Raw genomic sequence first — 57423 nt, 5'->3', positions numbered from 1 at the left:
GCGACGGGATCGGCCATGCCGGTCTTTCCCACGCCGGACCCGTCTTGGAAAGCGTTCTTGCTCAATCGGCAATCGCGCGATAGGTTCCACCCATAAAATAGACTTTCACAAAGAGAAGGACTCCGATGGGGGAGAGATTGGCAGGCAAGCGGGTCCTGGTGACGGCGGCAGGCCAAGGCATCGGACGTGCGATCGCCCAGACGTTCGAACGCGAAGGCGCGACCGTGTTCGCGCTGGACCGCGATGCGGCGCTGATCGCCGCCTGTGCGCGGCCGATCGTGCTCGACCTGTTGGATCACGATGCGATCGACCGGCTACCGGCGCAAACGGGCGCGATCGACGTGCTGGTGAACGCCGCCGGGATCGTCCATTCGGGCACCGCGTCGAGCTGTGCACTCGATGACTGGGACGCGGGCTTCGCGCTCAATGTCACCGCGATGTTCCGCACCATTCGCGCGTACCTGCCGGGCATGATAGCGGCGAACCGGGGATCGATCGTCAACATCGCGTCGGTCGCCTCGTCGATCATCGGCGTACCCGATCGCTTCATCTACGGCACGACCAAGGCAGCGGTGATCGGCATGACCAAGGCGGTCGCGGCGGACTTCGTGGGATGTGGCGTGCGCTGCAATGCGATCTGCCCGGGCACCGTCGAGACGCCGTCGCTGCTGGGGCGGGTCCGCGACCTCGCCGAGCGGGACGACCTGACGACGGAGGCCGCGCATGCCGCCTTCGCCGCGCGCCAGCCGATCGGGCGGCTAGGACGCGTCGACGAGATCGCCGCGTTGGCGCTCCACCTCGCCTCCGACGAGAGCGGCTTCACCACCGGCACGGCCGCGGTGATCGACGGCGGATGGACCTTGTTTTGACCAGGATCACGGCGCTCCGCACGCACGATATCCGCTTCCCGACGAGCCACGCGCTCGACGGGTCGGACGCGATGAACCCCGACCCGGACTATTCGGCCGCCTATGTCGTGCTGGAAACCGACCAGCCGTGTCTCGAGGGGCACGGGCTGACCTTCACGATCGGCCGCGGCAACGAAGTCTGCGTCGCCGCGATCGAGGCGATGCGGCACCTGGTCGTCGGGCTGGACCTCGCCTGGATCACCGCGGATCCCGGCCGGTTCTGGCGCCACGTCACCGCGGACAGCCAGTTGCGCTGGATCGGCCCCGACAAGGGCGCGATGCACCTCGCGACCGGTGCCGTCGTCAACGCGGTCTGGGACCTGTGGGCGAAGCACGCGGGCAAGCCGCTATGGCGCCTCGTCGCGGACTTCACGCCGGAGGAGTTCGTTCGCGCGATCGACTTCCGGTATCTGACGGACTGTCTGACGCCCGAAAAAGCACTCGCTTTGCTGCGTGCCAAGCAGGACGGCAAGGCGGCGCGGATCGCGATGCTCGAGGCAGAGGGCTACCCCTGCTACACGACATCGGCGGGGTGGCTCGGCTATTCCGACGAGAAATTGCGGCGGCTGGCGCGCGAGGCGGTCGGCGCAGGCTTCCGCCACGTCAAGCTCAAGGTCGGGCGCGATCTGGCCGACGACATCCGCCGCTTGACCATCGCACGCGAGGCGGTGGGTCCCGACGTCCGGCTGATGATCGACGCCAACCAGAATTGGGAGGTGTCCGAAGCCATCGCCTGGGTCGCGGCGCTGGCCTTCGCCGACCCCTGGTTCATCGAGGAACCGACCAGCCCCGACGACGTGCTGGGCCATGCCACGATCCGCCGCGCGATCGGCAAGGTGAAGGTGGCGACCGGCGAGATGTGCCAGAACCGCATCATGTTCAAACAGTTCATGGCCGCAGGCGCGATCGACGTCGTGCAGATCGACGCATGCCGGCTGGGCGGCGTCAACGAGGTGCTCGCGGTGCTGCTGCTCGCCGCTCGCTACGACCTGCCGGTTTGCCCGCACGCCGGCGGCGTGGGACTGTGCGAATATGTGCAGCATCTCTCGATGATCGACTATGTCGCCGTATCCGGAACGATGGAGGGGCGCGTGGCCGAGTATGTCGATCATCTCCACGAGCATTTCGTCGACCCGTGCGAGGTCCGGAACGCCGCCTATATGCCCCCGACGCGGCCCGGCTTCTCGATCGAGATGAAGCCTGCCTCCATTGCGCGCTACCGGTTTCCGTCGGCGGTCGACGCGGCATGAATCTGGGGCTCGAGGGCAAGGTCGTGCTGGTCACCGGCGGGGGCGCGGGGATCGGCAGCGCGGTCTCGACGGTGCTGGCGGAAGAAGGCGCGATCCCCGTGATCCTCGGGCGCAGCCCGCTCGACGATGCCTTCGCCGCCAGACTCTCGGCGTTGCAGCCGGCGTATCTGTTCATCCGCGTCGATGTGGAGGACGACGCTGCCTGCGCTCGCGCCGTCGCGCAGGTCGTCGCGCGCTTCGGTGCGATCCACGGGCTGGTCAACAATGCCGGCGCGAACGACGGTGTCGGCCTGGACGCGGGTGTCGCGGCGTTCGCGGCGTCGCTCCGCACCAATCTGATCCATTATTACGGCATGGCGCATCACTGCCTGCCCCATCTGCGCGCGTCGCAGGGTGCCGCGATCGTCAACATCTCGTCGAAGGTGGCCCTGACCGGCCAGGGCGGCACCAGCGGCTATGCCGCGGCCAAGGCCGCGCAACTGGGGCTGACGCGCGAATGGGCGGCGGCGCTCGCCGGCGACGGAATCCGCGTCAATGCCGTGCTGCCGGCCGAGGTCATGACCCCGCTCTATCGCCGGTGGATGGACACGCTCGACGACCCTGCTCCCCATCTGGCAAGGACCACCGCGCGCATTCCGCTCGGCCACCGCATGACGACCGATCGCGAGATCGCCGACACGGTCGTGTTCCTGCTGTCGGACCGCGCATCGCACACCACGGGCCAGTGGATCGTCGCCGATGGCGGCTACGTGCATCTCGATCGCGCGCTGGGTTAGGACCGCCATGCCGACAGCCGCAGCCCCCGCCCCCGCCCGACCGCGCTATACCGGCGCCATCCTGCTGACGGTCAGCCTGTTCTTCCTCTGGGGAATGGCGAACAATTTGAACGACGTGCTGATCGCGCAGTTCAGGAAGGCGTTCACGCTGTCCGACTTCGAGACGAGCTTCGTCCAGCAGGTCTTCTATTTTGGCTATTTCGTGTTCGCCGTTCCCGCCGCGATGCTGACCAGCGCGCGGGGGTACAAGACGGCGATCGTTACCGGGCTCGTCCTCTACGGCTGCGGTGCGCTGCTCTTCTATCCGGCGGCGGCGGACAGCCGATACACGCTGTTCCTCTTCGCGCTGTTCGTCATCGCGTCGGGTCTGGCCTTCCTCGAGACCGCGGCCAATCCGTTGATGACCGAGCTCGGCGACCCGGCGGGCGCCACGCGCCGGCTGAACTGGGCGCAAGCCGCGAACCCGGTCGGCGCGATCACCGGGATCCTGATCGGCCGGCACTTCATCCTGTCGGGCATCGAACATGACGAAGCCACGCTCGCGGCGATGACTGCAGCCGAGCGGCTGACCTATTACGGCGTGGAGACGCGGGCCGTGCAGGCGCCGTATCTGGTCATCGGTTGCATCGTTCTGGCCTTCGCGGTCGTCGCCGCCTGCCTGCGCTTCCCGCCGGGCGACCCCGGCGCGCGCGCTGCCGCATCCTGGTCCGGATTCCGCCAGGTCGTGCACCGGCCGCGACTGGTCTTCGCGGCGGTGGCACAGCTGCTGTACGTCGGCGCACAGGTCGGTCTGTGGAGCTACACGATCCGCTTCGCCCAGGCGACCGTGCCCGGCCTTCCCGAACACGCCGCCGCCGATGCGCTGTTCGTGTCGCTGCTGCTGTTCGCGACGGGCCGCTTCATCGGCACCGCGGCGATGACACGCGTTCGACCGGCGACTTTGCTCGCGCTGTTCGCGGCGATCGCGTTCGCGCTCACCGTGTTCGCCGCGCTCGTCGGCGGTCGCACAGGCCTCTATGCCCTGGTCGCCACGAGCTTCTTCATGTCGATCCAGTTCCCGACGATCTTCGCGCTGGGGGTCGAGGGGCTGGGTCCGCTGCGCCGCGCCGGGTCGTCGCTGCTGATCATGGCGATCATCGGCGGCGCGATCCTGACCGCGGCGATCGGCTGGTTGTCCGATCGTGCCGGGATCGCAACGGCGATGCTGGTGCCCGCCGCGGCGTTCGCGGTGATCGTCGGGTTTGCGCTGTGGGCGAGACGGCGCAAATCCGACGCGGATGGCGGCGACCGCAACGGGCTCGGGGGCTGAACCGATGACGTCGAGCGCAGCAACGAAGCGACGCCACATGCGCATTCTGGCGCTCACCACGGCCCTGTCCGCGGTGTCGCCCGCCGTGGTGGCCGCGCAGACGCTGACGGCGACCGAGGCGGTCCATCCCAACCTCAAGGGCAAGCTCGATCGCCCCGTCCGCTACCGCCCCGACGGCGATGCGTTCGTGATCGAGAACGGGACCGAACGGTTCAACCGACCGCTTTATGGCGGCAACACGGCGTTCCGCGTCGATGGCGGCGACCGGCCGGAGTTCGTGCTGTACCTGCCGGGACGCGGCGGCAACCTGCGCTTCGCGGTGCGCGGCGTCGATGGAAAGCCGTGGTGGCTGCACGATGCGCAGTCGATCACGACGCGCTACCGGCCCGGCGAACTCGACTACCGCATCACCGATCCGCGGCTGGGCGGTACGATCGAGCTGACGGTCGTTGCGCTCGCCGCGACCGAGGGTGTCGCCGTGCGCGCACGCGGTGTCGGCGTTGCGCGCGGGACCGCGCTCTACTGGGCATTCGGCGGCGTGAACGGCAAACGCGGCACGCGCGACGGCGATATCGGCACCGAGCGCGTCCCGATCAGCGAATGGTTCGGGTTCCGCCCGTCCTTTGCCGACCGCAATGCCGTCGCCGTGCCGGCGCGCGATCGCTTCGCCGTCACCGGTCCGCCGGGCACGATCACCGGCACACTGTTGCGCGGCGAAACGCGCGGCGTTGCCGATGGCGAAGCGTGGGACGATCCGGTTCGGTTGTTCGCGACCCCGCCCCCCTCCCAGCGATCGGCTACACCGGCGCGGCCCGTCGTCACCGGGATGCTGCGGCTGGACTCGACCGCCGCGGATCTGGTGCTGCAGCGAACCGCCTACGCGCCCTCGGCGAACGCGGATCTGGCTACCTATGCCGCGGTCAGTGCCGACCGCCGGGTTGCTGTGGCGTTGCCGCCGCTGCCACCGCCTTACCCCGCCGCATCGCTGCCGGGCGTGTTCGAAGCTGCGCGCGCGCATTTTGCGGCACTGCGCGGTCGCGTCCGGATTTCGACGCCGGACCCTTGGCTGGACGCGAGCGTCGGTGCGCTTAATGTCGGAGCGGACGCGGTCTGGGACGGTCCGCAAGGCGCGATCATGCACGGCGCGGTCGCGTGGCGGACCAAGCTGCTCGGCTGGCGCGGGCCCTATGCGCTCGACGCGCTCGGCTGGCACGACCGGGCGCGCGCGAACTTCCGCGCCTGGCTGCCGCGCCAGAACGTCGAGGCCATTCCGTCGACGCTGCCGCCCGCCGATGCCGCCAGCAATCTCGCGCGCAGCGAGATAGCACTGCACGCCAATGGCGACCTGTCCAATTCGCACTACGACATGAACACGGTCTTCATCGACGCACTGTTCCGCCACCTCGCCTGGACCGGCGACAGGGCGTTCGCGCGCGAGGCGTGGCCCGTGATCCAGCGGCACCTGGCGTGGCAGCGCCGCCTGTTCCGCCGCCCCTATCGCCGCGGGCTGCCGTTGTACGAGGCCTATGCGCAGATCTGGGCGAGCGACGACATCCAATATTCGGGCGGCGGCGTCGCCTATGCCTCGGCGTATAATCTGTACCATAACCGCCAGGCGGCGCGCCTGGCCACGATGCTCGGCGAGGATCCGGCCCCCTATGCGCGCGAGGCGGTGCTGATCGGGCAGGCGATGCGCGCCGAACTCTGGCTGCCCGGCGAGGGCCGCTTCGCCGAGTATCGCGACTGGCTCGGCGAGCGTGCGGTGCATCCGAGTGCGGGGTTGTGGAGCTTTTACCACGTCGTCGATTCGGGCGTGCCGAGCCCACGCGAGGCGTGGCGGATGGCGGACGCCGTGACGCGCGACATGCCGCGCCTTCCCGTCGCGGGACCGGGCGTGCCAACCGACCGGCCCTACGGCGTGTACGCATCGAGCAGCTGGATGCCGTACAGCTGGTCGGTCAACAACGTGGTGATGGGCGAGAACCTGCACACCGCGCTGGCGTTGTGGCAGGCGGGGCGCGGGGACGACGCCTATACGCTGACCAAGTCGGCCCTGCTCGCCAGCATGTACATGGGGATCAGCCCGGGCAACGTCGGATCCCTGAACTATCTCGACGTCTATCGCCGCGAGGCGCAGCGCGATTTTGCGGACGGGTCGGGGGGGATGGCGCGGACGATCGTCGAGGGCCTGTTCGGTATCGCGCCCGACGCGATGACGCATACGCTGACGGTGCGGCCCGGCCTGCCGGCGGCCTGGAACCACGCCGAGCTGACCCATCCCGACATCGGAATCGCCTTTCAGCGCGAGGGCAACCGAGACCGATGGACGGTACGCCAGAGCGCTGCCCGCTTCGGCCGGCTGAGCCTCCGCCTGGTGGCGCGGCGCGACCGCGTCGCCGCGGTGACGGCAGATGGGCGCCCGGTGCGCTGGACGCTCGATGCCGACGCGGTCGGCGCGCCCATGATCGTCGTCGATGCGGCACTTGGCGCCGCCACGCAGATCGAAGTGCAGTGGTCGGGACGGCCGATCGCGGCTCCGATTGCAGCCGGTGCGCGGTTGGTGGAGAAGCGTCAGGGCGAGATGCGCTGGTTGTCCCCTACCGGCGTCGCGCCGACCCCCGCCCCGCCCCCCGTCGTCGTCGACCGCGCGCCCGTCGGTGCGCAGCGGCCGGTGGACCTGTCGGCGGCGTTCAACGACCACATCGACGCCATCTTTGCCGCCGGCAAGTATCGCAGCCCGCGCTCGCCCTTCGTGTCGCTGGCGCTGCCGTCGCAGGGCCTGGGCGCCTGGGCCGGGCATGTGCACGCGACCGCGAAGATCGACGATACAGGCCTGCGCGCTGCGTCAAAGCTGGGTGGCGGGCTGTTCCGGTTGCCCGACGGCGGCGAATTTCGAACGCCGGCCGAGGGCCGCAACGCGGTGTTCGTGTCGCACTGGGATGCCTATTCCCGCGCCGCGACGGTGCCGCTGGCAGGCCATGGGCGGTTCTTGCGGCTGCTCATGACCGGCACGACCAATCCGATGCAGAGCCGCATCGACAATGGCGAGGTGATCGTCACCTATGCCGACGGCGGCACCGCGCGGCTCGCGCTCCAGAACCCGACGACGTGGTGGCCGATCGAGCGCGACTATCTGATCGACGATTACCAGTTCCGTGTTGCCGGTCCGCGACCGCTGCGCGTCGATCTGGCGACCGGCCGCGTTCGCCTTGGTGGTGACCGCAAGGGCGGCGAAGAGGTCGACGGCGGCGCGGCGACCGTGCTGGGCCTGCCGCTGGATCCGGGACGGCCGCTGCGCTCGCTGACCGTCCGCGCGCGCGCGAACGACGTGGTCATCGGCCTGCTCGCTGCGACGATCGAGGATGCGCCGCGCTGAGATGCGATTGCGGGCCGTCCCCCGTACCGGAAACGGCCCGGACCGGCTTGCACGTCCGCCCCGATCAGCGCTTGTCGTACGCGGCGAGGATGGAACCGGGCGCGGTGCCGAACCAGGCATAGCCGCGCCGTCGTCCCGTGCTCAGTTCCATCACGTCATCGTGCAGAGTCTTGTCGCGATCGCCGAACAGGGGCTGGTTTTCGGCGACCGTATAGAAGCGCGCCCACAGCAGCGGCGCTGCAGGATCGGGGATAAGCTGCCGGCCGAGGCCGTCCTTCGCATCGCGCCAGGCCTGGCCGTGGATCGCGCTGGCACGGAGCCACGCCGCGGCCGCGTCGATCGCGGTCTGGACCGCAGGGTCGCGTCCCGGCACCCGCATCAGATAGCCGAGCACCGCCGCGCTTTCCGGCGCCGCAAGGGCCGCGGGCTCGTAGTTGCGCGCGGAGGTGATCGCCAGCGTCACCGCGTCGTGCTGTTGTCCCCATCCGGTCCGTTGCCCGTTGCGCACGACCTGCATCGCCAGGATGCACGCAACGCCGCGCGCCGCCGCCGAGCGTGCCTGCGACCGCACGGCAGCAGGCACGAACGCGAAGTCGTCCTTACCCGCGGCGGCATCGGTCAACAGGTCGAGCACCTGCGCCATCGCATTGTCGTTCAGCGTGATCGCATCATGATACCCGCCCTCGAGCGGCCAGACCTGGGGCCAGCCGCCATTCGGGTATTGCGCGCGCAACAGATAGCGCACCCCGCGCTCCACACCCCTCCGATATGTCGTCGCCGCCGGATCCTTGCCAAGCCGGGTCACGACCCGCGCAAGGAACCGGATCTCGTGCGTAGTGGCGTCGTTGTCGATCGTGCCGACATAATGCCAGCTCTCGGGTGGATCGAAATCGCCGGGCTTGGCCGCCATGTTGGCATTGTTCGACACGAACGCCTGACCAGGCTGGCGCGCCGGCCCGCGCGGCTGGTTCTTGCCCCAGCCGCCGGACGGGGTCTGAAAGCTCAGGATGGTATCGGCGATGCGGCGCGCGTCCGCGCCGCCATACCAGTCGGCCGGACGATCGAGCGGCATCGTCAGCAGCCCGTTGCCCGTCTCCGGGGCGGGCGGAACCGGCGTGCCGGCGCTCCGCTCGGCGGCAAGGGCCGCCTTGTCGGCGCGCATCGCCGCGATCGACGTCGCGAGATACGCCGACCAGGCGGCACGCTGGCTTGCCGGCAAGCCGGCGAGGCGCGCCGCGGTGACGCTTTGCGCCGGCTGGTTCATGCCGACGACCTTGGCCTCGCCGGGCGCGGTCGCCAGAACGGCAAGGCACAAGGCGGCTGCGATGGCGGTCATATTCCGGGACATTCTCACTCCTGCTTCAACTATCGGGGTGGCGAGAAACTCGCCGGAGGATTTGGCGCACGATGATGATTCAAAGGAACGGCGCGGTGGTCGACAGCCATGTTCACCTCTGGTCGCCGACCGCCGCGTTCCATCAATGGCCGGGCACCGACCTGCCCGCGATCCACCGCCAATTCGGCCTCGACGACCTGTCGGCGGCCGGTCGGTCCGTCGATCGCTTCGTCGTCGTCCAGGCACAGCCCGATGTGCGGGAGACAGAATGGCTGCTCGATCAGGCGGCGGGTGATGCGCGTATCCTCGGCATCGTCGGCTGGCTGCCACTCGACGCGCCCGACGCGACGATCGAGATCGAACGGCTCGCGCGGCGGCCGGGACTCGTCGGTCTGCGCCCGATGCTGCAGAACATGCCCGATGCCCGCTGGATCCTGCGCGACTGCGTGCAACCGGCGCTGCTGGCCATGGCCGCGCAGGGCCTCGCCTTCGACGCGCTCGTCCAGCCGCACCATCTGGCGGTCGTCCATATACTTGCCACGCGGCACCCGACGCTGCGCATCGTCGTCGATCATGGCGCCAAACCGGCGATCGGACGCGGCGACGATGCCGCGTGGCGCGGCGGCATCGCCGCGCTCGGGCGGTTGCCCAATATCTGGTGCAAGCTGTCGGGCCTTTGGACCGAACAGGATGCGGGCGCGGACCGCACGGTCTGCCGGCCCTATATCGAGCACCTGCTGCACAGCTTTCCCGGGCGAGTGATGTGGGGAAGCGACTGGCCCGTCCTGCTGCTGTCGGGCGATCGGTACGACGACTGGTTGGGATACGCGCGCGAGGTCGTACGCTCGACAACGCCGGACGAGGTGGACGCCGTATTCGGGGAGACCGCCAGGGAGTTCTACCGTCGTCGCTGATGGTCGACGCGGTCGCGCCACACCGCGGCCGACCACCCAAGGATTCCGCCTGGAACCCGGAAAAAGGGGCCATGCGGACCGGTCCGATCCGAATGGCCCAGTCTTCCGGGGAGGAAGATCGTGGCAGTCCCTCCATGTCATCGGGCGGGACTGGTACCGCATCAGAAGGTTATGATCGCGCCGGCATAATAGGTTTTCCCGGCGTAGAGCGAATCGTACATGTAGAGCACGCCGCCACCGATATCGCGGTACTTGTCAGGCGCGTATTTCGCGATCGGTGTGCCGAGCAGGTTCTTGCCCTCGACGAACAGCTGGAAGCTCTTGCTGAGCGCATAGGATGCGCGCGCGTCGAGTGTCTCGGTGCCGTTCTTGAAGACCGGCGAGACGATCTTGTAATAGGAGGTGGTGGACGTCGAACCGGTGACGCCCGGGATCGCCGGGACACGGTTGACTGCGTTTGCTTCGGTAAGATTGTAATAGATGTCGCGCTTCTGATACGCGATACGAGCGTTCAACTTGCCGTCGTCATACCACAGATTGACGTTGTAATAGTATTTGGACTCCGATCGCGGCGGTAATTTGACCCCGCTGAACAGGTCGACGAACGTGTTCGTCTCGTTCGACTTGGTGAACGAATAGTTGAACCCACCACCGGTGTGCCGGAGGAATCCCGGCAGGAAGGTGAACGCCGTACGACCCGCGACCTCGAAGCCACGCTGGCGCAAGCCGCTCGGCCCGTCCTGATAGGTCGCGACCTCGTAGGTCTGCCCGGCGAGTTCGTAAGCGCCGATATTGACGTCCTCGGGCCGTCCCGACCTGACGCTGATCTGGTAGATCGCGGCGCTCAGCTGCGTATCCCGGTTGGGATACCATTCGAGCGAAAGGTTCTGCGTGGTCGCGCCATAGCCCTTCAGCTCGGCGTTGCCGATCCGACCGGTGCAGCGGTTGACGAAATTGGCGAGGACCGCCCCGCCCTCGGCGGAATCGTCGGTCGAGGGATCGTCATCCTGGATCGCACCGGGGTTGGCCGCGATGAACGCTTCGAGCGCGGCGCGTTGCGCAGGGTCAACCAGGCCGCACGACACGGTCCCGTTTCCGGTCAGTTGCAGGATGCTGGGCCGCGCGCGCTGCAGCGCCGCCGAGTAGCGCAGCCCCAGCTTCTCGTCGATTGGCCAGATCGCCAGGTTGAAGCTCGGCAGCCAGTCCTCGCTGGTCCGGTTGACGTCGCCGACCTCGCGCCGGATCAGCTGGTTCTCGATCGTGTAGCCCGGAAACGGCGTGGTGATCGGCGTCGCGACACGCTGACTGAAATCGATCACCGGCTGAGCGTCCACTTTGATCCGCTGATAACGGACCCCGATGTTGCCGTTGACGAGAAGACCCAGTGGCCGGCTTTCGAAATCCAGCATCGCATAGGCGGACGACGTCACCTCCGACGTCAGATAGGTCGGCCGCTTGTACGTCTTGCCGTCGGAGGCGGTGCATTCGTACAGGCAGCCGAGGTTGCGATAGTCGAGATTGATATATTGCTTCAGCGCGTCCCGGAACTTGCCGACGTCATAGGTACCCCATGACGAGATCAGGTCACCGCGATTGGGCGCGCCGCCGTAGAACTCCGCGCCGGGCAGACCGACGAGGCTGGCGTTGATCAGGTTCTGATACTGGTCGCGTGTCAGCGTGTAGATCCGCGACAACTGATCCGTGGTCCCCGCCGTCGTCACGCGCGGCGCCGAGCCGAACTGGCAGGGCGTCGCGGCCGGCGCGCGCGTGGGATCGCAGAACTGGATGAGATCGAGCGACTGCGCCCGCGTCAGCACCAGCCCCGGCGACAGCTGCGACCCGTTGTTGCGGTAGCTTTCGTTGTCGCGCGTGCGGTGCTGGATGCCTGCCTTGACCCGGACGATCGGACCCAGGTTATCGAACGTCCGGTCGACGTCGAGCTGGTAGTTCCACTCGCTGTTCTTGTCGTCATAGGGCGTGTATTCATACTGCGCGCCCGTGCTCACCCCGTTCGCGCCGACCGTCGGATAGTAGGATGCCGGATTGAACAGATCGACATTGGGAACCTTGATGTTCCACAAACCGCTCTCCGGCTGGATGCTGTAGTTCGCGATATCGATCGGGGCCACGAACGAAAAGGCATTGTCCTCGCGACTGCTCGATGAGCGGCTATACTGGATGCGGGCCTTGGCGGTCCAGGGCCCGGAGATGAAGTCCGCGCCGGTCTGGGCATAATGCTGCGAGATCTTGCGCTGGATATCGCGGATCTGGCTGGTCACGCCCAGCGAACTGCTGAACTGGTTTCCCGTGCCCTGGGCGATGTCGAACGCGGTGACGTAGTGATTGTCGTTCACCACGACGTTGCGGATATTGCTGCCGGTCAGTGCACCCGCCGTGTTTGTGGTGCCGACCGGGGTCGCGACGCTCCAGTTGTAATCCTGCGACGACACGCGTCGGAAATTCGGATTGTACGAGGCGAACAGCGTCAGGTCGCGGTTCACGCGCCAGTCCGCGCGGACCTGGAACGACAGGCGTTGATCGGACTTGATCTGGCGACCGGGGCGCGGGAAGGACGGGACGAAATCCTCCCATTGCGCATAGCAGTTGAGGCGGCTGTTGATCCCGGTGGTCGACAGCGCCGCGCACCCCGCCTTGGTCGTCACAGCCGCCGCGACCGGATCGAACGGCGTGGTGAAGCTCTTGCCAGGCGAATTGTCGTAGTCGCCGAGCGGAATATAGCCCGCATTCGCAACTGTGACGCGGGCGTAATCGGTGGCGACCTTCTGGTCTTCGTACGTGCCGTTGAAGATCAGGCCGACATCGCCGTCAAAGAACTTGCGTGTGGCGATGGCATTGATGCGGGGCGAGGCACGTTCGCTCAAACTCTGGTACATGCTCTGCAGGTTCAGCCGGTACAGCGGCTCCTTGAAATCGAGGCCGCTGCGCTGTTCGATCCGCACCGTGCCACCGACCCCGCCTGGGGTCATGTCGGCGGTCTGCCCCTTGATGACGTCGACGCTCTTGATCAGATCGGACGACAATTCGCCGATCGACGACGCTCGGCCGCCCTGGTCGTTGGTCGACAAGGCAGTCATGCCGTCGACCTCGACGCGGATCAGGTCGGCCGACTGGCCGCGAATAGTGAAGCCGCCCTGCTCGCCCGAATCCGAGACGTCGAGCGCGACGCCGGCGATCCGCGCGATCGCCTCGGCAGCGTTCTTGTCGGGGAACTGGCCGACATCGTCGGCAACGATCGAATCCTGCGCGGTGCGCGCCGAACGCTTGCGGGAAATGGCGGAGGCCTCGGCGGCCCGCGCACCGGTGACGATAATGTCGGCATCGGCCACGTCGCCTTCATCGGGCGCGCGCTTGGGACGCTCGAAATCCTGGCCGAGCGCGTCCGGATCGCCGGTCGTCGGTGCGGTCTGCGCGGGTGCCGTGGCGCTGGTCGCCGCCGATGGCGCAACGGGCGCGTTCGCCTGTGGCTCCGCTGCTGACGTTGGCGGCGATACTGCCGGAGGCACGGCTGCCGGCATTGGGGTAACCGTTGAAGGCACGGTCGCCTTTTGCGCGGCCGCGGCCGACGGAAAGAAGCCGCCGGCCACGATCGAGAGCGCCGACGCACCCACCAGCGCGGCAGCCTTCGCCCCTTGTTTCCTCATCATTCCTCTCCCCCGTTATGGCGCCCGCATCCGTGTTTCGAACTGCAAACCCTGCCGCGTTCGTACGCGCGGCTTTTCCGTCGCCACCAATCTGACGAATACTTTTATATTTGCAATAGGTTTTTGCAGGTGAATTTAAGACTTTGATCCATAATGTGGTTTATGCCCGTCATGCGCTATCGTCGGGAGGGATGAAGGCGGCCGACACGACAGGGCGTCGGGTACTCGTGGCGGAAGCGGGGGCCTGGTCGCCGGCATCGGTCTACTGTTCCGAGGGCCGCATGCAGCCTGACGACTGTAATGTGGCACGTTCGATCAATGGCCGTTTTGCTCGGGGCACAACGAACACTGTTCCGTAGTTGGTATAAACGTCGATGCGTCAGACCCGGAAGGAAGCATCACGTCGAGCAACCAAGCCGATCACCATTGACGCCCGGTTAAAGCGTAAGCCCGGGCCATCGGGAGGATTCCGTACTACCCGTTCAACGACATGAACCAGGAACGGTTCGACGCCGGATTGCCGCGACCCAACCCCTCTCCGAAGTACGGCCAGCCCTCCGGGTATCAAGCGACAGGGGCCGCACTCCGGCGGATCAGGAGCGATAGGGTTGCCATCCTAGACGGCAACGCGCACCGAGAGCGCTAAATGGCGGAGCGGGAGTCCTCCATACCTGTGATCGTCAATGACCGGGTTCCATCACGTACCCCGCAGAAGTCCTAAGGTTTTACCAGGTACTTTCCACGACTGACCGTTGACGACCAGCCACAACCACGTAGAAGTGTGGGGCTGAATGTGGGGCTAAGGACGCGGAAGTGGGCAACCTAACGGTCATCAAGGTCAAGTCGATCAAGGACGCAGGCCGGCACTCAGATGGCAACGGCTTGCTGCTTGTCGTCAAGGACAGCGGTGCGAAGTCGTGGCTTCTGCGGGCACAGGCCAACGGCAAGCGCAGAGACATCGGGTTGGGCACGTATCCGGCCGTGTCATTGGCTGATGCTCGTGAGGCTGCGGCACAGGCCCGTAAGCAGATGCGGGCAGGAGAAGACCCTGTCGCGGCCAAGCAGGCAGCACGGAAGGCCGCTGCCGTCATTCCGACGTTCCGGGTCGCTGCCGAGACCGTCCATGGCGAGCAGAAGGGCGATTGGGTGAACGACAAGCATCGTTCGCAATGGATCAACACCCTGACGACATTCGCTTTCCCGGCCATCGGTTCCCAACCTCTCAACAAGGTGACCAGTGCAGACGTGCTCGACGTGCTCAAACCCATCTGGCAGACCAAACCTGAGACAGCACGTCGCGTCCTTCAACGGATCGGGAAGGTGCTCGACTGGGGGTATTCGAGGGGACATTGCCCGAGCGAAGCCCCGATGCGATCGATCCGCGCTGGCCTACCCCGGCAGACGAAGAGGCCGGAGCACTTCGAGTCACTGCCTCATAAGGATGTGGGGGCGCTGATGACCAAGCTGGAGCAGAACGACACCGCTGGCCGCCTTGCCCTTCGTTTTCTCATCCTCACCGCTGCCCGATCGGGTGAGGTACGGGGCGCAACGTGGGATGAGATTACGGACGGCGTTTGGACCGTCCCAGCTTCCCGAATGAAAGCCAAGAAGGAGCACGTAGTGCCGCTGTCCGCAGCCGCCGTCGCGGTGCTTGAGACGGCCAAGAAACTGCGCAAGGGCGTCGCCGGCGAACCGATCTTCCCCGGACCCAGCAGCCATAAACCTTTAAGCGATATGACCCTGACTAAGGTCCTGCGGACTGAGACGCGGGACAAGTCGACAGTGCATGGCTTCCGGTCCAGCTTTCGAGACTGGGCGGCAGAGTGTACATCATTTCCCAGTGAGGTTGCTGAGACGGCTCTTGCGCATGCCATCCCCGACAAGGTCGTCGCCGCATACCGGCGCACCAACTATCTTGAGAAGCGTCGCGACATGATGGCGGATTGGGCCAGCTACGTCGCAGTTATCAAAAGTACAGCGTAGTTCTCGTTATACAGACTGTCGAATGCAGGCGAACTCGCTAGACGAGCGCTCGGAGGCGAACAGCTATGAACGACACTGAACACCGCGATCGACTTGGGCGACTGGCATATAGCGTTGATGAGGCTGCCGCTGTCGTCGGCCTCAGCAAGACCACGCTCTATAACCTTATGGGGGCCAATCAGCTCGCGTTTTGTAAGGTGGGTAAGCGCCGCATCATCCGCAGTGTGGATCTTGAAGCTCTGATCAGCGGCCCGAGTAGCGTGGCGGCATAGTGTTTAGTTCATGTAGGCCCGCCGTAGAGCATCTTGTTCAGCCTCACGTTGACGTCGCTCAGTCTCTAGTCGCCGGCGCTCGTACTCTGAAGGCCTGTGAGCAAGGACGAACGCCTCGGCGGCTTCGATAGACATGTGCGACGACGTCGCGACCAGTTTAGCATACTCGCGATCCTCAGCGTTCAGTGGCGGCGGACCCGTGTGCACTGGCGAGGGAAGAAGCGAATTACATGTTATAATTATCGCCACGACAACGAGGCCCCAGCGTCCCAGTTTCTCGCCGAGCGGCAAGCCACCCTTCGCCGCGCGCTCCGCCTTGAGGCGCTCTTGGATCATTATGCGTCGAACGTGATCGCTCATATCTTCCTCCCGTATCGGAGGCCGCCCGGTCGAGCCGGGCGTTCGTAACGCAAGCTCTCGCCAGCGCGCATGCACCTTTATCGGCAGAGCCGACTGGACATACGCGCATGCCACCCGGCCACGAAACTGTGACCGGCCGAGAGCTTTTGAGGTTACGACGCCTCCCGCTGGGGACTGACCCAACGTGCCTACAATGTGGCAGATAACGGGCCAGGCATCAACAGCGGCAAATATCGATACATCATATGTAGAACTATCTGCACAACCGCGCACAACCACTACCGCCTTGCTATATTCATGAAGAACACATCACGTCATAGCTCCGTTTGTCACACTTCATACGGAGAAAAAAATGACTGAAACAGTATTCTTGACCGAGGCAGGTGCTGCCAAGTACCTAAGACTTTCACAGGCCACCCTATCGCGGTGGCGATCCATTGGTTCCCGAGGCCCTGCATATCGTAAATTTGGTGGGGCCGTTCGCTACGCGAAGGCCGATCTTGACCACTACGCCGACAATGCGGGAGTTCAGCAATGACCGGTGACACCCGTGGCCCCGCTCAGATCACCCGCCGTGGTGACGAGTTCTTCCGGACTGCTCGACCAATGTGCGACAGTAACGCTTATTATTTGAAGATCGGTCAAACGGATTGGCATGGACCATTCCCGTTTGAAGGTGAATGGGCGCGCGAGATCCATCACGTTGCAGACCGTGGCAAGCGGTCCGCGGCGAAGCTCGCCCTGACGGGAGTTCACTTCCATATCCGGATAGTCGGCGCGTTTATCCGCACCCGTCGGCTGGCGGACAAGCCGTCCCACAAAAAGCTGGCCGACTGGGCACAGCTGCTGGTCGGTCAATCAATGATGCTGAACCCCTACCCTACACCCGCCGACGTTGAGTTGGGCCGGACTCGTGTCGCGTATATGCGGCACAACAAGTGCGGCACATTCCGCTGTTGGACCGATGATGCCGACGGCGCTCTTTGGGTGGAGCGCCTGACGGCCCCGCCATGAGTCTCCGGACGGATGCGCGTTCTTGATCCGTTCCATTTGGGCGATGCCCACTCGCGTCCTAGAAACGGTACAATCTAGTTCCCTTACCCTTTTTCTTACATATGCCTTTTAGAGATAGAAGAGGAAGTAGATATAAGGGTAGTAGAATTAGATTGGCAGTGTTTCTAAGAGCGAGTGGCCCCGCTCCCATCAAGGAGAGTTCTAAAACTAGACTATTATGGAGCGAGAATAGCCCGCTTCTCAATAAAAGCGAGACTGCCATGACACGGACGTACCCCTTCAATGACCTGTTCGATTTGCCCGTCGGCGGCGAGATGATCATTACCCCCAACAACAACGAGGCGCCGCAGGCCGCACTCGAACGGCTCAAACTGCGAGCATGTAAGTGGAAGGCGCAAGACCGCGCCTACCGCATGCGGATCGACGGCAGCGTGATCCGCGCACAGCGCACGCCGCCCGGGCGCAACGGCAAGCTATCTGACTGGCTGCTGATGAAGGCTGGTGACCGTCTGCTATTAAAAACCAAACCGACCGTCACCGACATTAAGAAGGCATGGGGGACTGCGGTACACTTGTCCTCCACGTCCACGGCCGAGTCGAGATCGAGAGTGCTTCACAAGGGCATGTGGCACACTGCACTTGATACTCAAGGCCGGCTCTTCGCACTGTGCGTGGAAGACAGGGATGGCGTGATGATGCCCGGCATGATCGAAATCGTTGGCCCGTCCGAGGTGGGCTGGTTCGGCGAATGGCCCTGAGGCGGCCTAGGGAGATCGTGAGACGCAATCTCCTGCGATCTGGCACCTGACACCGCCGCGCCGCCGATCAGCCGCCCTGAAGAATCTGAGCGCCGTTCTCCCAGCACGCTCGCTTCTACTCCCCCTCGTCTTCCAGCTCCGCCTCCGACACCAAGCCCATCTGAGACAGCTTCACGCCTTCATACTCCCAATATGCCATTCCGTTAAACGTCGCCCAGTCATACCCCATGTCATGGAGCGCGAGCCGCGCGGCGGCGGTCGGGCTTGCCGTTTCTCCACGGAACAGGACCTTTCGGGGCTGCACTACGGTACATGCGATTTCCGGGTCCTTCGTGAACGTAAGCGTGGCGCCAATGGGCACGTTCAAGCTGGTGAATGTTCGCACCTCACGGCGCCGCCGCAGCTGCTCAATCTCACGTCGTTCCGCGGGGTCGATCGACTGCTCAGTGTCCGACACATCGACTCTGCTGCCCGCGACCAGCTCTATGATCGCCTTGGCTAGGTCTGGATCGATCGTGAAGAACTCGCGATTACGGCGCGCCCGCTTTTCGCCGAAGACAAAGTGCAGCGTTCGTTCGAGCTTCGCACAGTCGGGAACGGTCGCTGCGTAGTAGCACTCGAACGGCACCGGAATTGACGTGTTATCAAGCTGACGCACTCGATCGCCTACGTCCTCGTTCCGTGTCAGCCCGATTTTCACGTAACCAGGCATGGCCTCGTTCGTGAGAATATATACAATTCCAGCGCTCACGTTCACCCCACCTTTGTAACGGGCCGGTTATGTGCGAGGCACGTCTTCAATGGCAATGAGCGCCATCACCGACATATAGATTTGCGGGACGAGAACGGGGAGTTACGCTCAGCGCTATGACCACCACGGCTACCGAGATCGACGCGTTCATAGGGCATTGGCGCGAGACCGGTGGGTCGGAACTCGCGAACACGCAGAGCTTCATGAACGCCCTGTGCCGGCTGATCGGCGTCGAGCCGCCGCACGGCAGTCGTGCCGATGACGCCCACAACGACTACGTGTTCGAGCGGCGCGTGTTTCAGGACAACGGCGACGGCTCTGTCAGCTTCGGCCGCATTGATGCCTACAAGCGCGGTGCGTTCATTCTTGAAGCCAAGCAGGGCAGCGACGCCGACCGGGCCGCCGCCGAGCGTGGCGAGGATGATCTGGACCTGTTCGGACAGACGGCCACCGCACGCATGAAGCGCGGCACTGCGCGTCGCGGCACACCGGGCTGGGCGAAGGCGATGGTGCAGGCGAAAGGACAGGCTGAACGCTACGCCAAGGCACTCCCCGTCGATCATGGCTGGCCGCCGTTCCTGCTGATCGCGGACATTGGCTATTGCATTGAGGTCTATGCCGACTTCACCGGCAGCGGGAAGGCCTACGCACAGTTTCCCGACCGGTCTCGCTATCGCATTATGCTTGAGGACCTGCGTGACGAGGACGTGCGCAAGCGTCTCGCTTCTATCTGGACCGAACCCGCCAGCCTCGACCCGTCCACACAGGCCGCACGAGTCACTCGCGAAGTCGCGGACCTACTCGCCACCGTCTCCCGCCGCCTTGAAGGGCGGGGTCATACCCCCGACGCCGTCAGCAGCTTCCTGTCCCGAATCCTGTTCACGATGTTCGCTGAGGATACCGGCGTGCTGTTGCCGCAGGACAGCTTCAAAACGTTGCTGCGCGGCCAGCTCGATCATCCGGAACACCTGCACAACCAGCTGTCCGCATTGTGGGAGGCGATGGACAAGGGCGTGTTCGCACCGGCCCTCGGCATCCCGGTAAAGCGCTTCAACGGCTACCTCTTCAAGGACACTGCTGCGCTGCCGCTGGAGAAGGTTGAGTTGGAGGTGCTGATCGAGGCGTCGCTGAAAGACTGGACGGAGGTCGAGCCGGCGATCTTCGGCACATTGCTCGAACACGCGCTAAAACCAAAGGAGCGCGCAAAGCTGGGCGCTCACTACACCCCCCGCGCCTACGTAGAGCGGCTGGTGGGGCCGACGATCATCGAGCCCCTAAGGTCCGACTGGGCAGGCGTCCGCGTCGCAGCAACTGAACTGATCGATCAAGGCAAGCCCGACGAGGCGAGGCGAACAGTGGAAGCCTTCCACGGCAAGCTGGCGGGTACACGCGTGCTCGACCCCGCCTGCGGCACCGGCAACTTTCTCTATGTCGCGATGGCGCGCATGAAGGAGTTAGAGGGCGAGGTTCTGGACCTGCTCGTTGACCTTGGCGACGATCAATATCTTGCTGAGTTGACGGGCCACACGATCACGCCTGAGAACTTTCTTGGTATCGAGATCAACCCACGCGCTGCCTCTATCGCCCAATTGGTGCTCTGGATCGGCTATCTCCAATGGCATTTCCGCGTGAACGGCAAAGACCGTGCGCCGCCGGAGCCGATCCTGCGCGATATCCGCACCATCGAGAACCGCGACGCGCTAATCGAATGGGACGCCCGAGAGTTGGAGCGCGACGAGACGGGCGTGCCGGTGTCGCGCTGGGACGGGGAGACCATGAAGGCGCACGCGGTCACGGGGAAGCTCGTACCCGACGAGACGGCTCGGGTGGAAGTGTACCGCTACGTCAAGCCACGCGCGGCCAAGTGGCCAGCAGCGAGTTTTATCATCGGGAACCCGCCATTCGTTTCGAGTAGAGAAACGCGAGAACTGCTTGGCGACGGCTATGCCGACGCCTTGCGAGCCGCCTTCCCTAGCGTCCCCGGCAACGTCGACCTCGTCATGTACTTTTGGAACGAAGCCGCGCAGCTTCTACGGGAAGGTACTCGTCGATTCGGCTTGATCGCAACTAGCCGCATGAGGATGGAACAAAATCGAGAGGTCACGATCCATGCTCTAGGGAACGATCTTGAAATTATTTTTGCCATTCCTGACCATCCTTGGGCAGGGAAGGATGCCGACGCCGGAGTGCGGGTGGCATTCACAGTCGTAGCCCTGGCAGGTCAACCCTCAAAACTGCTTCTGATCAGCCCCGATCACGACAATCCGAAAGGCCGGATCCCTGACGGGACAGTTTTGGATCAAAGCGACCTAATTGCATCGCAGCGAGCCCTGATTCCTGCTGATCTCTCACCGTCTGTGGACACTTCCAAACTGAAAGAATTAGGGGCGTGGGATCGTATCGTACACGCAGGCATGAAGCCTTATGCGAAGTCTCTGATCCTGACTGACGACCAAGCGAAACGAATTTTCGCAGATGAGGAACAGCTTGGCATATTTGCGCCACCTTATCTTAATGGAAAGGATGTCGCTCGAAAATCGCGGGAAGTTCGTGTGCTGGACTTCAATCTCTTGACTACCGAAGAGGCGGTGCGAAATGTGTCGGAGTCAGCCTATCAGTACCTTGTGAATCACACAAAGCCCCAGCGTAGCCAAGAACGTAATCTTCGTCTTCGGAATGAATGGTGGAGATTCGAGGCCTCGCGAGAGGAATTGAGAGCTGGCTTGAAAGACCTCGATTCTTATATTGTTACTGTCGAAAACTCACCCATTCGCTATTTCGTTTTTATCAACTCAAGTACGCTTCCGGACCAAAAACTTCGATGCATCGCGACCGAAGATCCTTACGTTCTGGGTGTACTCAGCTCACGTTTTCACGCTCTCTTTTCAGCCCGACTTGGCGGGCGTCACGGAATTGGGAACACTCCGGTCTACAACACCAAATGTGCGACCACGTTCGCGTTTCCAGCTGAGATCGGCGACCCTCTCAGGTCTCGTATCGGCGCCGAAGCCAGCGCTCTCGACGCCCTTCGTAAGCGCGTGATGGCTGAACATGCCGACCTGACGCTGACCAAGCTCTACAACGTCCTTGAAGCCATGCGCCAAGGCCGCGCGCTCACGTCGCAGGAGCGCGACATTCACGATAGGGGCCTCGTTACGCTGATATGCCAGCACCACGATGCGATCGACGAAGGCGTAGCGGACGCCTATGGCTGGGGCGACGAGCATCGTGCGCGCACACTGGACGAGGAGACCATTCTCACCCGCCTCGTAGCGTTAAATAAGGAGCGCGCCGCCGAAGAGGCAGGCGGCCTGATCCGTTATTTGCGTCCAGAATTTCAAGACCCGGGCCACCGAGCCCCGGTCTCTGGGACATTCGATCTCAGGGAGAGCGCCGCCATCGTGCCCGACAACGTCGTCCTATGGCCCGCGACGCTGCCCGAGCAAGTAGGCGCGGTGCAACAGGTCCTCGCTGCGTCCAGCGCGCCGCTAGCGGCTCAGGACATCGCACGCAGCTTCAAAGGGAAGCGGGCGGCCACGGTCCGCCCAGTGCTCGACGCACTAGCTGGCCTCGGGATGGCACGCCGGTTAAAAGATGGACGTTACGCAGCATGACTAACCGTAGCCGCTCGCGGCTCGACAGCCTCCGATCCTTCCTGTGGGCGGGACTTGGCGCACTCATCGGAGGCGCAGTTGTATGGATCGGCCAAGCCGGCACCTTTCATCTACGCCCCGTGGACATGTCGTACGCTGACCTTGCCGCCACACTCCTTTCGGCCGTCGGCGTCATTGTGGCCATCTTTGGTGGTATTCTCGCCATCGCAGCCTTGTGGGGGTTCAATCAGCTAAAACGAGACGCCATTACCGCCGCCGAGACAGCAGGATCGAGCGAGGTTCGGGAACAGATTGAGAACGGGGCGATTAGGGAGTATATAAAGGGTGAAATCGAACGGCTGACCGTTGAGGAAGTAAATTCCGAGCGGATGGATCAGCGGATTAAGCGGCGCGTGGACGCTGTGACATTCGGCCGCCCCGATGATGATCGACTGTTGGAGGATGAAGAATGAGTCCGGAATGGAACAGGTTGACCCCTGCCGTTCGCGTCCAGATCGAAGCGTTTCAAGACGCTCCGCCGGTTAGATTACCTGAACTGGCCCGGGCGCTCGGAGTGTCGGTAAAGGCTTCGACGCTCGGTCCGGGTATCTCCGGCGAAATACGGCCTGCCGACGACGGTGGCTTTGTCATTCGTATCAACCGGCACGATCCGCCCAAGCGTCAGCGCTTTACTGTGGCTCATGAGCTTGCGCACTTCCTACTGCACAGCGATGAGATCGGCAATGGTATCGAAGATGACGTGTTATACCGGTCCAGTCTGTCTGATCGCCGTGAGCAGCAAGCTAATCGGTTAGCTGCAGATATACTTATGCCGGGCGATTTGGTTGCTGAGGCACGAGAGGCGGCCGAGGAAAAGGGCGTTGGTGATGTAGTTCTATATCTCGCCGATCTCTTCGCCGTGTCCGAAGCTGCAATGCGGATCAAGATCGGGCAATAGCGGGGAGAGAATTTGGTGGCCGTTGACTGGAGCGATATTCCCTACCTACCAATGCTGTCGATACGTCCAGCTGAGATGAGGGCGTTAGAAGAGCTGCCGGGCCTGACGAAGGACCGACTTCTTCCTATCATCCATCTTCGCCCTTGGGTGGGAGCTCACCGGCTTGAAAGCGCAACAGATCGGATTGCTCAGGCCTATGGGAACCGCCGCGTCGTCATAGCAATGGGGGAAAGGGAGCAGGCGAATGAGCGGCCGGTACATAGCCAACTAGAGACGTTGCGTCAGCCGGCGCACGGCTTTCGCGAATGGTGTCAATTCTTCGACGCAAATCAAGACTACGTCCCGGCCATCCAGTTTTCACCGGACGTGCCGCAGGAGGAAGCGCAGATAGCGCGACTGTACGGCATGGATCGGGGGTTAGTCGTGATCATAGAGCGACCTGCGTTTGGAGCGATAGCCTTGATCGCCCGACGGGTCGGCGAACGATCAGGCGGCGGCCAAGGCGTATGCTTCGTGATCGACTTCGGCGTCGCGAGCCGTGATCACTTACAGGTAGCAGCGATCGCTACGGGCTACGTTAACACCATACGCGAACACGCGCCGTACTCTCACGTCGCGCTTTCTGCATCGTCATTTCCCGATAGCTTCGTTGGTATAAGCGAGCAGCCAATCTATGAGCGACGCCTGTTCGATACCATGCCAAGCCGCGAGCAACTGATCTACAGTGATAGAGGAAGCGCGCGGGTGGAACGGCAGACCGGCGGAGGCGGCGCGCCGGCGCCTCGCGTTGATTACCCGCTCTTCGACTTATGGGATTTTTATCGATCTGATTTGTCTGGGGCTTTAGAACCCGAAGTGCGGTTGGAGGAATACCAAAGCCAAGCGGCGGCCGTTATGGCTTCCACCAACTGGAATGCCGCTTTGCGCGTTTGGGGAACGCAGATGATTGAACGCACGGCTGCTGGCGACTCCTCAGCGATCAGCAATCCTCAGAAAGCCACCGCCGCCCGGATCAATTTGCACCTGCAATTGCAGACATTCTACAACGCACCTGACGCCGCCGAGGACACCGACGAGGATTGGTCAGGCTGAGGCGAACACCGGGCCGTCCTGCGCTGCCAGCCAGTGAGCCCAGCGAGCGTCACGTTCAGCAGCAAGCCGGCGAGCCTGTTCGCGTCCATCAGTAAACCGACTGAGAAGGGGCAAGTCATCCGGCCGGATCGATCGCCCCGCTACGGCGGACCAAAATCGCTGACTGGTTCCAGCGTACCGCGCCATGATCGCGGTGCGAAAATCGCCCTTGCGGCGCTCGGCTTGCGTCATCACCGCGGCTAGCCTCGCGTCCTTGATGACATTGACCGCGCCGGGCTTGACCATGCGCAGTGTACCATTGCTGTCGTACGTCCAGAGCGCAGCCCCATGCAGATGCGCCGCCGTCACGTTGGGGACGTGACAGGGAGCGACAATCGCAACCGCGTGGTTAAAGTGCTGGCAGTAAGCCTCCATCTGTGACGCCAGACGGCGCAGAGTGTCCTTGGCGGTTTTAATTTCCAGGCCGATCGTGGTTTCCGCGAACACTGCAAGGTCCGCCCGCACTCCGCTGCTACCGAGCGTGAACTCAGCCGTGACGATGGGCTTGGCGCGGCGACCGGTGGCCGCCCGCACGTGCGCCAACGTTGCAACTTTGACCTGTCCTTCGTCCATCGGCTCTCCCTCGACGGCGGCCGTCTGAATATCTGCTCGGGTGCAGTCAAGTAGCAAGCGAAGATATAGAATCCGAAAAACCGGAAAAATAATATGCGACCGGGCCACCTACTATCGCATCAGTGCTCGCGTTCGCTGCGAAAAAAGGGTGTTACCCTTCTAGGGCAGTCCGTCTGGTAGCAGCCGACACGGCGCCGCAGTACGGGTGTGGGGCCAAGTGTGGGGCCAAACACTGATCCCAGCGATAAAACCGAGCGAAAACAATACCTTATGGAAAGATATTGGCGGAGCGGGAGGGATTCGAACCCTCGATACGCTTTTGACGTATACTCACTTTCCAGGCGAGCGCCTTCGACCACTCGGCCACCGCTCCGCATTGCTCTGGAAGCCGCGACCTAGTGCGTGACGGCGCGGGTGGCAAGCGATTGCGTCGGACGCCGGGCTCGGGCAGTCTCGCGACATGATCCATGCCCTGCTTCTCGCCGCAACGGCAGCACAGGCGGCGCCTGCGCCCGTGCTGCCGTCCGACCCCCTGCCCGCCGACTGGGTCGCGGTCCCCGACGACGAGCTGCTCGTCTTCACGCTGGCGAACGGCAAGACCGTGACGGTGCGGCTGGCGCCCGCGGCCGCGCCGGTGCACGTCGCCAATATCCGCAAGCTGGCGGCTGCGCATTGGTGGGATGCGGGGACCAGCGTGTACCGGCTTCAGGACAATTACGTCGCGCAATGGGGCGATCCGACCGAGAAGAAGGCGCTGCCGGGCGGGATCGTCGCGAACCCGGTGCCCGAATACGAGCAGCGCGGGCCGACCGCAGTCGCCCGGCTGTCGCGCCGCGATCCCTATGCGGAATGGGCGGGGTACAGCCGCGACGGGTGGCCGCTGGCGGGGATCGGCGCGAGCCAGTGGCTGCCGCATTGCTACGGCATGGTCGGCGTCGGGCGCGACATGGCGCCGAGCACCGGCAGCGGCGCCGAGCTGTATGCGGTGATCGGTCATGGCCCGCGCGCGCTCGACCGCAACATCGCGATGGTCGGCCGCGTGGTGGAAGGGATCGAGTGGCTGTCGTCGCTGCCGCGCGGGACCGGGGACCTGGGGTTCTACAAGACGCCTGCGGAATACAGCCCGATCGTGTCGGCGCGGCTGGCGAGCGATCTACCCGCCGCCACCCGCCCGCATTTCCAGTATCGCGCGACGACCAACCCGCGCTTCGCCGCGTGGATCGCGTCGCGCGAGAACCGGGCGCCGCCGTTCTTCACGGTGCCGGCGGGCGGCGCGGACATCTGCAACGCGATGCCGCCGGTCCGCCGGACGCCCTGACGACCTGAGGCTACGCGCTAGACCACCGGAGCCGGGCCGAACAGCCCGGCCTGATAGTCGCGGATCGCCGCGCCGATCTCCTCGCGCGTGGTCATGACGAACGGGCCGTGCGCGACGACCGGCTCGCCGATCGGATCGGCATGGCCGTAGAGCAGGGTCACCGGCGCCTCTGCGGTCACGTCGATCGTGTCGCCCGCGTCGTCGAACGTCGCCAGGTGGAACGGCTTGATTCGGGTCTCGCCGACCTTCGGGCTGCCGGCGACGGTGTAGAAGAACACCGCCCTGCCCCGCGGCGCCGGCAGCGTCACCTGCGCGCCCGCATCGAGCGTGACGGTCATCATCGTCACGCCGGTCAGCGAGTCGATCGGCCCCGAACGATCGCCGAACGTCCCGGCGATCAGGTTCACCACGCCGCCTGGCACGGCGATCGCGGGAATGTCCTCGCGCTGCAGCCCGGTATAGGCGGGCTTGGTCATCTTGAGGCGGCTGGGCAGGTTGATCCAGAGCTGCAGGATCTCGAGCGGACCGCCCGCGCGCTTGAACGAGTCGGGTGAGATCTCGGCATGGATCAGTCCCGAGCCGGCGGTCATCCACTGGATCCCGCCCGCGCGGATCACGCTGTCGTGCCCGCCGCTGTCGCGGTGCGCCATCTCGCCGGTCAGGATGAAGCTGACGGTCTCGAACCCGCGATGCGGATGCGGGCCGAACGGCAGGCCGCGATTGCCCGGCGCATAGACCTGCGGGCCGTGGTGGTTGAGGAACAGGAACGGATCGACCTGCGCGAGGCCCGGCCCCGGCACGGGCCGCCGCGTGACGAGATCGGCGATGTCGTCGCGCTGCGCGGGATATTGCCGCAGGACGGTGCGGGGTACGGAACGGGTCATGGCGCTATCCTCAGGCAAAGCGATAGCCGGAGATGGCGGTGTGCATCACCAGCTCGGCATAATCGTGGACGCCGGGTGCGTCGGACGCGCCGGCCGCGACCATCAGCGGGAGCAGATGCTCCTCGGCCGGGTGCGAGAGCCTCGCCGCGGGGGCGTCGGCCCAGGCGGTGAGCGCCGCTGCACGCTCGTCGCCGGGCAGCGCGACCGCTTCGCTCAGCCAGTCGTCGAACTGCTGCGACGGCGCGGTGAAGCGCGGATCGCCATAGCCGCGCATGTTGTGGAAGCTCATGCCCGACGCGACGATCAGCACGCCCGCGTCGCGCAAGGGGGCGAGTGCGCGACCGGCGGCGAGGTGCAGCGCGGGGTCGAGATCGCGATCGACCGACATCTCGACGACGGGAATGTCGGCGTCCGGGAAGGCGACCTTCAGCGGCACGAAGACACCGTGGTCGAGACCGCGCTGCGGGTCGATGGTGGCGGTCATGCCGGCATCCTGCAGCAGCGCGGCGGCGCGCGCGGCGAGGTCGGGCGCGCCGGGGGCGTCGTAGCGCAGCTCGTAGGTATGCGCGGGGAAGCCGCCATAATCGTAGATCAGCGGTGGTCGCGCCGCGCCGGTGAACGCGAACCCGCGCGTTTCCCAATGCCCCGAGACGACGAGGATCGCGGTCGGCCGCCCGGGAAGGGTGGCGGCGATGCCGCGCAGATACGCTGCCATCCCCGTCCAGGTGCCGGCGGGATCGGGCATGAAGAAACAGGGGCCGCCGCCATGGGGGATGAACAGGCTGGGCTGGCGGATCGGCTGATCGGGGAGTGTCGTCATCTCCTGAAGATATGCACGCGCCGGCCGACCCGAAATAGCGCGTTCGGCAACGCTGCGTTGCTATTTGACCGGGCGCTTCTCGAGCTTCCGCGCCAGCGTGCGGCGGTGCATGCCGAGCCGCCGCGCGGTTTCCGAGATGTTGAACCCGGTTTCGGCGAGCGTCGTGTGGATCCGCTCCCATTCAAGCGTCTTGATCGAGGTCGGCCGTTCGGAGACCTGCGCGTCGACGCTGCCCTCGGTGCGATCAAATGCGGCTTCGATGTCGTCGGTGTTCGACGGCTTGACCAGATAATGCGCCGCGCCCAGCTTGATCGCCTCGACCGCGGTCGCGATGCTGGCGAAGCCGGTCAGCACCACGACGACAATTCCCGGATCGCGCGCGTGCAATGTCTGCACGCAGACCAGCCCCGACGCGCCGCCGAGCTTGAGGTCGACGACCGCATAGCGCGGGGTGGCGTCGGCGAGCAGCACCAGCAGGTCCTCGTGGCTCGCCGCCTGCATCACGGTGTAGCCGCGGCGTTCGAACGAGCGGCGCAGCGTGCGCGCAAAGACCTCGTCATCCTCGACGATGTACAGCAGGCCGGGTTTGCTCATGCCCCCTCCTCCATCGCGATCGCCGCGAGCGGCAGCGTCAGCGTGACCTCCGCGCCGCCATGGTCACGATTGGCGACCGACGCGGTGCCGCCGAGCTTGCGCACGACGTTGACCGCGAGGAACAGCCCCAGCCCGTGCCCGGGTTCGGCCTTGGTCGACTGATAGGGTTTGCCGAACCCGGCGATCCGCTCGGCCGAGAAGCCCGGGCCGCGGTCGCGTACCGCCAGCACCAGATGGTCGCCGCTGCGTTCGCCGCGAAAGCCGATCCAGTCGGGCGAGGCTTCGGCGGCGTTGTCGAGGATGTTGGCGATGACCTGTTTGAGCGCGGGATCGGAGACGATCTGCGGGTTGTCGCCGACGCGCGCGACATAGTCGACCTCGACGCCGGCATGCAGCGCGCGCCAATCGTCGACGATGCCGTCGAGGAACTGGTGGAGCGAGACGATCTCGGGCGCCTCGCCGCGTGCCTCGCCCGCGGCGAGCAGGATGCCGGTGACGATCGTCTTGCAGCGCTGGACCTCGGCCTGCATCTCGCCGATCTCGGCGAGCAGCCCGGGGGCGCGCGCGAGCACGGGCATCCGCCGCCAGTCCGCCAGGATCACCGCGATCGAGGCGAGCGGCGTGCCGAGCTCGTGCGCCGCGCCTGATGCGAGCAGCCCCATGCGGACGATATGGTCCTCCTCCGCGGCCTGCTGGCGCAGGTCGGCGAGATGCGTGTCGCGGCCGCGCAGGTTGGTGGTGATGCGGGTCATGAACAGCACCAGCAGCGTCGCGATCAGCGCGAAGCAGAGCAGCGACCCGATCGTGTAGAGCTCGAAGAAGCTGCCGCCATAGCCGGGCGGCAGCACCAGCGGGCGATAGCGCACCGTCAGCGCGGCGAAGCAGCAGGCGGTGACACCGACGATCGTCCAGCTCGACCAGCGATCGAGCAGCACCGCACCGAGCACGACCTGGAGCAGGTACAGCTCGATGAACGGGTTGGTCGCGCCGCCGCTGAGATAGAGCTGCACGGTCAGCAGCCCGACGTCGAACAGCATCGCGCAGAACAGCTGCGCATTGGGCCCGCGCTGCCACCCGTAGAGCGGCATGCTGGCGAGGTTGAGCACCACCGCCGCGGCCATCGCCAGCCCCATCGGCACGAGCGGCAGGTCGAAGTGCAGCACGAACCGCACGAACAGGATGGTCAGCAGCTGCCCCGCGACCGCGATCCAGCGCAGCGTGACGAGCTGGCGCATGTTGGCGCTGCCGGTCGCGTCGGTGAGCTTGGCGGCGCGGGTGAGCCAGCCCTGCCAGCCCTGGCGAGATGTGGTCATTTGATCCCGCTCGATCGAACCGCTCTCCCGCGAAGGCGGGAGTCCAGGGTTGCGGGCGCTGCCGCCTGCGGCTTCTGGGCCCCCGCCTTCGCGGGGGAACGGGCAGGATCAGGGTTGGTGCGGTCGGGCATTGGGCTGACACCACCCCGGCGGAGGCCGGGGCCCAATCGGGAAGGTCGGCGTGATAGCGGACCAATCCTCGTTACCATCGTCCCCCTATTGGGCCCCGGCCTCCGCCGGGGTGGTATGGAGGGCGGGCTCATGCCGCCACCTTGCGCCGGTCCTGGCGCACGAACACGCCGAATCCGACGAGCGTCAGGCCCGCCAGCGCGAACCAGGTCAGCATGTAGACGAGGTGGTTGTTCGGGAAGGCGATCACCGTCAGCCCCCCGACCGGGGCTCCTTCGCCGACGCGGTCCGCATCGATGAAATAGGGCGCCGCGGAAACGCCGCGCGCGCGGGCGATCGCCGCGACGTCGCGCGAATACCAGGCGCCGTGCGCGGGGTCGTTCTTGCGCAGGAAGCCGCCGCCGGGTTCGGTGATGCGCAGGTAGCCGGTGACGGTCTGCTCGCCCTGCGGCCTGGCGTGCGCGGTGCGCTGTTCGGGGCTGACATAGCCGCGGTTGACCAGCACGACGCCGCCCGACGTGCGCAGCGGGGTCATCACCCAATAGCCGCTGCCGAGCACGGTCGCCGCACGGACCAGGGTCTCGGAATCGTTGAGGAAGACGCCGCGGACGATCACGCGGCGATAGGCATCGCGCTCGGCGGTCACCTGAGCGCCCGGCCGCGGTGGCGCGACCGGCAACGCATGGGCGCGCGCGTCGACCTGTTCGATCAGCGCGAGCTTCCACGTCCGGCGGTGGACCTGCCACACGCCGAGCGCGACGAAGCCGGCGAAGATCAGCAGCGCGGCAAAGCCGACCGCGACCGTCGCCGGCTTGGTCCTCACCCCATGTCCGCCATGTTCGCCATCGGCATCATGTTGCTGTTGAGATGGAACATCACCCAGATCGAGCCGGCCAGCGTGATCACGACGAGGATGATCGTGAAGATCAGCGCCATCATCGTCCAGCCGCCCTCCGACTTGGTCGTCATGTGCAGGAAATAGATCATGTGCACGACGATCTGGATCACCGCGAACAGCATCACGACCAGCACCGCGGTCGAGGGGTCCTTGAACGCGCCCGTCATCACCGCCCAGAACGGCACCGCCGTCAGGAAGGCCGAGAGGAAGAACCCCTTCAGATAGCTGCCGCGCGTGCCGTGCGACGCGGTGTCGCCATGCGCGTGATCCTCGCCGTGCGCGCTGCCGTCACCGTGCGCGACCGACGACGTATGCGGGTTGGTATTGTCGCTCATCGCAGCATGCCCATCAGGTAGACGAAGGTGAAGACGCCGATCCAGATGACGTCGAGGAAATGCCAGAACATGCTGAGGCACAGCAGCCGGCGCTTGTTCGCGGCGATCAGCCCGTGGCGGCCGACCTGGACCATCAGCGTGACCAGCCAGACCAGGCCCATCGTGACGTGGAGGCCGTGGGTGCCGACCAGCACGAAGAAGGACGACAGGAACGCGCTGCGCGTCGGGCCTGCGCCCTCGTGGATCAGGGTGGAGAACTCGTAGAGTTCGATCGACAGGAACGCCAGGCCGAACAGCCCGGTCATCACCAGCCAGGCCTGCATCGTGCGGACCTTGCCCTCGTCCATCGCGAGCATCGCGAAGCCGTAGGTGATCGACGAGAACAGCAGCATCGCGGTGTTCACCGCGACCAGCGGCAGCTCGAACAGCTCGCGGGGGCCGGGGCCGCCCGCATAGCTGTTGCCGAGCACACCATAGGTCGCGAACAGCACCGCGAAGATGAGGCAATCGCTCATCAGGTACATCCAGAAGCCCAGCATCGTGCTGCCGCCTTCGGGATGGTCGTGCTCGTCCTCGACGTAGAAGCTCACGGGCGTGCCGTCATCCTGCTTGATGGTCTGTGCGGACATCGGCTCAGACTCCCTGTGCAGCGAGTTGACGGGTACGGGCGGCTTCGGTCGCGATCACCTCTTCCACGGGGATGTGGTAGTCGCGCTTGTAGTTGAACGTGTGCAGGATCGCAGCAGCGAAGATACCGAGCAGCGAGAGCCCCGCCAGCCACCACATGTACCAGATCATCGCGAAGCCGAACGCCACGCTCAGCCCGGCCAGGACGACGCCGGCGCCGGTGCCGCTGGGCATGTGGATCGGCTTGAAGCCGGTCGTTGGCCGTGCGTACTTGCGGTCCTTCATGTCGTACCAGGCATCCAGGTCGTGGATGATCGGCGTGAACGCGAAGTTGTACTCGGGCGGCGGCGACGAGGTCGACCATTCGAGCGTCCGGCCACCCCAGGGATCGCCGGTGTGATCGGCGAGCGCCTCGCGGTTGCGGATGCTGACGAAGATCTGGAGCAGGAAGGCACCGATGCCGACCGCGATCAACGCTGCGCCGATCGCGGCGATCACGAACCAGACCTGCAGGTTCGGGTCGTCGAAATAGCGCATCCGGCGCGTCACGCCCATCAGCCCCAGTATGTAGAGCGGCATGAAGGCGAGATAGAAGCCGACCACCCACGACCAGAAGCTGACCTTGCCCCAGAACTGGTTCAGCTTGAAGCCGAACGCCTTGGGGAACCAGTAGTTGATCCCGGCGAACACCCCGAAGATCACGCCGCCGATGATGACGTTGTGGAAGTGCGCGACGAGGAACAGCGAGTTGTGCAGCACGAAGTCGGCAGGCGGCACCGCGAGCAGCACGCCGGTCATCCCGCCGATCGTGAAGGTCACCATGAAGGCGATCGTCCACAGCATCGGCAGCTCGAAGCGGATGCGGCCGCGGTACATCGTGAACAGCCAGTTGAAGATCTTGGCCCCTGTCGGGATCGAGATGATCATCGTGGTGATCCCGAAGAACGAGTTCACGCTCGCGCCCGACCCCATCGTGAAGAAATGGTGCAGCCAGACCAGATAGGCGAGGATCGTGATGACGAGCGTCGCATAGACCATCGAGCTGTAGCCGAAGAGGCGCTTGCCCGAGAAGGTCGAGGTGACTTCCGAGAACACGCCGAAGCATGGCAGGATCAGGATGTAGACCTCCGGATGGCCCCAGATCCAGATCAGGTTGACGTACATCATCGGGTTGCCGCCGGCATCGTTCGTGAAGAACGCGGTGCCGACGTAGCGATCGAGGCTGAGCAGCGCGAGCACCGCGGTCAGCACCGGGAAGGCGGCGACGATCAGGATGTTGGTGCACAGCGCGGTCCAGGTGAAGATCGGCATCTTCATGAAGCCCATGCCCGGCGCGCGCATCTTGACGATCGTCGCGATCAGGTTGACGCCGGACAGCAAGGTCCCGACGCCCGCGATCTGCAAAGCCCAGATGTAATAGTCGACGCCGACATCGGGTGAATAGGCAAGCCCCGACAGCGGCGGCATCGCCAGCCAGCCGGTCCGCGCGAACTCGCCGATGAACAGCGACATCATCACGATGACCGCGCCGGCCGTCGTCATCCAGAAGCTGAAATTGTTGAGGAACGGGAACGACACGTCGCGCGCGCCGATCTGCAACGGGACGACGTAGTTCATGAGGCCCGTCACGAACGGCATCGCGACGAAGAAGATCATGATCACGCCGTGCGCGGTGAAGACCTGGTCATAGTGATGCGCGGTCAGGAACCCTTCGTTCCCGTTGAACGCCATCGCCTGTTGCGCGCGCATCATGATCGCGTCGGAGAACCCGCGCAGCAGCATGACGATCGCGAGGATCATGTACATGATCCCGATCTTCTTGTGATCGACGCTGGTGAACCACTGGTTCCACAGGTGACCCCAGAGCTTGAAATAGGTCAGCGCCGCGAGCAGCCCCGCGCCGCCGATGGCGACGACGACGAACGTGCCCATCACGATCGGCTCGTGCAGCGGCAGCGATTCCAGGGAGAGGCGGCCGAAGATGGTCTTCAGCAAGGTATCGGACATTTTGGTTCTCTAGCCGACCGCTACGGGGCGCGAGCCCGGCAGGGTATGGGGTACCAGCATGGTGTGGTCGCGATTGTCGGAATGACCCGGCGTTCTGGTGCCGCCGTCGCGTTTGAGATCGGCGGGGGCGGTCCAGTGCTTGCCGCTCCCCTTCTCGTCGCCGTCCTTCATCAGTGCGCCTTCGGGACGCGACTCGGCTTCCTGGGGACCGTGGCCGCCATTGACGCCGGGCATCGTCATCCCGTCCTTCTCGTCATGCGCCATCAGCGTGGACATGCACGGCTTGCCGGGTGCGACGCACTGCTCGACGATCGCCTTGAACAGCCCGGCATCGACCGTGCCGAAGCGCATCACCGGGACCTTCTCGGTCGGCTTGACGAGCCGCAGATAGTTCGCGCGGTCGAGCCCGCCGCCGCCGCTCTTGATCCGGCCGACCCAGGCATCGAAGTCCGCGTCCGACGTACCGTAGAAGCGGAAGCGCATGCCCGAGAAGCCGGCACCGCTGTAGTTGGACGAGAAGCCCTCGTAATCGCCCGGCTTGTTGATGACCGCGTGCAGCGTCGTCTCCATGCCCGGCATCGTGTAGATCATGCCGGCGAGCGCGGGGATGTAGAAGGCGTTCATCACCGACGACGAGGTCAGCTTGAACTTGATCGGCCGGTCGACCGGCGCCGCCAGTTCGTTGACGGTGGCGATGCCGTATTCGGGGTAGATGAACAGCCACTTCCAGTCGAGCGCGACGACGTCGACCTCGAGCGGGTTGTTCGCCCCGCCCTTGATCTGCTGCGGCGTGCCGCCGAGCGTGCCGAGCGGCACGTTGGTGCCCGTCGTCTGCGCCTCGGGCTTGATCCGCGCGAGCGGGCGATACGGGTCGAGCAGATGCGTGCTGGTCCAGGTGATCGCGCCCAGCGCGATGATGATCAGCAGCGGCGCGCCCCAGATCATCAGCTCGAGGCCGACCGAGTGATCCCAGTCGGGCGAATAGGTCGCCGCCTTGTTGCTCGCGCGGTAGCGGAACGCGAACAGGAGCGTCAGCGCGATCACCGGCAGCACGATCAGCAGCATCAGCCCGGTCGCGACCAGCACCAGGTCGCGCTGCTGGGTCGCGATGTCACCGGACGGCGACATCACCACCCAGTTGCATCCGCTGACCGCGAGCGCGATCGGAAGCGCGGCAAGCCGCATCAGCCAGGTCCTGGCGCCGGTTTTCGTCTTGGCCCCGGTCGTTGCCGGAGTCGGTGCATCAGCGATCATGCGCGTCCCCTACGCCTGTCGAACGCGCAGCCATAGTGGACAATTTGTCCAATGGGCGCTGCACTGCAACATGGGCATGGAGGCTATAACGTCGGACCCGTGCGAATGGGTCTGCCACGATCCACCGGAAAGGCGTATCAGCGGGTTCGCCACCCTGGCAGTGAGTTGAAGCATGAGCGCAAGCACGGTTACCCAGTCGTTCGAGGACGACGCCCGCGATATCCACGATCACGGCAAGGCGATCTCGCCCGGCGAGATCGCGATCGGTGTCGTCATCGGCCGGACGTCGGAGTTCTTCGACTTCTTCGTCTATGCAATCGCCTCGGTGCTGGTGTTCCCGACGCTGATCTTCCCGTTCGTCGACCGGCTGCAGGGAACGATCTATTCGTTCGCGGTATTCGCGCTGGCGTTCATCGCGCGGCCGATCGGCTCGCTGATCTTCATCGGCGTCGACCGCACCTATGGCCGCAGCGTCAAGCTGACGATCGCGCTGTTCCTGCTCGGCACCTCGACCGTGGCGATGGGCTTCCTGCCGAGCTACGAGTCGGTCGGCTATTGGGCGATCGCGCTGCTCGCGCTGCTGCGCATCGGCCAGGGCATCGCGCTCGGCGGGGCCTGGGATGGCCTCGCCTCGCTGCTGTCGCTCAACGCGCCCGAGAAATATCGCGGCTGGTACGCGATGCTGCCGCAGCTCGGCGCGCCGTTCGGCCTGCTGGTGGCGAGCGGGCTGTTCGCCTTCTTCGTCGTGTCGCTGCCGACCGTCGACTTCTTCGCCTGGGGCTGGCGCTATCCGTTCTTCGTCGCGTTCGCGATCAACGTCGTCGCGCTCTTCGCCCGCCTGCGCCTGGTCGTCACGCCCGAATTCGAGAGCATGTACGAGAAGCAGGAACTGCAGCCCGAGGCGGTGATCGAGACCGTGCGCGCCGAATGGCGTACGATCTGGCTCGGCTCGTTCGCGCCGCTCGCCAGCTTCGCGCTGTTCCACATGGTCACGGTGTTCCCGCTGTCGTGGATCCTGCTGTTCACGCGCGAGGCACCCGGGCGCTTCCTGGTGATCGAGATGATCGGCGCGGTCATCGGTCTCGGCGCGACGCTGGTGTCGGGCCTGCTCGCCGACCGCTTCGGCCGTCGCACGCTGCTCGGCACGATCGCGGTGCTGATCGCGGTGTTCGCGATCGCGGCGCCGATGCTGCTGTCGGGCGGCGACATGGGCGAGCGGCTGTTCATGGGGATCGGCTTCGTGCTGTTCGGCCTGTCGTTCGGCCAGTCCTCGGGCGCGGTCGCCTCCAGCCTCGCGCCGCGGCATCGCTACACCGGGTCGGCGCTGACGACCGATCTCGCCTGGCTGTTCGGCGCCGGGTTCGCGCCGCTGGCCGCGCTGCTGCTGTCGGCACGGTTCGGGCTCGCGGCGAGCGGCGCCTACCTGTTCTCGGGCGCCGTGTTCACGCTGATCGCGCTGGGGCTCAACAAGGAACTGGCAAAGCGCAACATCGAGCGCTGACCGCTCGGTAAGACATCGTCATCCCAGCGAAGGCTGGGATCTCCCGAGGCAGGCGCGGTACAGCCTCCGCGGGAGACCCCAGCCTTCGCTGGGGTGACGATTGAGCGAGGTTACACCCGCTCCATGACAGGACGAGCGGGCGCTTTAACCGCCCCCCGCCGCTCGAGCCCCCACGACACCGCCCAGACCGCCAGGCCACCCAGCGCCAGCGCCATCCCGACCCATCCGGTCGAGGTCCAGCCATACCCCGCCGCGATCGCCAGCCCGCCGAGCCAAGGCCCGAGCGCATTGGCGGTATTGAACGCCGAATGGTTGAGCGCCGCGGCCAGCGTCTGCGCCTCGCCCGCCACGTCCATCAGCCGCGTCTGCAGGATCGTCCCCAGCCCGCCGCCGCAACCGATCAGCACGATCACCGGCAACATCGTCCAGAGCTGCGGTGCAGCTACCGAATAGAGCGCGAGTGCTGCAGCCCCGAACAGCAAGGTCGCGCCCGCCGCCGGCATCAGCGCGACGTCCGCGGCCTTCGCGCAGACCAGCGTGCCGATCGTCATGCCCACGCCGAACAGCGCGAACGCCACCGGCGTGAACGCGGGCGACACGCCCGTCACCTCGGTCAGCGTCGAGGCGAGATAGGTGTAGACGCAGAAGATCCCGCCAAAGCCGATCGCGCCGACCAGCAGCGTCAGCCAGACCTGTCCCTTGCGCAGCGCCGCGAGCTCGCCGAGCGGGGTCGCACCGTCGGCCGGCCGCAGGATCGGTGCGAACCGCAGCAGCATGCCGATCGTCGCCACCGCGAGGATCGCGACCAGCCCGAACCCCCAGCGCCAGCCGATCCACTGGCCGATCCCGTTGGCGAGCGGCACGCCGAGGATCGTCGCGGTGGTCAGACCGAGCATCATCCGCGACACCGCGCGCGACCGCTCCGCGTGTGGCACCATCGACGCCGCGACCAGCGCGCCGACGCCGAAGAACGCGCCGTGCGGCAGTCCGCTGAGAAAGCGGAAGGCGAGCATCCAGTGATAGGTCGGCGCCATCGCCGACAGCCCGTTGGCGATCCCGAACACCGCCATCAGCGCGACCAGCAGCGTCCGCCGCTCGATCCGCGCCGCCAGCACCGCGATCGTCGGCGCGCCGACCACCACGCCCAGCGCATAGGCGCTGATGACGTGGCCGGCGGTGGGCTCGTCGATGCCGAGCCCTGCGGAGAATTGCGGCAACAGGCTCATCGCGGCGAATTCGGTCGTCCCGATCGCGAAGCCGCCGACCGCGAGGGCCAGCAGCGCGAGCTTGGGATTGATGGAGCGGGTTAGATCAGACGTCATCAACGGGCCTTCGCAGGTGCAGCATAGTGAACGCAACTGCGGAACGTCGCGGTCCGTTCCGACCGGGCGTCCAGGAACGGCCCGTGCTTCCGTCCGCGACGCCGGCGCGCTAGGGTCGCGGCGTGACATCCCTCCCCCTTCTCGCCGCCGCGTCCGGGCATAGCGGCACGGTCCATCCGCGCACCGCCCCCGAACTGTCCGACATCACGCTGTTCGTCGTCGCGATCGGTGCGGTGGTGGTCGTCCGCCGGGCACTGCGGCGGCGGTTCGCGAAAGCCCGGGTCGCGCGCGAGCACCCCAAGAAGGATTGACCCGCCCCCGGCGCTGCGCCAGCAGACGGGCATGGCCGATCCCATCCTAGACCGCCTCGAGGCGACGATCCGCGCGCGCCGCGACGCCCCCGCCGACGCCTCCTACACCGCCAGCCTGTTCGCCAGGGGTCGCGCCAAGATCGCGCAGAAGGTCGGTGAGGAAGCGGTCGAGACGGTCATCGCGGCGTGTTCCGGCGATGCGGCGAGCATCGTGCCCGAGGCGGCGGACCTGCTGTTCCACCTCGCGGTGCTGCTCGCCGATGCCGGGCTGAGCCTGGACGACGTGCGCGCCGAACTGGAACGCCGCGAGGGTGTCTCGGGCCATGACGAAAAGGCGAGCCGGACCGCATAATACGTCATGCCGGACTTGTTCCGGCATCCATGGTGCCGCACATCTCGGACTATCGAGTACGCGGCGCGATGGACCCCGGAACGAGTCCGGGGTGACGGAGCGTGTGACGAAAGGGCCCGACATGCCGATCGACGCCACCCAACCCTATGACGACCAGAACATCTTCGCCAAGATCCTGCGCGGCGAGATTCCGTCGCAGCGCGTCTATGACGACGAGTTCGCGATCGCCTTCCACGACATCGCTCCGCAGGCGCCGACGCACCTGCTCGTGATCCCCAAGGGCGCCTATGTCTCGTGGGACGATTTCGCCGCGCGCGGGTCGGACGCCGAGATTGCGGGGTTCGTCCGCGCGGTCGGCACCGTTGCGCGCGCGGCAGGGCTCGTCGAACCCGGCTACCGGCTGCTCGCCAATGTCGGGCAGCACGGCCATCAGGAAGTGCCGCACCTGCACGTCCACATCTTCGGCGGCGCGCCGCTGGGACCGATGCTGGCACGATAGGCCAGCTTCAGGGCACTAAAGCGTTGCACGTAATAAAATTGCCTCTAGTCTCGACCGTTCACGCAAGGACGGGCAGCCCCGGGGGGCGGCCGAGGGAGATTTGATGGCAACACGACCCGCAATGGGCCTGCTATCGCGCATGGCGCTCCGCAAGACGGTGGAGCAGGTACAGCGTGAGACGCAGAACAGCGAACTCAAGCGCACGCTCGGTGCCTGGAACCTGGTGTTCCTCGGCATCGGCTGCATCATCGGCGCCGGCATCTTCGTCCGGACCGGCAGCGCGGCCTCGCTCCACGCCGGCCCGGCCGTCCTGATCTCGTTCGTCATCGCCGGCATCGTCTGCGGCCTCGCAGGCCTGTGCTACGCCGAGCTGTCGTCGACGCTGCCGGTCTCGGGATCGGCCTATACCTATTCCTACACCACGATCGGCGAGTTCGCCGCGTGGATCATGGGCGCGCTGCTGCTGCTCGAATACGGCCTGGCGGCCTCGGTCGTCGCGGTCGGCTGGGCCGGCTATGTCGTCAGCCTGCTGCGCGACTTCGGGCTCGTCATCCCGGTCGAGCTGACCGGCCCGACCGGGCATACGGTGATGATGAGCAACGGCAACGACCTGGTCCCGATGCTCGTCAACGGCGCGCCGATCACCTACCTCTTCAACCTGCCCGCCTTCCTGATCTGCATGGCGATGACCGCGCTGCTGGTCGTCGGCGTGTCGGAGAGCGCCAAGGTCAACAACATCATCGTGGCGATCAAGCTGACCGTGATCATCGCGTTCATCCTGATCTGCGGCGGTTTCGTCATCGCGCATTTCGACACGCTGAAGTCGAACTGGACTCCGTTCATCCCGCCGGCGACCGGTGGCGAGGGCGAGTTCGGCTGGGGCGGCATCCTGCGCGCCGCGTCGATCGTGTTCTTTGCCTATATCGGGTTCGAGGCGGTCTCGACCGCGGGCCAGGAAGCGAAGAACCCCAAGAAGGACATGCCGATCGGCCTGCTCGGCAGCCTTGCCGCGTGCACGATCATCTACATCCTGGTCTCGATCGTGATGACGCTGATCGTCAACTACAAGACGCTGAACGTGCCCGATCCTGTCGCGGTCGCGGTCGATGCACTCGGCCCGCAATGGGCCTGGTTCGCCAAGCTGGTGAAGGCCGGTGCGATCGTCGGCCTGACGTCGGTGGTGCTGGTGCTGATGTACGGCCAGACGCGCATCTTCTACACCATGGCGCGCGACGGCCTGCTGCCCCGCGTGTTCGCGACGGTGCACGCCAAGTTCAAGACGCCTTGGGTCAACACGATCCTGGTCGGGCTGATCACCGCGGTCGCGGCGGCGTTCTTCGACATCAACACGCTCGGCGACATGACCTCGGTCGGCACGCTGGCGGCGTTCGCGATCGTCTGCCTGTCGGTGATCTGGCTGCGCAAGACGCACCCGGAGATCCCGCGCGGGTTCACCGTGCCGCTGTTCCCGGTCCTGCCGGCGCTCGGCATCCTCGCCTGCATCGCGCTGATCTTCACGGTCGAGTCGCGCGTGCTGGTGTTCTTCGGCTGGTACACGCTGGGCGCGATCGTGCTCTACTTCGTCTACGGCATGCGCAACTCGCGGCTCTATCACGGGCTCGACGAGGAAGAGGGTCCCGATATGGGCGAATATGTCGGGCCGGTCAGCCACTGACCGGCACGCCGCTCCGGATACGAGGGCCGCGGGAGGAAACTCCCGCGGCCCTTTTTTATTGTTACCCCGGACCAGGCCGGGGTGGTGACGGGGTGATCAGCCGAGCTTCTCGGCGGCCAGCGCCTTCAGGTCGACGTTCGGCCGCGCACCGTAATGCGAGATGATCTCGGCAGCGCAGATCGACCCGAGCGTCAGCGACTCCTCGAGCGTCTTGCCCTGCGCCTGCCCGTGCAGGAAGCCTGCCGCGAACAGGTCGCCCGCGCCGGTGGTGTCGACGACCTTGTCGATCGGCTGCGCCTTGACCGAGACGCGATTGCCGCCCTGCACCGCGCAGGCGCCGTGCGCGCCGCGCGTGGCGACCAGCGTCGGGACCTGCGCCGCGATCTTGGCGAGCGCCGCTTCATAGTCGTCAGTCTCGGCGAGCGCGGTCAGTTCGGCTTCGTTGGCGAACATGATGTCGATCAGGCCGTCGGCGATCAGCGCGCGGAAGTCGCCGCCGTGGCGGCCGATGCAAAAGGTGTCGCTCAGCGTGAACGCGACCTTGCGGCCGGCCTTGCGGGCGATGTCGATCCCGGCGCGCATCGCCGCGCGCGGCTCCTCGGGATCCCAGAGATAGCCTTCGAGATACAAAATCGCGGCGTCGGCGATCAGATCGGCGTCGAGGGCCGCCGCGGGCAGGAACTGCGACGCGCCGAGGAAGGTGTTCATCGTCCGCTGGCCGTCGGGCGTGACGAAGATCAGGCAGCGCGCGGTGGTCGGATCGCCCGCGCGGACCGCGGTGTCGAAGCGGATGCCGACGCTGCGCACGTCGTGCGCGAACACCTGACCGAGCTGGTCGTCGGCGACCTGGCCGATGAAGCCGCACTTGCCGCCCAGCGCGGCGATGCCCGCGACGGTGTTGGCGGCGGACCCGCCCGATACTTCGCGGCCCGGGCCCATCTTGGCATAGAGCGCGTCGGCTTCCTCGGGCGAGAACATCAGCTGCATCGAGCCCTTGGTCACGCCGATCTCGTCGATGAACGCATCGTCGCAGGTGCTCAGGATGTCAACGATGGCGTTGCCGATCGCGACGACGTCGTATGTGGGGGTGCTCAAGGGGGCGTGCTCCGGTGGATCGGGAAAGCTCCGCCGTAATTGGGCGCGGGCGACCGCGCAACTGTGCGCAGGGTCGTTGACGCCCGCAGGCCCCGGCGCCATCCCTGGTGTCATGTTCCGCGCCTTCTTCCTATCGCTCGGCCAGCTCGGCGACCCGCCGGTCCTGCGCGTCTTCGTCAAGTCGATGGCGGTGACCCTGCTCGTCTTCGCAGGCCTCGGCGTCGGGGTGTGGTGGACGACGCGCACCGCGCTCGGCGCCGACGGGATCGCGGCGGCGGTGGCGATCCTCGCCTCGGCGCTCGCGCTGTGGCTGCTGTTCCGCGCGGTCGCGATCGCGGTGATCAGCATCTTCGCCGACGACGTCGTCGCCGCGGTCGAGGCCCGGCATTACCCTGCTGCACGCGCCAGCGCGCGTCCCGTCCCGTTCCACCGCGGGCTGACGATGGGGCTGGCCTCCGCCGCGCGGGTGGTCGGCGTCAACCTGCTGATGCTGCCCGTCTATATCGCGCTGCTGGTCACCGGGATCGGCACCGCCGCCGCCTTCTTCCTCGTCAACGGCTGGCTGCTCGGGCGCGATCTCGGCGACATGGTCGCGGCCCGGCACATGGACGCAGCGGCGATGCGGGGCTGGCGTGCGACGACCAAGGCGCCGCGCTTCCTGCTGGGCCTTGCGAACACCGGGCTGTTCGTGGTTCCGGTACTCAACATCGCCGCCCCCGTCCTGGGCGCGGCGATGGCGACGCATTTCTTCCACAGGAACAGTGTATGAAGCGGTTTGTGACAGCGCTGGTGCTCGCGGGCGGGCTCGCCGGTTGCGCGGTACCGGCGGCACGGCCCTCGGTCGGCACCGCGGTGATCCCCTTCACCAGCGTCGGGCTCGAGCGCGTGCTGGGCCAGGACGCCGCCGGGCTGGTCCGCCTGTTCGGCCAGCCCGACGCCGACATCCGCGAAGGCAGCGCGCGGAAACTCCAGTTCGAGAGCGGCATCTGCGTGCTCGACGCCTATCTCTATCCCAAGGGATCGGACGCCCCCCGGGTCACTTATGTCGACGCCCGCGAGCCCGATGGCAGCACGATCGACCGCGCGAGCTGCGTCGCCGCGCTGACCCGGCGTGACGGCGGCCGGTAGCCCCGGGGGTTCCATCCCGACCGTTGCCGCAATGCAACACCAGGAGCGTTTCGCAACTGATCGGGAAACCTTCGCGCGCTGACGGGTTTTTAGACCCGAGGCCGCTCACTCGGAGCCGCCGTTCCAAAAAAGGTTTAGTACATGAAGAAGCTGCTTCTTGCGGCGGTTGCGACCGCGTTCCTGGTCCCCGTCGCTGCATCCGCCCAGGATTCGGCCCCGGCCACGACCCAGGACGGTTCGCGCGCGTTCGGGATCGAGCCGTATGTCGGCGTCATGGGCGGCTATGAAGGCTTCGACAGCAACCCCGGCGCCGGCATCCCGACGTCGCGCCCCGGCAACCGTCTGAAGGGCGGCCTGGTCGAGGGCGTCGCGGGCGTCAACGTGCCGCTCGGCCCCGTCTTCGTCGGCGTCGAAGGCAACGTCGCCAAGGGCTTCACCGGCTCGGTCGACTGGGAATATGGCGTCCACGGCCGCGTCGGCGTGCGCGCTGGCGAGACCGGCCTGTTCTACGGCAAGGTCGGCTATCGCTGGGTCAATTTCGACCGCTACGGTGAGAACAGCCGCGACTATGGCAGCGTCTCCTACGGCATCGGCGGCGAAGTCGGCCTGAAGGCCCTGGGCCTCGACGGCCTGGTCAAGAAGGAAGGCATCCGCCTGCGCACCGAGATCTCGACGACCGGCAACTTCCACACGGTTCGCCCGATGGCCGGCGTGATCGCGCACTTCTAAGCGCACGCGACCGCCACGTAGTGGCACCAGAGGGGCTCCGGACCGACGGTCCGGGGCCCCTTTTTCGTGGGTAGGCGGGCGCGGCCGGCAACCGGCCATACCGGCGGTCGGGATGACGCGGCCGGCGGCGTTAGCGGTGTGGCATGATCGCGAACGGTGTTGAACGCAGGCGAGAGTCACGCGTTGGAACCCTCTCGACCCGCCCCCCACTATCCGCAGGACCCCGCAATGGCCGAACCGTTCCTCATCGCCGTGCCGGACGACCGGCTCGCCACCATTCGCGCGAAGGTCGCGGCGTTCGACTGGGCCATGGTGCCCGACGCGGGCGACTGGCGGTCGGGCGTCGGCCTCGCCGATCTGAAGCGGCTCGTCGATCACTGGCTGACGCGGTACGACTGGCGGGCGCAGGAACGCCGGCTCAACGCCCTGCCGCAGTTCACTGCCGAGGTGCAGGGGCAGCGCCTCCACTTCATCCATGCGCGTGGCGACGGCTCGCGTCCCCCGCTCCTCCTCCTGCACGGCTGGCCGGGCTCGATCCTCGAATTCGAGGCCCTGATCGCGCCGCTGGTCGCCGATGGCCACGACGTCGTGGTCCCGTCGCTTCCGGGCTATGCCTTTTCGGGTCGACCGCTGTCACCGATCGGGCCGAAAAAGACCGCCGCGCTGATGCACGCGCTGATGGTCGATCTGTTCGGGCAGCGCCGCTACCTCGTCCAGGGGGGCGACTGGGGGGCTGCGATCGGCGGATGGATGGCGCACGACCATCCGGAGGCGATTGCCGGGCTCCATCTGAACATGGTGATCCTCCAGGCCGAGGATGCGGTACCGAAAAAGCCCGACGAACTCGCCTGGGCTGCCAGGCGCGCGAAACTCGCCAAGGAAGAAACCGGCTATTCGCAGGAGCAGGGCTCGCGCCCGCAGACGCTCGGCATCGCGATGTCCGACAGCCCGGTCGGCGTCGCGGCGTGGATCCTCGAGAAGTTCGGGGCGTGGGCCGACGTGCCGCGCGACGGGCACGGCCGTCCCGATCTGTGGACGGCGTTCGACGCGGACACGCTGATCACCAACATCATGCTGTATCTGGTCGAGGGATCGTTCGTGACCTCGACCTGGATTTACCGCGGCCGCGTGCTGGAGGGCTCGGGCACCTTCCCCGCCGGAACCCGGATCACGGTGCCGACCGCGGTCGCGGCCTTTCCCGACCCGGTCTTCCCGCCGCCGCCGCGGTCGCACGCGCAGAAGACCTACGACATCGTCCAATGGACCGAGATGCCCGCCGGCGGCCATTTCGCCGCGCTGGAGCAGCCCGAGTTTCTTCTCGCGGACATGCGCCGGTTCTTCGCATCCAGGATCGTGTCGGACCAGGGCGCGAAACGCTCGACCGCACGGCGGACGCTCAGCATCCTCGCCGCGACGCTGGCCGCCGCGGCCGTCTATACCCGCGCGACGACCAGGGCGATCGAACGCGACGTGCCCCCGGACGGCGGGTTCATCGATGTTGCAGGCGCGCGGATCCATTATGTCGATCGCGGCGCCGGCCCCGCGATCGTCCTGATGCACGGTCTCGGCGCCCAACTCCGCAACTTCTCGTACGGCGTCGCCGACGCGCTGGCGAACACCCATCGCATCATCCTCATAGACCGCCCCGGCTCCGGCTATTCGCAGCCGTCGGCAGAGCAGCCCGGCATCCTCGCCCAGTCGGCGATTATCGCAGCCCTGATCGACAGACTCGCGCTCGACCGCCCTCTCCTCGTCGGGCATTCCCTGGCCGGCGCCGTGGCGCTCGGCGTCGCCACGCACCATCCGGGCTCGGTTGGCGGCCTCGCGCTGCTGGCGCCGATGACGCAGCCGCCAGGGTCGATCCCCGCGCCGGTGGCCGGGGCGATCAGGGACGGCATCACCGCGCGCACGATGTTCGCGCATATCTTCGGTACGCCGATCAGCCGTGCGGCCTACCGGCTGCGGTGGGGCAAGATCTTCGCACCCGATCCGGTCCCGACCGACTTCGCGATCCGTGGCGGCGGCGCACTGGGTGACCGCCCGGTGTCCGTCAATGCCGCGATGGTCGAGCTGGCCAGCGCCGACGCCGACCTTGCCGAGATCGCCGCCCGCTATCAGGCGCTGACGATCCCGGTTGCGCTGTTATATGGTCGTGACGACGAGGTGATCGACCCCATGGTCGACGGCAAGGCCGCGGTCGCGGCGATCCCCGGTGCCACGCTCGCGATGACGGACGGCGGTCACATGCTGCCGGTCGCGCATCCGCAGGCGACCGCCGCCTTCATCCGCACATGCGCAAAGAGGATGTAGCGCGGGTCACGCGACGCGCTCGAATATCCCCGATGCCCGGAAGGTCTCGACGATCCCGGACGGATCGTCGAACTCCTCGTCATAGCTGTGCGGAACGGCGAGCGTCGCCCATGGCAGCGCGCTTCGGACGAAGATCTGCGCGACGGGTCGGACCCACCGGGCGTCGTCGAGCGTCGAGGGGCGCACGATCACCAAGTCCGGCGATCCGTCCGTCATGGTATGGGTCCATACCGCACAGGTCGGGCATCGATAGGCCCGGCTCTCGTTGCCGCTGTCGGCGGTCTTGGGGTGGGCGACGGGCTCGCCGGTCAGCGAAAAGCCGTCCTTTTCGACCGGCATTCCGAGCGAGAACGCGCTCGACGTCTGCTGCTGGCAGTCGGTGCAATGGCACGCCATCACGAACAGCGGCGCCGTCGTGACGGTGTATCGGATGCCTCCACACCGGCAACCGCCAGTGATCGCGTACGTCCTGTCCGGTTCGGCCATCGATGACTCTCCTCGACCTCTCAATCGCTTGAGCATTCAAATCGTTCACGCCTGGCGTCCGGCGACCGGCGCGTTTCGGTCGGCGCGCGCTATTCGGATGTGCCGGGGACCAGCGCGGCCAGGCTCGTCGCCAGCTCCGCATTGCGGAACGGCTTGGTCAGCCGCGCGATATCGGGATCGATCCCGTCCGCCTCCGCGTAGCCCGAGACGATCAGGACCGGCAGGTCGGGCCGGTCGACCTTGAGCAGCCGCGCGAGTTGCGCGCCGCTCATGCCGGGCATCAGATGGTCGGTGACGACGACATCGGGGTTCAATCCATTCTCGATGAACTGGACCGCGATCTCGGCCGACGTCGCCTCCACCACCTCGTAGCCGAGATCGATCAGCATGTCGGCGGTGCTTATCCGCACCAGTTCCTCGTCATCGACCAGCAGTGCGACGCCGAGCGCCTTGACCGGGGTCGGCGCTTCGGAGACCGGTTCGTCGCTCTCGATCCCGGTCAGGCTGATCGGCAGCCATAGCGCGATGGTGGTCCCCAGGCCCGGCGTGCTGTCGATCGACAACCCGCCGCCGAGCTGCGCGGCAAGGCCGTGAACCATCGACAGGCCGAGCCCGGTGCCCTTGCCGATACCCTTGGTCGAGAAGAACGGTTCGGTCGCACGGCGCAGCGTGGTCTCGTCCATGCCCGCGCCCGTGTCCTCGACGCAGATGCGGACATAATGCCCCCGCCGGATACCCGCCGGATCCTCCGAACGGACGCTCTCGCGCGTCGCCTTGACCGTCAGGGTGCCGCCGTCCGGCATCGCGTCCCGGGCGTTGACCGCCAGATTGAGCAGCGCCATTTCCAGCTGGTTCGGGTCCGCCTTGGCCGGTGGCAGATCGGCCGCGACGTCGACACGCAGGTCGATCATCGGCCCCAGCGTCGAGCCGAGCAGCTCGACCAGGCCGTCGACCAGCCGTGCGACATCGACCGCGGTCGATTGGAGCGGCTGCCGGCGGGCGAACGCGAGCAGGCGCTGGACCAAAGTCTTGGCACGCTCGGCCGATTGCAGCGCGCCGTCGATCAACCGCCGCTCGCGTTCGCTGCCGACGCCCTTGCGCATCAGCAAATCGAGCGAACCGATGATCGGGGTGAGCAGGTTATTGAAATCATGCGCCACGCCGCCGGTCAGGCTGCCCATCGCCTCCATCTTCTGGCTCTGCCGCAGCGCGTCCTGCGCCAGCGCGAGCTCGGCCTCGCGGGCCTTTGCGTAGCTGAGGTCGCGCCCGACGGCGATGAAGTTCACCCCGTCCGGTTCCGGTGCGACGGTCCATTCGATGTGTTTCCAGCCGCCGTCGCGCGTGCTGATGCGATTTTCGAAGCGGGCCGGCAGATGCGTCTCGCCCATCGCGGCGATCGACGCCAGCGTCCCGGGCATGTCTTCGGGATGCATGAACGTCCCATAGCCGCGCGCGAGCAGTTCGGCTTCGCTCCACCCGAGCACCTGCGTCCAGGCCGGGCTGACCGCCGACATCATGCCGCTATAGTCCGCGCGCGCCAGCATGTCCTGCGACAGCCGCCACAACCGGTCGCGCTCCGCGCCGCGCGCGGCGACCTGCGCTTCCAGCGTTTCGTTCAGCTCGCGCAGTCGCGCCTCGCTGTCGCGTAGCGCGCGTTCGCTGCGCACTCCCTCGGAGGTGTCGGCGAGGAAACAGATGACGCCGGCGGGCTCTCCGCTCTCCGAGAGAACCGGGGAATAATCCAGGTTCATGAACACCTGTTCGGCGCGACCGTGCCGGTAGAGCGTCAGCTCCTGGTCCTTGTAGTGCAGCGTGCCGCCGGCCAGCCCGACCTTCATGACATGGTCGTTGAAGTCGGCCACCTCGGGCCATCCCTCGCGCACCCGCGATCCGAGCAGTTCGGGATGTCGCCCGCCTGCGAACAGCGAATAGGCGTCGTTGTACAGCATGACGCCGTCCTCGCCCCACAGCATGACGATCGGGACGGGCGACCGCAGCAGGACGGCCGTCGCGGTTCTCAGGCTCTGCGGCCAGTCGTCGAGCGGACCGAGCGTCGTTTGCGCCCAGTCCCTCGTCGCGATCAGATCGCCACACTCGCCCCCGCCCGCCAGGAAGGAAAACGTCGCAGCACCGCGACCATTGTCATCGATAGGCGGCGGCATCGTGAGTGGTAATCAACCTGCAGGGCGTGATGATCGCGTGGCGTGCCCGATGTCTTACTGCGACCACACCGTCGGGCCTAGAATAATCTCACGCGATCTCAGATCGTAACGCGCCGGTTGACGGCCCGGCGCGACGCCAGCGCGGCCGGCGACGCTGGTGTTGGTCGGACCGCCGCCGGACTTACGCCGGCGACGGTCCGGCGATCAGACCAGCGTCAACCCGACATCGACATTGCCGCGCGTCGCGTTCGAATACGGGCAGATCTCGTGCGCAGCATCGACCAGCTTCTGCGCCTGCTCGCGCTCGATGCCGGGCAGCGCGACCTGCAGATCGGTCGTGATGCCGAACCCGCCCGCCGAGCGCGGACCGATCCCGACCTTCGCGGTGACCGTCATGTCGTCGGGCAGCTTCACCTTGAGCTGCTGGCCGGCGACCTTCAGCGCGCCGATGAAGCACGCCGAATAGCCCGCCGCGAACAACTGCTCCGGGTTGCTGCCGTCGCCGCCCGCGCCGCCCAGTTCCTTGGGGGTCGACAGCTTGACGTCGAACCGGCCGTCGTCGGACCGTGCGTGGCCGTCGCGACCGCCGGTTGCGGTGGCCGTGGTGCTGTACTTGACGTCGATCGACATGCTGCATCTCCTTTTGGTTATCGCGATAACTAATTAGGCGCAGCGGCGGTGCGGCGCAAGAACTATTTGCCGCGATAATCATCGTCGTGCTAATGATTGGCCCGAGGAGCTACGCATGACCAACCCCGCCCCGCTTCCGCTCGACGACCAGCTCTGCTTCTCGCTCTATGCCGCCACCATCGCGATCAACCGCGCGTACAAGCCGGTCCTCGACCGGCTCGGCATCACCTATCCCCAGTTCCTCGTCCTCCAGGTGCTGAACGAGACGCCCGAGGGCTGCGGCATCGGCGCGATTGCCGAGCGTCTGGCGTTGGAACCGAGCACGATCACCCCGCTCGCAAAGCGCCTCGAGACCGCCGGGCTGGTCACCCGGAGCCGCGGCACGATCGACGAGCGCCAGGTCCGCGTGGCGCTGACCCCTCTCGGTCGCGAACGCTGGGCCGAAACCGGGTGCCTCGCGCCGTTGATCGTGGAGCGCACCGGCATGACCGGAGAGCGGCTTGCCAAGCTCAATGCAGAGGTCACCGCACTCCGCCGAGCACTCGTCGGCTGACCAAGTAGCACGGCTACCCATCCGCAGCCTGCGACCGCCGAACGCTAAATCAGCAAGGCACTGTCGGGCGCCGAACCGGTCGCGAAACTACCCGCGACTTTCCATGCGCGCGTATCGACGATCGCGACCATGTCGGTTTCGAGCGAGGCGTACAGCGTCTCGCCCACAAGCGTCAGTCCCGGCGCCCCCGCCCCGAGCGAAAGCCGGTCCTGCTCGGCGAGCGTGACGGGATCCAGGCGCGACAGGCTCTTGTCCGCGACGTTCGATACGATCAACCGTCCGTCGGCCTGCGTGACGATCCGGACCGCCTCACCGCGCATCGCCCGCCGGGCGCGCTCCTCGAGCGTCGTGGCATCCAGCGCATGGAGGGCCCCGCTCGGCCGGTCGATCACGTAGAGCGTCCGTTCGTCCATGCTCAGCGTCATGCCCTCCGGTGCCGTACCGATCCGCTTGCGCACCGGTGCGACGCCCATATCTTCGGGATCGACCATGATGACCGCGCCGCTCAGCGTATCGGCGACATAGCAGCGCGCACCGTCGCGGCGGACGACCAGATAATGGCTGCGCGCACCCGTCACCGGGGTCAGCCGCGACGGCGCCTCGTCGCGGGCCGGATCGTCGAAGCGCGCCAGCATGCTGTCCTTCTCCGACAGGACATAGAGCCGGCCGCGTGCGTCCATCCTGACGGCATGGAGCCGGCCGAACGGCGCGAGGTCGATCGTCCTGGCAAGCGTGCGCTGGTGCAGGTCGATGACCCAGACCTGGCTGCCACCGGCGCCCGGCGCCTTCCAGCTCGCCACCCCGTAATGGCCGACATAGGCAAACCGCCCCGCCGGGTCCGCGACGATCTCGTGCGGTTGCGTGCCCAGGGGAATCGTCCCCGTCCGCGTGCCGTCGGGCAGTGCATAGAACGCGATCCGGCCGGCATTCTTCTCCACCAGCGCCAGCACCCCCGCGGGCAACGACGGCGGCGTCGCGCGCGCCATCGCACGCGCGCCCAGCGCCGCGGTCGCCACGGCACCGCCGGCGAGCATCCACAATCCCTGGCGTCGATCGATCAGCGGCATGGTCATATCCTCCGCCATCTGAAGGGATGAACGCCGCGGCGGTTCCGCTTTCCTGGCACGCCGGTGGTTCGAACGGCCGCGCGCCGGTCGCTCAGGGGCGTCGCTCGGCCGCCGTCTTGTCACGCTCTGCGGCGAAGGGCTCCGACGCGTTCCACGCCGGCCAGCCGCGCCCGTCGGCGATCTCGCGACCCAGCGCATAGGCGACGCTCCCCTCCTGTGCCGCGCCCGTCAGGTCCCATCGCGCGTCGAACGCGTCGCAGGTCTGGTGGTAGCATTGCGCATTGTAGCGCGCCCGGATGCGCTCGCCCGTCGCGGCACCGCCCTCGACCAGGTCCCGGCCCGCTCGGAAATACACGCCCGGCACGCCCTTTTGCGCAAAGGCGAAATGGTCGGAGCGATAATACCAGCCGGCCTCGGTATTCTCCTCCGGCACGATCCTCAGACCCTGTGTCGCGGCGATGCGGGCAAGATCGGCCTCGAGCGGCGTACGCCCGACGCCGATCAGCTCCAGGTCGCGGGTCCGTCCCAGCACGACGTGCGGATCGAGATTGAACTGCGCGGCGGTGGTCGCCAGCGGCAGCGCCGGATGATCCGCATACCAGCTCGCGCCCAGCAGCCCCTTCTCCTCCGCGGTCCACAAGGCGAACACCACCGATCGACGCGGGCGCGGTGCCCCCGCAAAGGCGCGTGCGATCTCAAGCAGCGTCGCGGTGCCGGTGCCGTTGTCGACCGCGCCGTTGCGGATGCGGTCGGCGGGCGGATCGAACGCGTTCTCGCCATAGGCGTCCCAGTGCGCGCCATAGAGGATGCTGCCCGCCGCCGGATCGGTCCCGGGCAGCACGCCGACGATATTGTGGCTGACGACGCGGTCGAGCCGGACGCTGGTGTTGGCAGAGAAGCGTGCGCCCTTCAGCTCGGTTCCCGCGAAATCGGCGCGCTGCGCCGCGCGCTTGGCCGCGGCATAGTCGAGTCCGCCCTGCTTCAGCAGCGCGATGCCGATATCGCCCCGCAGGGTTCCACGGACGCCGAACGCGGCGGGGACGCTGCCCGCATCGAGCGCATAGCCCGGCACCGCATCGCCCCTGGCGAGCTGCAGCCAGGGGTAGCTCGACGGGAAGGTGTCGTGGATCTGGAAGAACGCCGCCGCGCCGCGCTTCTGTGCCTCGGCGAGCTTGGTGCGGGCAGCGGGGCTGGACGCGCGCGCGCCAAAGCCGAGATCACGCCCCGCCTCGACGTCGGGATCGCCCGCGAGCGCCACCACGACCTTGCCCCGGACGTCGACCCCGCGGTACGGATCATAGCCCAGCCGCGGCTCGACCACGCCGTAGCCGACGAACACGACCGGCACGTCGGTCAAGGCCGCGTCGCCGATGATCCGCGAACTCGCGGCAATCTCCACACCGGGCGTCAGCACGCGCGTCGTACCGCCGAGCGTCAGCGAGAAACTGGCTCGCGCGCGCGTCCAGCGCAGCAGCGGCACGCTCTGGCGATAGCCACGGTCGCCGGCCGGTTTCAGGCCGAGATCGGCAAGGCGCTTCTCGAGGAAGGCGAGCATCACCGCCTCCCCCGGCTGGGTCGGGCCGCGGCCATGGAAGTCGTCCGCGCTCAGCGTGCGGATATCGGCCTTGATCCGGTCGGGCGACAGGATCGGCGGCGCGGGCGCCGTGGCGGCCGTGAGGAGGAGCAGCGGGAGCAGGCGTTTCATGCGCGCAACCTGCCGAGCCCCGCGCCGGAGCACAAGCGTCGTGCTGCTTTCCCGGTCCTCGTTCGTTCGTGTCGCAGCCCGCCATCGTGCAGCAAGCAGGACCAAGCCTCATGAACATCGATCTCACCGGCAAGCTCGCCATCGTCACCGGCTCCACCGAAGGCATCGGGTTCGCGATCGCGAGAGGACTGGCGGATTCTGGGGCGACCGTGGTCGTCAACGGTCGCACCAGTGCCAGGGTCGACGCGGCGGTCGCGCGCATCGGCGGCACCGCGCGCGGGGTCGTCGCGGATCTCGGCGACGCGTCCGGGCACGACATACTGCTCGCAGCCGAACCGCAGGCCGATATCGTCGTCAGCAATCTGGGCATCTTCCAGCCTGCCGACTTCTTCGACACCGACGATGCAACCTGGGACCGGCACTGGCAGGTCAACGTCATGGCGGGCGTCCGCCTCGCGCGCAGCTACCTGCCGGGCATGGAGGACAGGCGCTGGGGCCGGTTCCTGCTGCTCGCCTCGGAATCGGCGTTCAATATACCCGTCGAGATGATCCACTACGGCGTCAGCAAGACCGCCGACGTGGCGCTCGCCCGAGGCCTGGCGAAACGGATGGCGGGCACCGGCGTGACGGTGAATTCGGTCTTGCCCGGGCCGACGCTGTCCGAAGGCGTCGCGGCGATGCTGGAGGACGAACGCGCCAGCAGCGGCCGCCCGATCGAGGACGTCGCCGCGGACTTCGTGACGACGCATCGCTCCAGCTCGATCCTCCGCCGCGCCGCCACGGTGGAAGAGGTCGCCAACATGGTCGTCTACCTCGCCTCTCCGTTCGCGTCGGCGACGACCGGCGCGGCGTTGCGCGTCGACGGTGGCGTCATCGACACGCTGTGACGACCGATGCGGGCAAAGGGGTATCGGCGCCCTTCCTTGCCGCGATCGCCAGGCTTCCGACCGGCTATGGCAAGGGGTGGTACCGCGGAACCCGCTGGGGCGTGACGCTGTCCGCATCCCCCGACGGCCGGCGGCGCTGGCTCTGGGGCGAGGCGCTTGACGGCGCCGGCATCGTGAGCTTCAACCTCTACCTGCTCGCAGCCGGCCCCGCGCTTCGACCGTGCGAAATGCCTGCCGAGGACGTGATCGCCTTCGTTCTCGGCTATGTGCCCGACGCCGTTGCCTCCGACGATCCGGCGTATCATCGATGCGGTGCGTGAGCCTCAAGGCTCGACCTCTAGGTGCAGCGGCTCAGTCTTGAAGCGCGCTCAGCCCTTCGCAGGGAAGCGAATCCGCCGTAAAACGACGACAGCTCCGGAGCTTGGGCTCTGGGGCTGTTGTTGGTGTTGGTTGCGGGGACAGGATTTGAACCTGTGACCTTCAGGTTATGAGCCTGACGAGCTACCGGGCTGCTCCACCCCGCGACACTTCGCTGATGCGAAGGAGGGTAGATGAGATTGTGAATGGGTTCAGATGACGTGATGCATGTCGCACGGGCTTCAATGCCTGGCGACGACCTACTCTTCCATCGCTTGAGCGATAGTACCATTGGCGCAGGCGGGTTTCACGGCCGAGTTCGGGATGGGATCGGGTGGGACACCGACGCTATAGCCACCAGGCAATGGAGCCGGTGCGACATGCGTGCACGTTATCTGTGGGGTACCCCGTCGTGGCTTGTGGCCGTGACGGGGCTCTTAAAATCGAGACCGTGCTTTTGGTTGCCAGCCTCTCGGAACACCGAGTGCTGGTTGTAGTGGTATTCGAACCAATCCCTCGACGGCGAGGGGATTGGCAATCTGGCGTCGGCTGAATCATCCGCACCGTGCAATGGCTGACTGGTTGCCCAGTGTTGTCATTGATGGTGGAACTCTCAAGCGCGAATAGAGCAATTAGTATCGGTTAGCTCCATGCGTTACCGCACTTCTACATCCGATCTATCAACGTCGTGGTCTCCGACGGCTCTATGAAATCTTATCTCGAGGGAGGCTTCCCGCTTAGATGCTTTCAGCGGTTATCCCGTCCATACATAGCTACCCAGCTGCGCTCCTGGCGGAACGACTGGTACACCAGAGGTATGTTCAACCCGGTCCTCTCGTACTAGGGTCAACTCCTCTCAAATTTCGACGCCCACGGCAGATAGGGACCAAACTGTCTCGCGACGTTCTGAACCCAGCTCACGTACCACTTTAATTGGCGAACAGCCAAACCCTTGGGACCTGCTCCAGCCCCAGGATGTGATGAGCCGACATCGAGGTGCCAAACAACCCCGTCGATATGAGCTCTTGGGGGTTATCAGCCTGTTATCCCCGGCGTACCTTTTATCCGTTGAGCGATGGCCCTTCCACGAGGGACCACCGGATCACTATGACCGACTTTCGTCTCTGCTCGACTTGTCAGTCTCGCAGTCAGGCGGGCTTATGCCATTGCACTCTAACAGACGGTTTCCGACCGTCCTGAGCCCACCATTGCGCGCCTCCGTTACTCTTTAGGAGGCGACCGCCCCAGTCAAACTACCCGCCACAGAGGGTCCCTGTTCCGGCTTACGGAACGAGGTTAGACATCAGAAACAAACAGGGTGGTATTTCACCTATGGCTCCACATCAGCTGGCGCCGATGCTTCAAAGCCTCCCACCTATGCTACACAGTTTCTTCCTAATGCCACTCTGAAGCTGCAGTAAAGGTGCACGGGGTCTTTCCGTCTAACCGCGGGTACTCCGCATCTTCACGGAGAATTCAATTTCGCTGAGCATGTCCTGGAGACAGTGGGGAAGTCGTTACGCCATTCGTGCAGGTCGGAACTTACCCGACAAGGAATTTCGCTACCTTAGGACCGTTATAGTTACGGCCGCCGTTTACCTGGGCTTCATTTCAGAGCTTGCACCCCTCCACTTAACCTTCAGGCACCGGGCAGGCGTCAGGCCCTATACGTCGTCTTGAAGCCGACTTAGCAGAGCCCTGTGTTTTTGCTAAACAGTCGCTACCCCCTGGCCTGTGCCCCCCATAAGAGCTTGCGCTTATATGGGGCCTCCTTCTTCCGAAGGTACGGAGGCAATTTGCCGAGTTCCTTCAGGACACTTCTCTCAAGCGCCTTGGTATACTCTACCTGACCACCTGTGTCGGTTTCGGGTACGGTCTATACGGTGGGGCTATTTCCTGGAACCATTTCGAAGCCTGACCAATCCGATAAGGTCAGACAACACACATGATCCGTCACACACCACCAGGCCCACGAATATTAACGTGGTTCCCATCGACTACCCCCTTCGGGCTCGTCTTAGGGGCCGGCTCACCCTGCGCGGATTAGCCTTGCGCAGGAACCCTTGGTCTTTCGGCGAGAGGGCATCTCACCCTCTTTATCGCTACTCATGTCTGCATTCGCACTTCCGATACCTCCACGACCCATTACCAGATCGCTTCACAGGCTTACGGAACGCTCCGCTACCGCGTACCACATAAGTGGCACACCCTAAGCTTCGGCACGTATCTTGAGCCCCGTTACATCTTCGCCGCAGGACCTCTTGTTTAGACCAGTGAGCTGTTACGCTTTCTTTAAAGGATGGCTGCTTCTAAGCCAACCTCCTGGTTGTTTTGGAAGTCCCACATGCTTTCCCACTTAGATACGATTTGGGGGCCTTAGCTGTAGGTCAGGGCTGTTTCCCTTTTGACGACGGACCTTAGCACCCGCCGTCTGTCTCCCGCATATCACTCTTGGGTATTCGGAGTTTGGTTAGGTTTGGTAGATCTCGCGACCCCCTAGCCCATCCAGTGCTCTACCCCCCAAGGTGTTCGTGCGAGGCACTACCTCAATAGTTTTCGCGGAGAACCAGCTATTTCCCGGCTTGATTGGCCTTTCACCCCTAAACACAACTCATCCGGTAACTTTTCAACGTTAATCGGTTCGGACCTCCAGTGCGTGTTACCGCACCTTCATCCTGGTCATGCCTAGATCGCCGGGTTTCGGGTCTAATACATCAAACTCTGGCGCCCTATTCAGACTCGCTTTCGCTGCGCCTACACCTAACGGCTTAAGCTTGCTTGATACATTAAGTCACAGACCCATTATGCAAGAGGTACGCTGTCAGGCCATAAAAGCCCTCCAACTGCTTGTAGGCAATCCGTTTCAGGTACTGTTTCACTCCCCTCATCGGGGTGCTTTTCACCTTTCCCTCACGGTACTAGTTCGCTATCGGTCACATACGAGTATTTAGGCTTGGAGGGTGGTCCCCCCATGTTCAGACAGAATTTCACGTGTTCCGCCCTACTCGAGTCCTGAATTCTCACTTTCGCATACGGGGCTGTCACCCGCTATGGCCGAACTTTCCAGATCGTTCTGCTAGTTGAAATTCAGGCACTGGCCTGGTCCGCGTTCGCTCGCCACTACTAACGGAATCTCGGTTGATGTCTTTTCCTCCAGCTACTGAGATGTTTCAGTTCGCCGGGTTCGCTTCACGAAGCCTATGTATTCAGCTAAGTGATACCTGACCAATTAACTTTACCCCAGCCGAAGCTCAGGTAGAATTAATCGGATAGGTGGGTTTCCCCATTCGGAAATCATAGGGTCAAAGCTTGCTCACAGCTCACCTATGCTTATCGCAGCGTGCCACGTCCTTCATCGCCTGTATGTGCCAAGGCATCCACGAATTGCCCTTACCTCACGCTTGAGAGTCCACACCACCAACGACATCACTGGGTGCCTCCGAAGAGGTCACCAACTCGGCAGAGCAGTGCGCGTTGGCCTTTGTCAGGTGCGGATGATTATAATCTCAGCCAGATTATTTATATGATGACGCACGTCCTGGCCTTGCGAA

At 65.5% G+C, this 57423-nt stretch carries 49 protein-coding genes, 2 tRNA genes and 2 rRNA genes (1 of these 53 cut by a window edge); 28 read left to right on the top strand and 25 right to left on the bottom strand.

From position 1 onward, the window contains the following. Nucleotides 1-17, bottom strand: the beginning of a protein-coding gene (locus tag FSB78_RS00550; protein ID WP_147079039.1) for an IclR family transcriptional regulator. Its footprint begins 781 nt before the window's first position; only the first 17 of its 798 coding nucleotides appear in the window; its start codon is at nt 15-17; its stop codon lies off the left edge, out of view. Between the two features lie 108 nt (nt 18-125). Here FSB78_RS00550 and FSB78_RS00545 point away from each other — a divergent pair, with 108 nt between their 5' ends. The 5 genes from FSB78_RS00545 to FSB78_RS19180 are packed head-to-tail and all read left to right on the top strand — an operon-like array spanning nt 126 to nt 7619. Then, nucleotides 126-869 carry an SDR family oxidoreductase gene (locus tag FSB78_RS00545; RefSeq protein WP_147079036.1) on the top strand — a complete coding sequence of 248 codons (744 nt, stop codon included), beginning with the start codon at nt 126-128 and terminating at the stop codon, nt 867-869. After that, nucleotides 854-2158 carry an L-fuconate dehydratase gene (locus tag FSB78_RS00540; RefSeq protein ID WP_199743092.1) on the top strand — a complete coding sequence of 435 codons (1305 nt, stop codon included), beginning with the start codon at nt 854-856 and terminating at the stop codon, nt 2156-2158. Before FSB78_RS00545 ends, FSB78_RS00540 begins: the two co-directional genes overlap by 16 nt. Further along, complete coding sequence (locus FSB78_RS00535; protein WP_147079032.1) at nt 2155-2934, top strand: L-fucose dehydrogenase; 780 nt, start codon at nt 2155-2157, stop codon at nt 2932-2934. Before FSB78_RS00540 ends, FSB78_RS00535 begins: the two co-directional genes overlap by 4 nt. A 7-nt stretch (nt 2935-2941) precedes the next feature. Next, a complete protein-coding gene (fucP, locus tag FSB78_RS00530; protein ID WP_147079030.1) occupies nt 2942-4243 on the top strand; it encodes an L-fucose:H+ symporter permease in 1302 nt (433 codons plus the stop codon). Nucleotides 4244-4280: 37 nt separating this feature from the next. Continuing rightward, on the top strand, nt 4281-7619 hold the full coding sequence (locus FSB78_RS19180) for a DUF4450 domain-containing protein (protein WP_199743091.1): 3339 nt from the start codon (nt 4281-4283) through the stop codon (nt 7617-7619). 64 nt (nt 7620-7683) lie between these two features. Here FSB78_RS19180 and pelA read toward each other — a convergent pair whose 3' ends face one another. Continuing rightward, a complete protein-coding gene (pelA, locus tag FSB78_RS00520; RefSeq protein ID WP_147079027.1) occupies nt 7684-8955 on the bottom strand; it encodes a pectate lyase in 1272 nt (423 codons plus the stop codon). 71 nt (nt 8956-9026) lie between these two features. Here pelA and FSB78_RS00515 point away from each other — a divergent pair, with 71 nt between their 5' ends. Then, nucleotides 9027-9869, top strand: coding sequence for an amidohydrolase family protein (locus tag FSB78_RS00515; RefSeq protein WP_199743090.1), 843 nt, complete (start codon nt 9027-9029; stop codon nt 9867-9869). Between the two features lie 161 nt (nt 9870-10030). On the opposite strand, the gene FSB78_RS00510 is transcribed toward FSB78_RS00515, so the two are convergent. Continuing rightward, a complete protein-coding gene (locus FSB78_RS00510) occupies nt 10031-13531 on the bottom strand; it encodes a TonB-dependent receptor (RefSeq protein WP_158637932.1) in 3501 nt (1166 codons plus the stop codon). 813 nt (nt 13532-14344) lie between these two features. On the opposite strand from FSB78_RS00510, the gene FSB78_RS00505 reads away from it, so the two are divergent. From FSB78_RS00505 to FSB78_RS00485, 5 genes are all read left to right on the top strand, one after another. Next, nucleotides 14345-15514 carry a tyrosine-type recombinase/integrase gene (locus tag FSB78_RS00505; protein ID WP_147079023.1) on the top strand — a complete coding sequence of 390 codons (1170 nt, stop codon included), beginning with the start codon at nt 14345-14347 and terminating at the stop codon, nt 15512-15514. A gap of 65 nt (nt 15515-15579) precedes the next feature. Next, nucleotides 15580-15786, top strand: coding sequence for a helix-turn-helix domain-containing protein (locus FSB78_RS00500; RefSeq protein ID WP_147079021.1), 207 nt, complete (start codon nt 15580-15582; stop codon nt 15784-15786). Nucleotides 15787-16498: 712 nt separating this feature from the next. Next, the gene (locus FSB78_RS00495) at nt 16499-16684 is read left to right on the top strand and encodes a helix-turn-helix transcriptional regulator (RefSeq protein ID WP_147079019.1); all 186 of its coding nucleotides are present in this window, start codon (nt 16499-16501) and stop codon (nt 16682-16684) included. Continuing rightward, nucleotides 16681-17160 (top strand): hypothetical protein, encoded by a 480-nt coding sequence (locus FSB78_RS00490; protein WP_147079017.1) that lies wholly within the window; start codon nt 16681-16683, stop codon nt 17158-17160. Before FSB78_RS00495 ends, FSB78_RS00490 begins: the two co-directional genes overlap by 4 nt. Before the next feature lie 260 nt (nt 17161-17420). Beyond that, the gene (locus FSB78_RS00485; protein WP_147079015.1) at nt 17421-17918 is read left to right on the top strand and encodes a hypothetical protein; all 498 of its coding nucleotides are present in this window, start codon (nt 17421-17423) and stop codon (nt 17916-17918) included. 115 nt (nt 17919-18033) lie between these two features. Here the strand turns inward: FSB78_RS00485 and FSB78_RS00480 are convergent, their stop codons facing one another. After that, the gene (locus tag FSB78_RS00480) at nt 18034-18669 is read right to left on the bottom strand and encodes a GIY-YIG nuclease family protein (protein WP_147079013.1); all 636 of its coding nucleotides are present in this window, start codon (nt 18667-18669) and stop codon (nt 18034-18036) included. 116 nt (nt 18670-18785) lie between these two features. Between FSB78_RS00480 and FSB78_RS00475 the strand changes: the two genes are divergently transcribed. The 4 genes from FSB78_RS00475 (at nt 18786) to FSB78_RS00460 (ending at nt 24312) form a co-directional block, all read left to right on the top strand. Next, nucleotides 18786-22283, top strand: coding sequence for a class I SAM-dependent DNA methyltransferase (locus FSB78_RS00475; RefSeq protein WP_147079011.1), 3498 nt, complete (start codon nt 18786-18788; stop codon nt 22281-22283). 119 nt (nt 22284-22402) lie between these two features. Then, entirely contained in the window at nt 22403-22735 is a 333-nt protein-coding gene (locus FSB78_RS00470; RefSeq protein WP_147079009.1) for a hypothetical protein, read from the top strand. Next, nucleotides 22732-23220, top strand: coding sequence for an ImmA/IrrE family metallo-endopeptidase (locus FSB78_RS00465; RefSeq protein WP_147079007.1), 489 nt, complete (start codon nt 22732-22734; stop codon nt 23218-23220). The genes FSB78_RS00470 and FSB78_RS00465 overlap by 4 nt, the downstream gene beginning before the upstream one ends. A 15-nt stretch (nt 23221-23235) precedes the next feature. After that, complete coding sequence (locus tag FSB78_RS00460) at nt 23236-24312, top strand: beta family protein (RefSeq protein ID WP_147079005.1); 1077 nt, start codon at nt 23236-23238, stop codon at nt 24310-24312. Here the strand turns inward: FSB78_RS00460 and FSB78_RS00455 are convergent. Both FSB78_RS00455 and FSB78_RS00450 read right to left on the bottom strand, forming a co-directional pair. After that, nucleotides 24304-24924 carry a hypothetical protein gene (locus FSB78_RS00455; protein ID WP_147079003.1) on the bottom strand — a complete coding sequence of 207 codons (621 nt, stop codon included), beginning with the start codon at nt 24922-24924 and terminating at the stop codon, nt 24304-24306. The two genes, FSB78_RS00460 and FSB78_RS00455, sit on opposite strands and share 9 nt — an antisense overlap. A 282-nt stretch (nt 24925-25206) precedes the next feature. After that, nucleotides 25207-25297 (bottom strand) — tRNA-Ser (locus FSB78_RS00450). Nucleotides 25298-25384: 87 nt separating this feature from the next. Here FSB78_RS00450 and FSB78_RS00445 point away from each other — a divergent pair. After that, a complete protein-coding gene (locus tag FSB78_RS00445; RefSeq protein ID WP_147079001.1) occupies nt 25385-26242 on the top strand; it encodes a peptidylprolyl isomerase in 858 nt (285 codons plus the stop codon). Between the two features lie 17 nt (nt 26243-26259). Here the strand turns inward: FSB78_RS00445 and FSB78_RS00440 are convergent, their stop codons facing one another. The 9 genes from FSB78_RS00440 to FSB78_RS00400 form a co-directional block, all read right to left on the bottom strand. Further along, nucleotides 26260-27126 (bottom strand): pirin family protein, encoded by an 867-nt coding sequence (locus FSB78_RS00440; protein ID WP_147078999.1) that lies wholly within the window; start codon nt 27124-27126, stop codon nt 26260-26262. 10 nt (nt 27127-27136) lie between these two features. Then, a complete protein-coding gene (locus tag FSB78_RS00435; RefSeq protein ID WP_147078997.1) occupies nt 27137-27946 on the bottom strand; it encodes a DODA-type extradiol aromatic ring-opening family dioxygenase in 810 nt (269 codons plus the stop codon). 60 nt (nt 27947-28006) lie between these two features. Then, nucleotides 28007-28540 (bottom strand): response regulator transcription factor, encoded by a 534-nt coding sequence (locus FSB78_RS00430; protein ID WP_147078995.1) that lies wholly within the window; start codon nt 28538-28540, stop codon nt 28007-28009. Beyond that, nucleotides 28537-29853, bottom strand: a complete 1317-nt coding sequence (locus FSB78_RS00425; RefSeq protein ID WP_147078993.1) for an ATP-binding protein — start codon at nt 29851-29853, stop codon at nt 28537-28539. Before FSB78_RS00425 ends, FSB78_RS00430 begins: the two co-directional genes overlap by 4 nt. A 259-nt stretch (nt 29854-30112) precedes the next feature. Beyond that, on the bottom strand, nt 30113-30805 hold the full coding sequence (locus FSB78_RS00420; RefSeq protein ID WP_199743089.1) for an SURF1 family protein: 693 nt from the start codon (nt 30803-30805) through the stop codon (nt 30113-30115). Then, nucleotides 30802-31215, bottom strand: coding sequence for a cytochrome o ubiquinol oxidase subunit IV (cyoD, locus tag FSB78_RS00415; RefSeq protein WP_147078991.1), 414 nt, complete (start codon nt 31213-31215; stop codon nt 30802-30804). The genes FSB78_RS00420 and cyoD overlap by 4 nt, the downstream gene beginning before the upstream one ends. Continuing rightward, complete coding sequence (cyoC, locus tag FSB78_RS00410) at nt 31212-31844, bottom strand: cytochrome o ubiquinol oxidase subunit III (RefSeq protein ID WP_147078989.1); 633 nt, start codon at nt 31842-31844, stop codon at nt 31212-31214. Before cyoC ends, cyoD begins: the two co-directional genes overlap by 4 nt. A 4-nt stretch (nt 31845-31848) precedes the next feature. After that, the gene (gene cyoB, locus FSB78_RS00405) at nt 31849-33849 is read right to left on the bottom strand and encodes a cytochrome o ubiquinol oxidase subunit I (RefSeq protein WP_147078987.1); all 2001 of its coding nucleotides are present in this window, start codon (nt 33847-33849) and stop codon (nt 31849-31851) included. A 9-nt stretch (nt 33850-33858) separates the two neighbouring features. Then, complete coding sequence (locus FSB78_RS00400) at nt 33859-35034, bottom strand: ubiquinol oxidase subunit II (protein ID WP_147083928.1); 1176 nt, start codon at nt 35032-35034, stop codon at nt 33859-33861. Between the two features lie 241 nt (nt 35035-35275). Between FSB78_RS00400 and FSB78_RS00395 the strand changes: the two genes are divergently transcribed. Continuing rightward, entirely contained in the window at nt 35276-36604 is a 1329-nt protein-coding gene (locus FSB78_RS00395) for an MFS transporter (protein WP_147078985.1), read from the top strand. Between the two features lie 110 nt (nt 36605-36714). Here the strand turns inward: FSB78_RS00395 and FSB78_RS00390 are convergent, their stop codons facing one another. Further along, nucleotides 36715-37926, bottom strand: a complete 1212-nt coding sequence (locus tag FSB78_RS00390) for an MFS transporter (protein WP_147078983.1) — start codon at nt 37924-37926, stop codon at nt 36715-36717. A 122-nt stretch (nt 37927-38048) separates the two neighbouring features. Here FSB78_RS00390 and FSB78_RS00385 point away from each other — a divergent pair, with 122 nt between their 5' ends. The 4 genes from FSB78_RS00385 (at nt 38049) to FSB78_RS00370 (ending at nt 40763) form a co-directional block, all read left to right on the top strand. After that, complete coding sequence (locus FSB78_RS00385; protein ID WP_147078981.1) at nt 38049-38237, top strand: hypothetical protein; 189 nt, start codon at nt 38049-38051, stop codon at nt 38235-38237. A gap of 31 nt (nt 38238-38268) precedes the next feature. After that, nucleotides 38269-38589: a phosphoribosyl-ATP diphosphatase gene (locus FSB78_RS00380; RefSeq protein ID WP_147078979.1), complete on the top strand. Its 321-nt coding sequence runs from the start codon at nt 38269-38271 to the stop codon at nt 38587-38589. A gap of 121 nt (nt 38590-38710) precedes the next feature. Further along, nucleotides 38711-39088, top strand: a complete 378-nt coding sequence (locus FSB78_RS00375; protein WP_147078978.1) for a histidine triad nucleotide-binding protein — start codon at nt 38711-38713, stop codon at nt 39086-39088. Nucleotides 39089-39191: 103 nt separating this feature from the next. Further along, nucleotides 39192-40763, top strand: coding sequence for an amino acid permease (locus tag FSB78_RS00370; RefSeq protein ID WP_242007890.1), 1572 nt, complete (start codon nt 39192-39194; stop codon nt 40761-40763). A gap of 96 nt (nt 40764-40859) precedes the next feature. Here FSB78_RS00370 and FSB78_RS00365 read toward each other — a convergent pair whose 3' ends face one another. Next, entirely contained in the window at nt 40860-41858 is a 999-nt protein-coding gene (locus tag FSB78_RS00365; protein ID WP_147078976.1) for an adenosine kinase, read from the bottom strand. Between the two features lie 112 nt (nt 41859-41970). On the opposite strand from FSB78_RS00365, the gene FSB78_RS00360 reads away from it, so the two are divergent. From FSB78_RS00360 to FSB78_RS00345, 4 genes are all read left to right on the top strand, one after another. Continuing rightward, entirely contained in the window at nt 41971-42627 is a 657-nt protein-coding gene (locus FSB78_RS00360; protein ID WP_147078973.1) for an EI24 domain-containing protein, read from the top strand. After that, nucleotides 42624-42986: a hypothetical protein gene (locus FSB78_RS00355; protein ID WP_147078971.1), complete on the top strand. Its 363-nt coding sequence runs from the start codon at nt 42624-42626 to the stop codon at nt 42984-42986. The genes FSB78_RS00360 and FSB78_RS00355 overlap by 4 nt, the downstream gene beginning before the upstream one ends. Nucleotides 42987-43127: 141 nt before the next feature. Beyond that, the gene (locus tag FSB78_RS00350; protein ID WP_147078969.1) at nt 43128-43715 is read left to right on the top strand and encodes an opacity protein; all 588 of its coding nucleotides are present in this window, start codon (nt 43128-43130) and stop codon (nt 43713-43715) included. Between the two features lie 228 nt (nt 43716-43943). Continuing rightward, the gene (locus tag FSB78_RS00345) at nt 43944-46025 is read left to right on the top strand and encodes an epoxide hydrolase family protein (protein ID WP_147078967.1); all 2082 of its coding nucleotides are present in this window, start codon (nt 43944-43946) and stop codon (nt 46023-46025) included. Between the two features lie 6 nt (nt 46026-46031). Here FSB78_RS00345 and FSB78_RS00340 read toward each other — a convergent pair whose 3' ends face one another. From FSB78_RS00340 to FSB78_RS00330, 3 genes are all read right to left on the bottom strand, one after another. Next, nucleotides 46032-46511 carry a GFA family protein gene (locus tag FSB78_RS00340; protein ID WP_147078965.1) on the bottom strand — a complete coding sequence of 160 codons (480 nt, stop codon included), beginning with the start codon at nt 46509-46511 and terminating at the stop codon, nt 46032-46034. An 89-nt stretch (nt 46512-46600) separates the two neighbouring features. Then, the gene (locus tag FSB78_RS00335; protein ID WP_147078964.1) at nt 46601-48673 is read right to left on the bottom strand and encodes an ATP-binding protein; all 2073 of its coding nucleotides are present in this window, start codon (nt 48671-48673) and stop codon (nt 46601-46603) included. 204 nt (nt 48674-48877) lie between these two features. Continuing rightward, nucleotides 48878-49303: an organic hydroperoxide resistance protein gene (locus tag FSB78_RS00330; RefSeq protein ID WP_147078962.1), complete on the bottom strand. Its 426-nt coding sequence runs from the start codon at nt 49301-49303 to the stop codon at nt 48878-48880. A 115-nt stretch (nt 49304-49418) separates the two neighbouring features. Between FSB78_RS00330 and FSB78_RS00325 the strand changes: the two genes are divergently transcribed. Continuing rightward, a complete protein-coding gene (locus tag FSB78_RS00325; protein WP_147078960.1) occupies nt 49419-49856 on the top strand; it encodes a MarR family winged helix-turn-helix transcriptional regulator in 438 nt (145 codons plus the stop codon). Nucleotides 49857-49900: 44 nt separating this feature from the next. Here the strand turns inward: FSB78_RS00325 and FSB78_RS00320 are convergent, their stop codons facing one another. Further along, nucleotides 49901-50923: a YncE family protein gene (locus tag FSB78_RS00320; RefSeq protein WP_147078958.1), complete on the bottom strand. Its 1023-nt coding sequence runs from the start codon at nt 50921-50923 to the stop codon at nt 49901-49903. A 91-nt stretch (nt 50924-51014) separates the two neighbouring features. Beyond that, nucleotides 51015-52628 carry a M28 family peptidase gene (locus FSB78_RS00315; RefSeq protein WP_147078956.1) on the bottom strand — a complete coding sequence of 538 codons (1614 nt, stop codon included), beginning with the start codon at nt 52626-52628 and terminating at the stop codon, nt 51015-51017. Between the two features lie 110 nt (nt 52629-52738). Between FSB78_RS00315 and FSB78_RS00310 the strand changes: the two genes are divergently transcribed. Together FSB78_RS00310 and FSB78_RS00305 are read left to right on the top strand one after the other, a co-directional pair. Beyond that, entirely contained in the window at nt 52739-53515 is a 777-nt protein-coding gene (locus FSB78_RS00310) for an SDR family NAD(P)-dependent oxidoreductase (RefSeq protein ID WP_147078954.1), read from the top strand. Then, nucleotides 53512-53835 carry a hypothetical protein gene (locus FSB78_RS00305; RefSeq protein ID WP_147078952.1) on the top strand — a complete coding sequence of 108 codons (324 nt, stop codon included), beginning with the start codon at nt 53512-53514 and terminating at the stop codon, nt 53833-53835. The genes FSB78_RS00310 and FSB78_RS00305 overlap by 4 nt, the downstream gene beginning before the upstream one ends. 127 nt (nt 53836-53962) lie before the next feature. Here FSB78_RS00305 and FSB78_RS00300 read toward each other — a convergent pair. From FSB78_RS00300 to FSB78_RS00290, 3 genes are all read right to left on the bottom strand, one after another. Further along, nucleotides 53963-54039: transfer RNA gene (locus tag FSB78_RS00300), tRNA-Met, on the bottom strand. An 80-nt stretch (nt 54040-54119) separates the two neighbouring features. After that, nucleotides 54120-54234, bottom strand: a 5S ribosomal RNA gene (rrf, locus tag FSB78_RS00295). 250 nt (nt 54235-54484) lie between these two features. Beyond that, a 23S ribosomal RNA gene (locus tag FSB78_RS00290) occupies nt 54485-57276 on the bottom strand. Between the last annotated feature and the right edge of the window lie 147 nt (nt 57277-57423).

Source organism: Sphingomonas ginsenosidivorax, assembly GCF_007995065.1.
Lineage (GTDB): Bacteria > Pseudomonadota > Alphaproteobacteria > Sphingomonadales > Sphingomonadaceae > Sphingomonas > Sphingomonas ginsenosidivorax.
This window is presented reverse-complemented; position numbering and strand designations above follow the sequence as displayed.

Bases quoted from the DNA above. Each gene is read 5' to 3' on its own strand.
- FSB78_RS00545 (WP_147079036.1), top strand. From the start codon at position 126: ATGGGGGAGAGATTGGCAGGCAAGCGGGTCCTGGTGACGGCGGCAGGC.
- FSB78_RS00540 (WP_199743092.1), top strand. From the start codon at position 854: ATGGACCTTGTTTTGACCAGGATCACGGCGCTCCGCACGCACGATATC.
- FSB78_RS00535 (WP_147079032.1), top strand. From the start codon at position 2,155: ATGAATCTGGGGCTCGAGGGCAAGGTCGTGCTGGTCACCGGCGGGGGC.
- fucP (WP_147079030.1), top strand. From the start codon at position 2,942: ATGCCGACAGCCGCAGCCCCCGCCCCCGCCCGACCGCGCTATACCGGC.
- FSB78_RS19180 (WP_199743091.1), top strand. From the start codon at position 4,281: ATGCGCATTCTGGCGCTCACCACGGCCCTGTCCGCGGTGTCGCCCGCC.
- pelA (WP_147079027.1), bottom strand. From the start codon at position 8,955: ATGACCGCCATCGCAGCCGCCTTGTGCCTTGCCGTTCTGGCGACCGCG.
- FSB78_RS00515 (WP_199743090.1), top strand. From the start codon at position 9,027: ATGATGATTCAAAGGAACGGCGCGGTGGTCGACAGCCATGTTCACCTC.
- FSB78_RS00510 (WP_158637932.1), bottom strand. From the start codon at position 13,531: ATGAGGAAACAAGGGGCGAAGGCTGCCGCGCTGGTGGGTGCGTCGGCG.
- FSB78_RS00500 (WP_147079021.1), top strand. From the start codon at position 15,580: ATGAACGACACTGAACACCGCGATCGACTTGGGCGACTGGCATATAGC.
- FSB78_RS00495 (WP_147079019.1), top strand. From the start codon at position 16,499: ATGACTGAAACAGTATTCTTGACCGAGGCAGGTGCTGCCAAGTACCTA.
- FSB78_RS00490 (WP_147079017.1), top strand. From the start codon at position 16,681: ATGACCGGTGACACCCGTGGCCCCGCTCAGATCACCCGCCGTGGTGAC.
- FSB78_RS00485 (WP_147079015.1), top strand. From the start codon at position 17,421: ATGACACGGACGTACCCCTTCAATGACCTGTTCGATTTGCCCGTCGGC.
- FSB78_RS00475 (WP_147079011.1), top strand. From the start codon at position 18,786: ATGACCACCACGGCTACCGAGATCGACGCGTTCATAGGGCATTGGCGC.
- FSB78_RS00465 (WP_147079007.1), top strand. From the start codon at position 22,732: ATGAGTCCGGAATGGAACAGGTTGACCCCTGCCGTTCGCGTCCAGATC.
- FSB78_RS00455 (WP_147079003.1), bottom strand. From the start codon at position 24,924: ATGGACGAAGGACAGGTCAAAGTTGCAACGTTGGCGCACGTGCGGGCG.
- FSB78_RS00445 (WP_147079001.1), top strand. From the start codon at position 25,385: ATGATCCATGCCCTGCTTCTCGCCGCAACGGCAGCACAGGCGGCGCCT.
- FSB78_RS00440 (WP_147078999.1), bottom strand. From the start codon at position 27,126: ATGACCCGTTCCGTACCCCGCACCGTCCTGCGGCAATATCCCGCGCAG.
- FSB78_RS00435 (WP_147078997.1), bottom strand. From the start codon at position 27,946: ATGACGACACTCCCCGATCAGCCGATCCGCCAGCCCAGCCTGTTCATC.
- FSB78_RS00430 (WP_147078995.1), bottom strand. From the start codon at position 28,540: ATGAGCAAACCCGGCCTGCTGTACATCGTCGAGGATGACGAGGTCTTT.
- FSB78_RS00425 (WP_147078993.1), bottom strand. From the start codon at position 29,853: ATGACCACATCTCGCCAGGGCTGGCAGGGCTGGCTCACCCGCGCCGCC.
- cyoD (WP_147078991.1), bottom strand. From the start codon at position 31,215: ATGAGCGACAATACCAACCCGCATACGTCGTCGGTCGCGCACGGTGAC.
- cyoC (WP_147078989.1), bottom strand. From the start codon at position 31,844: ATGTCCGCACAGACCATCAAGCAGGATGACGGCACGCCCGTGAGCTTC.
- cyoB (WP_147078987.1), bottom strand. From the start codon at position 33,849: ATGTCCGATACCTTGCTGAAGACCATCTTCGGCCGCCTCTCCCTGGAA.
- FSB78_RS00400 (WP_147083928.1), bottom strand. From the start codon at position 35,034: ATGCGGCTTGCCGCGCTTCCGATCGCGCTCGCGGTCAGCGGATGCAAC.
- FSB78_RS00395 (WP_147078985.1), top strand. From the start codon at position 35,276: ATGAGCGCAAGCACGGTTACCCAGTCGTTCGAGGACGACGCCCGCGAT.
- FSB78_RS00390 (WP_147078983.1), bottom strand. From the start codon at position 37,926: ATGACGTCTGATCTAACCCGCTCCATCAATCCCAAGCTCGCGCTGCTG.
- FSB78_RS00380 (WP_147078979.1), top strand. From the start codon at position 38,269: ATGGCCGATCCCATCCTAGACCGCCTCGAGGCGACGATCCGCGCGCGC.
- FSB78_RS00375 (WP_147078978.1), top strand. From the start codon at position 38,711: ATGCCGATCGACGCCACCCAACCCTATGACGACCAGAACATCTTCGCC.
- FSB78_RS00370 (WP_242007890.1), top strand. From the start codon at position 39,192: ATGGCAACACGACCCGCAATGGGCCTGCTATCGCGCATGGCGCTCCGC.
- FSB78_RS00360 (WP_147078973.1), top strand. From the start codon at position 41,971: ATGTTCCGCGCCTTCTTCCTATCGCTCGGCCAGCTCGGCGACCCGCCG.
- FSB78_RS00355 (WP_147078971.1), top strand. From the start codon at position 42,624: ATGAAGCGGTTTGTGACAGCGCTGGTGCTCGCGGGCGGGCTCGCCGGT.
- FSB78_RS00350 (WP_147078969.1), top strand. From the start codon at position 43,128: ATGAAGAAGCTGCTTCTTGCGGCGGTTGCGACCGCGTTCCTGGTCCCC.
- FSB78_RS00345 (WP_147078967.1), top strand. From the start codon at position 43,944: ATGGCCGAACCGTTCCTCATCGCCGTGCCGGACGACCGGCTCGCCACC.
- FSB78_RS00340 (WP_147078965.1), bottom strand. From the start codon at position 46,511: ATGGCCGAACCGGACAGGACGTACGCGATCACTGGCGGTTGCCGGTGT.
- FSB78_RS00335 (WP_147078964.1), bottom strand. From the start codon at position 48,673: ATGCCGCCGCCTATCGATGACAATGGTCGCGGTGCTGCGACGTTTTCC.
- FSB78_RS00330 (WP_147078962.1), bottom strand. From the start codon at position 49,303: ATGTCGATCGACGTCAAGTACAGCACCACGGCCACCGCAACCGGCGGT.
- FSB78_RS00325 (WP_147078960.1), top strand. From the start codon at position 49,419: ATGACCAACCCCGCCCCGCTTCCGCTCGACGACCAGCTCTGCTTCTCG.
- FSB78_RS00320 (WP_147078958.1), bottom strand. From the start codon at position 50,923: ATGCCGCTGATCGATCGACGCCAGGGATTGTGGATGCTCGCCGGCGGT.
- FSB78_RS00315 (WP_147078956.1), bottom strand. From the start codon at position 52,628: ATGAAACGCCTGCTCCCGCTGCTCCTCCTCACGGCCGCCACGGCGCCC.
- FSB78_RS00310 (WP_147078954.1), top strand. From the start codon at position 52,739: ATGAACATCGATCTCACCGGCAAGCTCGCCATCGTCACCGGCTCCACC.